A 56,640-nucleotide genomic window follows, 5' to 3' on the forward strand; every position below is an offset into this window, starting at 1 on the left:
GAAGCGGTACAGCGCTTGCCCGGGGTCAGCGTCGAGCGCGATCAGGGCGAGGGGCGCTTTGTCAGCGTTCGGGGCCTGGGACCGGATCTCAACAGCGTGACCATCAACGGTACGCTGGTGCCATCGCCGGAAAGCGAGCGTCGCGCAGTGGCGCTAGATGTCTTGCCCTCGGAACTGGTGCAGTCCTTGTCGGTGACCAAAACCCTGACCCCGGACATGGACGCCAACTCTCTGGGCGGCACGGTGGATGTGAAGAGCCTCTCGGCGTTCGATCACAAGGGCCTGTTCTACACCGGTAGCAGCGAAGCCAGCTACGACAAAAACACCCGCCAGACCAGCCCCAAGTTTTCCGGCGCCATCAGTAATCGGTTCAGCTTTGGTGATGGTATCGACAACTTTGGCGTCGCAGCGGCCCTGAGCTGGCAGAAGCGCGATTTCGGTTCGGACAACGTCGAAACCGGCGGTGCGTGGGATTTTGACCGAGGGGCGAAGCTCGAAGAGTTCGAGCAGCGCGACTACGACATCAGCCGCAAACGTGCCGGTGGTGGTGTGAACTTCGATTACAAGCCGGACGACACCAGCAACTATTACCTGCGCACCTTGTACAGCACCTACAAAGACAGCGAGACCCGAAACGCCGCCAGTATCGAATTCGCTGACCCGCAGGTAGCAGGGGAACTGGCCGATGCCGAGGGTTCGCGCCATCTCAAACAGCGCACGGAAACCCAGAAGATTCAGTCCTACGTGTTTGGAGGCGAGCGCATGTTCGGGCTTTGGACGTTAAGCGGTCAGGCTGGTTACAGTCGCTCCGGCGAAGACAGTCCAGGGCATATCGCCGATGCCACTTTCTCTGGCAATAGCGACTTTGCCGACACCGGTTACTACGACAACGACAAACCACGGCCAATCATCGGCGCGGCGTTTTACAACCCTGCCAGTTTCACGCTCGATCAGGTCGAGTGGGAAAAACAGAAAACCACTGATACCGAGAAAAACGTGCGCCTGGATCTGGCCCGGGATTACGACTTCAAAGGCTATGCGTCGCAGGTCAAGTTTGGGGGCAAGGTCAGCCGTCGCAACAAGGACAACGATCTGGAGTCCTGGGTCTATGAAGATTTCGATACGCTGGGGTTAACCGATGAGCAGCTCAGCCTCACTCGGTTCCAGAAAGGCACTGTCGATTACCGTCTCGGCAATTATGGCCCGGGTATCAGCGGCAGCGCGATCAAGAGTCTTGTCGGTGGCCTGAATCGCGCGGATTTCTATGATGAGGAAGAGTCCACAGTCAATGACTTCAAAATCAGCGAGGACATCAACGCGGGTTACCTGATGAACACCATCGATATCGACGACTGGCGGTTCATCGCCGGTCTGCGGTACGAGGGCACCGAACTGGAAGCCAAGGGCACCGGTGTCACTGACGGCACCTTCACGTCTACCGACACCAAGAACAGTTATCACCATTGGTTGCCGGGCCTTCATGCTCGTTATCAGTTGGACAAAAACACTCAAGTTCGCGCTGCCTGGACCAAATCAGTAGTGCGTCCGACCTTCGGCCAGTTGGCTCCGGGCTTTGCCATTGATGGGGACGAAGCGACTTTTGGTGATCCGAGCCTCAAGCCGCTCGAGTCGAGCAATCTCGATTTGGGCATTGAACACTTTATGGGGCATGCCGGCACCGTTTCGGCGTTCGTGTTCTACAAGGACATCAAAAACTTTGTCTACAACACCGATCTGGCTGGCTCCGGCAGCTGGACGGATTTCTCCGAAGCCCACACTTTTGCCAATGGAGACAGCGCCAAATTGTACGGCCTGGAACTGGCTTACTCGCAAAAATTCGATTGGCTGCCAGCCCCCTGGAACGGCCTGTTGATGGGGGCTAACGCTACGTTCAGCCGCTCTGACGCGAGCATCAAGGGGTTTGATCAGGCCACCGGCACTCAGCGCAAACGCGACATCAGTCTGCCCAGTCAGTCCGACACCGTCGGCAACCTGATGGTCGGTTGGGAAGATGACAAACTCAGTCTGCGTCTGTCGGCCAACTACAAGTCCGACTACCTCTACGAGCTGGCTTCAATCAGCGACAAGGCCCATGACCTCTATGTCAACGACCAGACGTTTGTCGATTTCAGCGCGCGCTATTCGCTGACCAAAAACCTGCAAGTCAGCTTTGAGGCTCAGAACCTCACGGACGAGCCTTACTTTGTCTCTACCGGGCGTGGCACCTACAACGCCCAGTACGAAGAGTACGGTCCGACTTACAAGCTCGGCCTGACCTTTACCCACTTCTAATACAGTTGTGGCGGCGACGCTTGGAGGATTTGTCTGTTGATGAACACTTTTTTACCCAAGGCCAGCATCTTGGCGATGTTGCTCGGCCTGGCCGCCGGAACAGTTGTGGCGGCTCCGACAAGCCCTGCGCTGAAGCTGCAACTCTGGGCGCAGGGGCAAAATCTCAAGCTGGAGACGCTGGCATTCCTGCCCGAAAATCTGGGGCCTGAGCGGCTGGCTGCCAGCGAGCGCGACGGCTTGTTATTACTCGATGAGCACGGCAAGGAGTTGGCACGTTTGCCGGGTTCGTTCGGCAGCCTGGATCGCCGTGCTGCTGGCCAACAGGTGTTGGTCGCCAGCCTGGACAACGATCGCCAGCAAGCGTTGTTGGTCAGTCTTGATCCACGCGGCCGCAGTTGGGGGCAGCCGATGTATCTGCCCACTCGGGACTTCCCGGTGAACGGACTGTGCCTGTATCGCGATGAGGCCAGTAATCTGTTCCTCTTCCTCGTCGGCGAGGAGGGCAAGGGTGAGCAGTGGCTGGTGGGCAGCGACGCAAAATTGCTGACCCGGCCGGTGCGGGTGCGGGGGCTGCCGTTGCCACCATCAGCGCAGTTCTGTCAGGTGGATGACGCGGCTAATCAGCTGTTTGTAAATGAAGAAAACCTTGGCTGGTGGGCGTATCCGGCGCATCCGGAAGCGGATGTGGTACGCGAGCCTGTCGCGCTTCGCACACCTTTCGGTGACATCAAGCAATCCGCTGGGGTGATGGCGTTGGTGCCGGGCGGCATCGTCGCGCTGGATCCGCAAGCCGCGCAACTGCATCTCTACCAGCAGCAGGGTGAAAGCTGGTCTGCCAGGGCCAGTTTGCCGCTGCCAGGTCTGAAGGAGCCCGAAAGCCTGGCCGTGCGCCGTACCGCCAAAGGACTGCAGCTATTGGTGCGTGACGATGATGATGGCCGCTTGTATCAGGGTGAGGTGAGCTGGCAACCCGCTGAAGTGAACCTGCCGCCAGTGCTGCCGAATGTCGCTGCCATGAGTCAGAGCGATCCGGTTGGACGCCAGGGCGACGCGGCGGATGATCCGGCCATCTGGATTCACCCACAACAACCAGCCTTGAGTCGGGTGCTGGGCACTAACAAAAAGCAGGGGCTGCTGGTGTATGACCTGCAGGGCAAGCTGCTTCAGGAGCTGCCGGTTGGGCGTTTGAACAACGTCGATGTACGGCCGAATTTCAAGGCGGGTCAGCAAGTCATTGATTTGGCGGTGGCCAGCAACCGCGATCACAACAGCCTGAGCCTGTTCAGCATCGACCGCGCCACGGGTGAGCTGCATGAGGCCGGCGAGATTCCGACACCGCTGAACAACATCTACGGCATTTGTCTGTTTCAACCGGCCAGTGGTGAGCTCTACGCATTTGCCAATGACAAGGACGGCACCTTCCTGCAATACCGCCTGAGTGCGCCTGACGGCGCGGTTCGAGGCGAGTTGGTGCGTCAGTTCAAAGTCGACAGTCAGCCTGAAGGCTGCGTCGCCGATGATCAGCGTCAACGTTTGTTTATCGGTGAAGAGGACGTTGGCGTCTGGGCTGTAGATGCTCGGGCTGATCAGCCTGCGGCACTGAGCAGCGTAATCCGCGTCGGTCCGCAACTGCATGCCGATGTAGAAGGGCTGGCGCTGTACCAGAGTGATGCCCACGATTATCTGGTGGTTTCCAGTCAGGGCAATGACAGCTATCTGGTGCTGGATGCCGAACCGCCATTCGCCTCGCATGGCGCATTCCGGGTCGGGTTAAACGCAGAGGCGAGCATCGATGGCGCCTCGGAAACCGACGGTCTGGAAGTCACCTCGATGAACCTTGGCGGGTCTTGGGCTCAGGGCATGCTGGTGGTTCAGGACGGCCGCAAGCGCATGCCCGAACAAACCCAGAACTTCAAGTTCGTACCCTGGGCCGAGGTTACCAAGGCCTTGAAATTGCCCTGAGCAGATTTGTCATCACCCGGTCATCAATATTTCATTCGAATAGTTCCTGATCGTTGTCCATCGGCGGTCAGGCAGGCGCAAACAGAGGAGTTTGAACATGCAGGCAACACTGGAACACATGACGATCTGGGGGTTGATCAGCGATGCCAGTCTATTGGTCAAGGCGGTGATGCTGATTCTGTTGCTCGCTTCGTTGATGAGCTGGTTTCTGATCATCCAGCGCAGCCAGGTGCTCAAGCGCAACGAGCGACAGCTGAATACTTTCGTTACGGGTTTTCGCACTGCTTCAGACTTGCAATCGGTCTATCGCAGCAGCGTGCAGGCGCAGAGCCAGGACAGTGGTGTAGAACCGATTTTTCAGGCGGGTTTCCAAGCCTACGAACAGCTTGGTCAGCACTCCGGAAACTCGGCAGAGGTGGTACTCGAAGGTGTCGAACGTTCGTTGTACGTCGCCATCAGCGAGCAGGAAGTACAGTTGGAAAAAGGCCTGCAGTTTCTCGCTACCGTGGGTTCGGTCAGTCCTTATATCGGCTTGTTCGGGACCGTCTGGGGGATCATGAATTCCTTCCTCGGTTTGTCTCAGGTGCAGCAGGCAACTCTATCGACCGTCGCACCGGGCATTGCCGAAGCGCTGATTGCGACAGCGATCGGCCTGTTCGCTGCCATCCCGGCGGTCATCGCCTACAACCGTTTTTCTGCTCGCAGCCAGACATTGCTGACCCGTTACTACGCATTTGGCAATGAGCTGCAGGTGCGCATGCATCGCAAGCTTCACGGCGCACCACTGAATCTGGCTGCCGCCGCCTGAGAGGAGTACGCAAATGTTAATCAGGCCGCAACGCAAGCACGGGCCAAAAGCCGAAATGAACGTCGTGCCTTATATCGACGTCATGCTGGTGCTGTTGGTGATATTTATGGTCACCGCACCGATGCTGACCCAAGGGGTCCGCATCGAGTTGCCCAAGGTTGCCAGTGAAGCGCTGGTTAATGACACCCGGCAGCAGATCGTCACCCTGTCAGTAAAGGCCGAGGGCGGCTATTACTGGAACGTCGGAGGTGAGCTCGATACCAAAAGCCAGACCGACAGCGCCGTGGAACTGGACGAAATGCGTGCAAAGATCACACAGATCATTGCCGCGCGCAGCGATACCCAGGTCTACATTCGCGCCGACAAAGACGCCGGTTACGGCAGTGTCGTAGCTGCCATGGCGGCGTTGCAGCAGAGCGGGGTCAGCAACCTCGGGCTGGTAACCGAGGCCCCGCGATGACGGCGATGATCATGCACAGTCCAGCTTTTACATTGCGCTAGGGGGTAACCAACGGCTTCTGGAAAAACAGTCTGGCGGCAGGCCTGGCTGTTGCATTACACGCGATTGTACTGGCGCTGCTGGTGTCTGGCTGGTCAGTGGAATTTCCTGCTCCCAATCAGCCAATGGTGCTCAAGACTCATTTGGTGATGCTGCCTCCTGCCGCTCAGCCAGAACCTCAGCCGCCAAACGCTATCGCAGAACCGCAATTGTCAGAACCATCGCCTGTCGTCGTCGAACCGACGCCCGCCTTGTCACTGCCGGAGCCGGCAAAAGCCGCTGTCGATCCGCAGATTCAGGCACAAAAGCTGGAGCAGGCAGCACTGGCTCACAAGCGTGTCGAGGAGAAAAAGCGCGAGCAGCAGGCTGAAAAACTACAGCAAGTGGTGGAGGCACAAAAGCGTGATCGCGCAATCGAAGAGCAGCACCTGATTCAGCAGCGACAGCGCCAGCAAGAACAACAGGCACAGCAGACGAAGAATGCCGAACTGGCTCGCCAGGTCGCGGAGCGCAACAAGCAGCAAGCGGCGCAGATCGCTGCCGATAGCCGACAGTATTTACCGCTGAGCAAGGAAGCACCGGACTATCCGCAGCGTGCCCTGGACAAGAACATCGAAGGCGATTGCACTGTGGAGTACACGGTGAATGGGCAGGGCAAAATTGAAAATCCCAAAGTGCTCGATGGCTGCCATCCGCTGTTCATGCGTCCATCGCTGGCTGCCGCCAATACCTTTCGTTATCAACCGCGGACCATCGACGGCCAGCCTGTATCGGTGCCTGCGGTGCGCAACACTTTCCACTATCGGATCAAGTGAGTGAAGGATAACTTCAGCTCGCGATCCGGGGCGTGATTCAGCTGAATCACAGCTGCAGCGTGGCAGATCATTTAATCCAGTGAGTCAGCCCAACTGTTGCCAGTTGGGCCTTTTTAGAAACGTGACATTTTGCTGATCAATGATTCTTTGGACCGAGCACTCCGCGCTGCACCAGGTTTTTCATCAATGCGCCAACCCCAAACGTCCACGGAGGTGCCTGATGGCTGCCGGTCACGCGATTGTGCAGGGCGCCCAGCGACGCGGATGAAATGCTCACCACGTCGCCTTCTTTGTGGGTAAAGCCCTGGCCGGGCAGGTCGCGGTCTTCGGTGGGGGCGAAAAGCGTGCCGAGAAACAGCACGAAGCCGTCCGGATATTGGTGGTTGGCATTGAGCGTCTGCGCGGCGAGATCTGCCGGGTCACGGCTGATCTGGCTCATGGAGCTGCTGCCGTTGAGCACGTAGTCGTCATTGCCCTCGACCCGTAGCGCCACTTCACAGCGTCGCACGTCGTCAAGGCTGAAATGTTCGTCGAACAGGCGAATGAACGGCCCCAATGCGCAGGACGCATTGTTGTCCTTGGCCTTGCTCAGCAACAGTGCGCTGCGACCTTCGACGTCGCGCAGGTTGACGTCGTTGCCCAGGGTCGCGCCGTGAATCCGGCCTTGGCTGTCCACCGCCAGCACCACTTCCGGTTCCGGGTTGTTCCAGCTCGACTCGGGATGGATGCCGATGGCGCTGCCGCTGCCCACGGCGGCCAGCAACGGTGCCTTAGTGAATATTTCAGCGTCCGGGCCGATGCCGACTTCCAGGTACTGCGACCACATGTTCTGCTCGATCAGCACCTGCTTGAGGCGCAACGCCTCCGGTGAGCCGGGGCGCAAGTCACGCAGGTTATCGCCGATCACGTTCTGCACCAGACCACGGATCTGCTCGGCACGTTGCGCGTCGCCGCCAGCTTTCTCCTCGATGACCCGTTCGATCATGCTGGCAGCAAAGGTCACGCCAGCCGCCTTGATGACTTGCAGGTCTGCCGGTGCCAGCAGGCTGGGCTTCGACGGATCGCGCAGCTCGCCGCTGTTGGTCAGCAGCGCTTCAATCGTGCCAAGCGAGGTGCCAATGGCGTCGCGAATCGCCTGCAGCGGGGCTTCGTTGTCCAGCAGTTGGCTCAGCGTCGGGAAGCGTGCGGTGCAGTCGATGACTTCACCGTCACGCAGCACCACCACGGCCGGCCCGCCCAGTTCGCCCGGCAGCCACACGCGACCGACCAGCGTCGCGCGTTGCCAGTCATCGGGCAGGGTATTTCCAATCGTCAATTGCAACGCTTGCATAAGGCTGATCCTTGGGTTCAGTGAGAATGGCGCGGGGTGCCGTTTTCCGGGATGACGCGCCAGTACAGCGTGGCCGGTTCCAGGCAACCGCCGGTGGACAGCTGGCCGACCAGTTGCCGGTACAGTTCCTGCCATGGGGTTTGCGAGGGGGCGAGGGCGGGCAGCGGTTCCTGGCGGCGGACATCCAGTTCGACCTCGTCCACCAACAGATTGACGCTGCGTGCGTTGAGGTCGACGCGTAGCCGGTCACCGGTGCGCAGCAGCGAAAGGCCGCCGCCCACAGCGGATTCCGGGGACATGTTGAGGATCGACGGGCTGGCGGAAGTGCCGCTCTGGCGACCGTCGCCCAGGCACGGCAGCGAGTCGATACCGGCCTTGATCAGCGCGGACGGCGGCGCCATGTTCACCACTTCGGCGCTGCCGGGATAGCCAACGGTGCCGCAGCCGCGAATCACCAGGATGCAGCGCTCGTCGATATCCAGGGTCGGGTCGTTGATTCGGGCCTGATAGTCTTCCGGGCCTTCGAACACGATGGCCCGCGCTTCGAAGCAGTTAGGTTGCAGCGGGTCGCTCAGGTAGGTGCTGCGGAAGGCTTCGCCCACCACCGACATCTTCATGATCGCACTGTCGAAAAAGTTGCCGCTGAGCACAATGAAACCAGCGCGGTGCTTGAGCGGGTCTTCCCAGGTACGGATGACGTCGCGGTCGCCGGTCACAGCATCTGCAACGATCTCGCCCATGGTTCGGCCGCTCACCGATTGGCAATCACGGTGCAGACGGCCGACCTTGTCCAGCTCATGCATCACCGCCGGCACGCCGCCCGCACGGTGGAAACCTTCACCGAGGTATTCGCCAGCGGGCATGCAATTGACCAGCAGCGGCACGTCTTCACCAACGCGCTGCCAGTCTTCCAGCGACAGGTCGATGCCGCTGTGGCGGGCGATGGCAATCAGATGCGGCGGGCAGTTGGTTGAAGCGCCTAAAGCGGAGGCGACGGCGATGGCATTTTCGAAGGCGGCGTGGGTCATGATGTGTGACGGACGCACGTCTTCGCGAACCAGATCGACAATGCGCAGACCCGTGGCATAGGCCATCTGCCCGCGCTCGCGGTAAGGCGCGGGAATGCTCGCGCAGCCTGGCAACGACATGCCGAGAGCCTCGGCCAAGGCGTTCATCGACAGGGCGGTGCCCATGGTGTTGCAGTGACCCACCGAAGGCGACGACGCGGTGGTCAGGGTCATGAAGCCTTCGTAGTCGATTTCACCCGCGCTGAGCAGATTGCGCGCATGCCACAGCACGGTGCCCGAACCGATGCGCTGGCCCTTGTGCCAGCCGTCGAGCATCGGCCCGCCGGAGAGCACGATTGACGGCAGATCGGTGGTCGCCGCAGCCATCAGGCAGGCCGGCGTGGTTTTGTCGCAGCCGGTGGTAAGCACCACGCCATCGAGGGGATAGCCGTGCAGCACTTCCACCAGTCCCAGGTACGCGAGGTTGCGGTCCAGGGCGGCGGTAGGACGGCGCGACTGCTCGGCAATCGGGTGGACGGGGAATTCCATCGGAATGCCGCCTGCGTCGCGAATGCCGTCCTTGACCCGTTTGGCCAGTTCGATGTGGTGGCGGTTGCAGGGCGTCAGGTCGCTGCCGGTCTGGGCAATGCCGATGATCGGTCGCCCCGATTGCAGTTCGGCGCGGGTCAGGCCCTGGTTCATGTAGCGTTCCACATACAACGCAGTGAGGTCGGCGTGGCTGGGATCGTCAAACCACTGCTGACTGCGCAGGCGGCGTGGGGTTGAATCGGTCATGACAGGCTCCAGCAAGTTATTCAGGCAATGGGTTGTCGCGGCGTAGCTGGCGGATCAGTCCGGCGTGATCGAGCTCGCCGTCACCGGCCTCGACCATTTTCTGGAACAGTCCGTCGACCAGATTGGCCACGGGCAGCGTCAGGCCCAGGGCTCGGGCTTGGGCGAGAGCGGTGTGAGTGTCCTTGAGTTGCCATTTGGCAGCGCCGCCGGGGGTGAAGTCGTTGTCGAGCATGCGTTGGCCATGTTGGCGCCAGATCGGCGAGTCGACGAAGCCGCCAAGCAGCGCTTGATGGACTTTTGCCGGATCGGCCCCGCCGCGTTCGGCCAGCAACAGCCCTTCGGCGACGGTGGCGATGGTACTGGCGACGATCAACTGGTTGACCAGCTTGGACAGCTGCCCCGTCCCGGCCGGGCCGACATGCACCGGGCGGCCCATGGCAGCCAGGACAGCGCGGCCCTGTTCGAACGCCGCTGCGTCGCCGCCGACCATGATTGCCAGGCTGGCTTCACGGGCGCCGCGTTCGCCACCGGACACCGGCGCGTCGAGGTAGCGCAGCCCTTGCGCCGCACACAAGCGGGCGTGTTCGACGGCGGTTTCCACAGGGATCGAACTCATCACGATCAGCAGCGCACCTTCGGTCAGCGCCAGTGAGGCGCCGCCTTCGCCAAACAGAACCTGGTCGCAAGTCGGACCGTCGCTGAGCATGCAGATCAGTACTTTTGCACCGTTTGCCGCCTGCGCGGCGGACTGGAAAACCTTCGCGCCGTGAGTGGCGAGTTCCGCCGCCTTGGCTGCCGAGCGGTTCCAGATTTGTACCGGATAACCGGCCTGCAGCAGGTTGCGGACCATGGGCTTGCCCATGATGCCGGTGCCGATGAAGGCCACGGTTTCAAGGGTCATGCCTTGTCTCCCAAGGCGTCAGTGGTGGCGCTTTTCGTGTCGATCAGCGGCTTCGGGTTGCGCGGCATCAACACCATGCCCAGCCCACCGGCGCCGACCAGTGCGGCAATGATCAAGAAGCCCGGCGTGTAGCTGCCGGTCACGTTGAACAGGAACCCGGTCAGGTAAGGGCCGGTGAAACCGCTGAGGTTACCGATGGAGTTGATCAAACCAATCCCGGCTGCGGCGCCGACGCCGGTCAGCACTTGTCCGGGCACGGCCCAGAACACGTTGATTGCGCTGTACACGCCCATGGCAAGCAGGATGAATCCGATGACGATGATCCACGGTTGATTGATCAACAGCGCCAGGGCAATGGACGCAGCGGCGAGCATCGCCGCGCCGCCCGCATGCCAGTGACGTTCCTGCAAACGGTCGGAGCGGCGGCTCCACCAGATCATCGCTACAGCCGCGACGGCGTATGGAACAGCGGTGATCAGGCCGTTCTGCATCAGGCCGATCTCCAGCCCGAACGAGGCGCGAAACGACGCCAGCACGGTCGGCAGGAAGAAGTTCATGGCGTTGGAGCCCGAGGTGATGCCGAAGTACACCAGAGCGAGCATCCACACCTGACGACTGGCCAGCGCCTTGCGAATCATCTGGCCCTTGGTCGGTTGCACGCCCACCACCAACGGTTTGTTGCGCTCTTCCTGTTCGAGGGTCTTGATCAACCAGTTACGCTGCTCGGCGGTGAGCCAATGGGCATCGGCCGGGCGGTCGGTGAGGTAGAAATAGCAGACCACGCCAAGGATCAGGGCCGGGACCGCTTCGACGATGTACATCAAGCGCCAGCCGACGAAACCCCAGGCGTCGCCCAGCTGCATCAAGCCCACCGACAGCGGCGCGCCGACGATTTGCGCAATGGGCACGCCCAGGTAAAACGAAGCGATCATCCGCGCCCGGTAGCGCGCCGGAAACCACAGCGACAGCAGGTAAATCACGCCGGGGAAAAAGCCCGCTTCGGCGATGCCGAGCAACACGCGCAAGGTGATGAAGTGGCCGGCGGTCTGTAGAAAGCCCATGGCCCCGGCAATAATCCCCCAGGTGACCATGATCCGCGCGATCCAGACCCGGGCGCCGTAGCGGTGCAGCAAAATGTTGCTCGGCACTTCGAACATGAAATAACCGAGGAAGAAAATCCCCGCGCCCAGCCCGTAAATGGTCTGGCTGATGCCGATGTCCTCGTTCATGCGCAACGCGGCAAAGCCGACATTGTTGCGGTCCAGAAAGGCCACCACAAACAGCAGGACAAGGAAGGGAATCAAGCGCCGGGTTACGCGTTTGATGGTTTGTTGTTCGATGTCCGAGACATCGGGATGTGGTGTGATCATGGCGCACAGCCTCGTTATTTTTGTTGTTATCGAAAGGTGAAGCGTGAGTCGTGACTAGCCGCTAGCCAGCAGCGGTGTCCTCGATATGAGCGCGGATGATGGCGTCGAAGTCAGCGTCGGCGTTAAAACCCAGGGCGCGGGCGCGGGGTGCGTCGACTTTGCTGGGCCAGCCCTCGACAATCCGCTGAATGGTGGCGTCCGGTTCCCAGCGAATCAGCTTGACCACGTCGGCACCGGCCACGCGCTGCAGGGCCGCAACCATCTCGGCGACAGTGGTGGTCACGCCGGGCAGGGGAATGATGCGTTCATCGCCCAGCGTCTCGGGGGACAGCAGCATGGCGTGCAACATTGCTTCGATCACCCGGCGCGGCGAGGTGAGATAAACCTGCGTATCCGGTCGCACCGGGCAGACGGCGGTTTGCCCTACCAGCGGCTCGCGAATAATCGAACTGAAGAAAGTCGAGGCGGCCTTGTTCGGCTTGCCGGGACGCACGGCGACAGTGGGCAGGCGCAATACGCGGCCGTCGACAAAACCCTTGCGGGCATAGTCCGCCACCAACAGCTCGCCCACTGCTTTTTGCATGCCGTAAGAGGATTTCGGTGTCAGCACGGTGTCGTCGTTGACGACTTCCGGCAGCTTGCCGCCGAATACCGCGAAGCCGCTGGCGTAGACAAATCGCGGCGTGTTGCCTTGTTGGCGCAGGGTTTCCAGCAGCGTCATCAGGCCGTGCAGATTGACCTGCATGCCCAGATCGAAATCAGCCTCGGCAGCCGAACTGACCACCGCTGCCAGATGCCAGACCAGATCCACACCATCGGTAACCCGCGCCACCACGTCTGGATCGGCGATATCCCCGGTGACCAGTTCGATGCGCGGGTCGGTGGGCAGGTGTTCGCCGGCAAAGGCGTCGAACAGCACGATGCGCTCAATGACCTGTGGCGCCTGACCTTCGAACGTCAGGTTGCGCAGGGCCAGCAAACGCTCGGCCAGTTGTTTGCCGATAAAACCCGTGCCGCCGGTGATGAGGATCCGCATGTGTCACTCCTTTTTATTGTTGAATGAAAAACACCTGACCCGGTCGCTCCAACAGAGCAGGGTCGGTCAGTCAGCCTGCACCGTGCGTTGGCGCTGTTCGCCGAGACCAGCGATGCCCAGGCGCATTTCCTGGCCTGCGCGCAGGAACACCGGCTCGGGCTTCACGCCAAGGCCCACGCCCGGTGGCGTGCCGGTGGAAATGACGTCCCCCGGTTGCAACGACATGCAGCGGCTGAGGTAGGCAATCAGCGCAGGAATCTGGAACACCAGGGTGCGGGTGTTGCCGTTCTGATAGCGATGGCCATCGACTTCCAGCCAGAGATCCAGCTGGTGCGGGTCGCTGATCTCGTCGCGGGTCACCAGCCATGGACCGATAGGCCCGAAGGTGTCGAAACCCTTGCCTTTGTCCCAGGTGCCGCCGCGTTCAAGCTGCCATTCGCGCTCGGACACGTCGTTGATGACGCAGTAGCCCGCGACGTGGTCCATGGCGTTGCTCTCGTCGATGTAGCGACCGCCCTTGCCGATCACCACGCCCAACTCGACTTCCCAGTCGGTTTTGGTCGAGCCGCGCGGGATCTGCACGTCATCGTTCGGGCCGTTGATGGCGCTGGTCCATTTATTGAAAATCACCGGTTCGCTGGGGACTGGCATGTTCGATTCTGCCGCGTGATCGGCGTAGTTGAGGCCAATGCAAATGAACTTGCCGACCTGGCCGACACACGCGCCGATGCGTGGCGAGCCACTCACCAAAGGCAAGCTGGCAACGTCGAGCTTGCTCAGTGCATCCAGGCTGGAAGGCTCCAGAGCCTTGCCGGCCAAATCAGTGATGTGAGCCGACAAATCGCGAATCTGTCCCTGGGCGTCCAGCAGCCCTGGTTTTTCCTGGCCTTTATCGCCATAGCGCAGCAGTTTCATAGAAGAATCCTGAATGGAGTTGAAGAAGGGATCAGACGCTCATGCCACCATCGATGACATGCACGCCGCCGGTAGTGTAGGCACTGGCGTCGCTGGCCAGATACAGGGCGAGGCGGGCGATTTCTTCAGCCGTGCCGATGCGGCCCATGGGTTGGCGATCAACAAACGCCTGATAGACCTCCGTTTCCGTACGGCCTTGGGCGCGCGCCTGTTCAGCAATACGTTGGCGCAGGGAAGGTGAGTCCACCGTGCCGGGGCAGATGGCGTTGCAGCGAATGCCTTTGCTGACGTAATCGGTGGCCACTGACTTGGTCAGGCCGATGACGGCGGCTTTGCTGGCGGTGTAGGCAAAACGGTTGGGCACGCCTTTCACGCTGGAAGCCACCGAGGCCATGTTGACGATGCTGCCGCCGCCAGCCGCGAGCATGCCGGGCAGGAACGCGCGAATCATCCGGTACATGGCGGTAACGTTGAGGTCGAAGGAGAACTGCCAGGCCTGTTCGTCGCAATCGAGCAACGCGCCGCTGTGCACGTAGCCTGCACAGTTGAACAGCACGTCCAGCGTGCCCACCTGTTGGGCAATGGCATCAATGGCCGAAGGCTGGGTCACGTCCAGCTGCAAAACCTGGATGCCGGGGATGTCCTGCAACGCTTCAATGTGCAGGTCGGTGGCGATCACCTGGGCCCCCGCTTGCTGGAAAGCCAGGACCGAAGCACGGCCAATGCCTTGTGCCGCTGCGGTAATCAAAACGCGTTTGTTGGCGAGGTTCATGGGGATATCCATTGTTGTTATTAAATACGCCGGACATAACCGTAGGGCGACTTGCCGATAATCTCCAATGAGATATTCTCAAGGCTTAATAACTGGAGGTTATCGGATGGCGGACGTCGGCTTCAAACAGCTGTGCAATTGGCTGAGGTTCCGCCACTTGGTCTTGATCGATACCCTGGCCCGTACGCAGAACATGCACGCCACGGCGCAGGCGATGAATATCAGCCAGCCGGCGGTGAGCAAAATGCTCCGCGAGGTCGAGAAACAATTCGGCTTTGACTTGTTTCAGCGGTTGCCGCGCAGCATGTCGCCCACCGATCTGGGCAGCCATGTCGCTCGCTACGCGCAGATCGCCCTCAATGATGCCGAGCATTTCGTGGGTCAGATCAATCATCTGCGCCAGGGCGGACACGGTCTGCTGAAGATCGGTACCATTTTTGCGCCTACTTCGGTGGCGCTGCCCGCCGCGATTGTCGGCATCAAGCAACGTTGGCCGCTGCTCGCGCTGGATGTCCTGGAAGGCACCAGCGCCAATCTGTTGAGCATGCTCGAACACAAGCAACTGGATCTGGTCATCGCCCGGTTCACGCTGGACAGCCATCGCAAACTGTTCGACTTCCAGGCGCTGGCGCCGGAGCCGCTGTGCCTGGTCACCGGCAGCCAGCATCCACTGGCCGGTGCGCGGGAATTACCGTTGGCCGAACTCGGCAGCTGGCCTTGGATCGTTTATCCGGCGGGCACCCCAATGCGCGCCCGGCTGGAGCGAGCCTTTGCCGAGGCGGGCATGCAGACCCCGGAAAACACCGTGGAAACCAGTTCAATGCAGACCACGCTGCAACTGCTGCAAACCGCGCCCATGGTGGCGATGCTTGCTGAATCCATGGTCGGGCCAGACGTGCAGGCCGGTCGCCTGACCCGTCTGGCGCTGCCGTTTCCGCTGGTTCTGGCTGACTACGGGATCATTACCCGGCGCAACGAGACACCCGGCTGGTCCGCCCAGGCCTTCATCGAAGAGCTGCTGGCGGGCGCAGATGCCCTGCGCAGCGCACGCCAGACGCCTTGATAACCGTTGGTTATCGTTTGATTGAATCTCGTCATTGGGCAGCTGGCAATCGGCCTACTAGAGTGACCGACGCTCCACCTCGACGGTAGGGGCGTCAACCGCTCAGCAGAGGCGCGCATGAGAACAATAAAAAGCTACAAGACGCTGACCATCCTGTTCCTGTTTCTGATTGGCGTAGTCAACTATCTGGACCGCAGTGCGCTGTCCATCGCCAACACCTCCATCCAGAAAGACCTGGCCATCAGCCCGATGCAGATGGGCATCATGCTCTCGGCCTTTTCCGTCGCCTACGCGTTTTCGCAGTTGCCCCTAGGCGCCTTGATCGATCGTCTGGGCAGCAAGCTGGCGCTGGGTGGATCGCTGATTGTCTGGTCGATCGCCCAGGCTGCGTTCGGCCTGTTTAGCAGCTACGGACACCTGGTTGGCTTGCGGGTGCTGCTGGGGATTGGCGAAGCGCCGGTGTTCCCGTCAGCGGCCAAAGCGTTGTCGGAGTGGTTCGACACCAAGGAGCGCGGCACAGCAACCGGCTGGGTCTGGTCCTCGACCTGCATCGGGCCGTGCCTGGCACCGCCGTTGCTGACGTTGTTCATGGTCCATCTGGGCTGGCGGGGCATGTTCGTGCTCACCGGCATCATCGGTCTGATCCTGGCCGCCTGCTGGTTTGCCTTCTACAAGAGCAAGGCGCAGTACATGGCCGAGACCGGGCGCGCCGAGCCGGTGCCCGCGCAGGTCAAACAAAGTACCGGGCCGAAAGTGCGCTGGACCGCGTTGTTCAAGGACCGCAACACCTGGGGCGCTTTTCTCGGTTTCATGGGCGTGATTTACATGATCTGGCTCAACCTGACCTGGTTGCCCGGTTACTTCGAACGCGAGCACGGCCTGGACCTGTACCGCACCGCCTGGGTGGTCTCGCTGGCGTATCTGTTCGGCGCGCTGGGCACCATCGTTGCCGGCAAGGTCTGCGACAAGCTGGTTGCCCGAGGCATGAAAGTGCTCGCCAGCCGCAAGCTGATGGTGATCATGGGGTTGCTCGGCGGTGCGCTGTTTACCCTGATCGTGGCGTTCACCACCAACGTGGTTGCCTGCGTGGTGCTGCTGTGCCTGACGATGTTTTTCATCAACATTTCCAGCGCCACGGCGTGGATGATCGTCAACACCATCGTGCCATCGGAGCGGGTCGCATCGTTCGGCTCGATCCAGAATTTCGGCGGCTACCTGGCAGGCTCCATCGCGCCGATTCTCACCGGTTTCAGCGTGCAGCAGAGCGGCTCGTTCTCCTCGGCGTTCGTGATCAGCGCCGTGGTTGCGGCCTGCTCGGCGGTGGCGTACTTCACGTTGCTCAAGGAACCTGCGGCGAAAGTGGAGCCATTGGCGACAGCCGACGGCGTGCATTCGGCGGGCTGAGGTTCAGGTATCGCGCAACAGGTCGTTGGCGTTGAGCAGTTCGTAGGCGATTTCCGGGTGCTTTTCCAGCCCCCGGCGAATCGCCGCCGGGATCGACTGCCGGGTCTTGCGGCACAGGCCCGGCCGTTCACTCAGCGTGATGCCGATGCCGCGCATGGTGCGCACTTCGTTGAAGCCCGGCTCGATATGCACGCGCACGCCCAGCTGTTCATAAATCCGGCCCTGCAAGCGCTGCAAGTCGGCAAGGCTCTGCAGGTTCTCCAGTCGCTCCAGCAGACGCTTCTCTTCGCTGCGATTGAGGAACAGCACGCGTACATCCGCGCCCGGAGTTTCCAGCAGCGAGTCTCGCCCGCAATCGCAGGCGCCGGGCGGGCAGGGTGGGCGAATCGGCAGAGGCGTCGTCATGGGAGCAATCATAAGGGTCTCGGATCGAATTTGCCCATGGGCTTGTGCGCCTGATTGAGCGGCCATCGAGCGGCCGGCTTGCCAAGCGCAGCCTGAATCCCGAAGATTGCCGCTTCACTGACCGTTCAAGGCTGTTCTGATGATCCATATCCGCTCCATGACTGCCGAAGACTTCGAGCGCTTCTGGCCCACTTTCCACGCCGTGGTCAGCGCGCAAGAGACTTACGCCTATGACCCGGAAACGACCCGGGAGCAGGCGTTGCAGCTATGGCTGGAGCTGCCGTTGCACACCTTCGTCGCCGAAGAAGATGGCGAGTTGCTGGGCAGCTACTACCTCAAGGCCAACGCCGCCGGTCCCGGCAAACATGTCTGCAACTGCGGCTACATGGTCAACGAAGCCGCGCGTGGCAAGGGCGTCGCGCGCCTGATGTGCGAACACTCCCAGCGCGTTGCGACCGACGCGGGCTTTTTGGCCATGCAGTTCAATTCCGTGGTGTCGAGCAATGAAGTGGCGGTCGCGCTTTGGCAAAAACTAGGCTTCGACGTGGTCGGTCGCCTGCCGCGCGCCTATCGCCACGGGCGTTTGGGATTGGTCGATTGTCTGGTGATGTTCAAATGGCTGGCGCACGAGCAATCTTCCGAACAGCCCGCAGCGCCGAAGCTCATCGGGCGCAAGAATATTGAGTCCGTGGTGTCGCGACCGCGGCGTAGTAAGCCGTAAACAACGGAAGTGCTAACCGCCCTTGGCAGCAGGCAAACTGGCGATCTGCCGCGACTGGCAATTCAGGTATGCCGAGGATTTCAGCCAGCGCTGGTCGGGGTACCAGGCGAACATGAATTGGCCATCCTTGAGTTTGTCGATCACCTGACGCGCCACTTGCGGGCGTACTGCCGGGCAGCCCTGGCTGCGTCCGATACGGCCCTGCCGCTCGCTCCACAGCGGGTTCACATAATCAGCGGCATGGATCACGATGTCCCGATCACGGGCGCGATCATTGAAACCCGGTTCAAGACCGTCCATGCGCAGTGAGTAACCGTGGCTGCCTTCATAGCTTTCCTGGGTGCGGAACAAGCCCAGGCTGGACTGATAACTGCCCATGCGATTGGAGAATTGCGTGGCGAAGTTCTCACCGGATTTTTGTCCATGGGCCACCAGATCGCGCAGCACTAATGTGCGTTTGCTGAGGTCGAAGATCCACAGCCGACGAGCGGTGGAGGGCTGGGAATAGTCAATAACGGCCAGATGTTTGGCTTGTCGGTCACCACTGCTGACTGCGCATTGCACCGCATTCAGGGCACTTTTCAGTACTGTGGGGTTGAGATCGGGGGCGGCTTTGGTGAGCTTGCTGTAAAGAATCTGATTATTGCTGCCGGCGGCGAGGGCTGGACCGCAGGTTGCGCATAGGGTAATAGCTGCCAGACAGAGTCGGCGCATGAAGGTCAGCATGTGCAGGGAGTCCTCGCCAGTGAGCGGCTTCTGATTCCTGTTGGTATTCCGTCACATCGACGGCCATGGAGTGGAGTGAAGTAGTTGGTCAAAAAACGTGCATATTACTTGAGCATCTGCTTGCTCGCTGCGCCATTGGTCGCGATTGCCCAGGACGGGCTCATCGAACCACAGAGCCCGGTGCAATTGGCGCTCACTCAATTGCCAGTGCAATGCCCGGTTCTGGCTTTGCGTCTGGACATGCCGGCGCTCAGTCTGTTGCAGGCCTTTTATCAGCAGCAGGGCTACTTGCCGGTCTGGTCCGTCCAGGGGCGCCTGTCACTATTGGAGGCCGAGCTTCGGCAACTGGCCGACGACGGTCTCAATCCGGCGGACTACACCAGACCCGCCGATCCGGCTGCTGCTGACTCGGTCTGCGCCGACCTCAATACCAGCCAGCATTACCTGCAAGCCTTGCAGGACCTGCGTTACGGCCGGTTGCTGCAAGCGCGTTTCGAGCCGCTTTGGCGCTCCCGGGAAGTCACCCTTGATCGTCCGGCACAAGTATTGGCCATTGCCGGCCCCGGTTTGCAGGACATGGCCGGCGCGTTTCGCCTGGCGCGGCCAATGCTGGAGCAGTACCAGAATCTGCGTCGGGTCTATGCCCAGCAGCGGCAATTGGCGTTGCTCAACTGGAAGCCCGTCGACAGCGGCCCCTTGTTGCGTCCCGACATGCAGGATGCGCGGGTTCCTCAATTGGCCCAGCGACTGTTCAGCGAAGGCTATCTGAGCAGCCCGTTTGCCGGGCCGGATAACGCTTACGGCCCGGCATTGGTGAATGCCGTGAAAAGCTTTCAGCTCAATCATTCGCTGCAGTCCGATGGCGTCATTGGCCAGGGAACGGTGAATGAGTTGAACATCAGCCCGGCGATGCGCCGCGAACAGCTGCGGATAAACCTGGAGCGCTTTCGCTGGCTTGCCCAGGATCTGGAGCCCGACAGTGTGCTGGTCAACGTGGCGGCGGCGCAATTGAGCGTCTACAAGGGCGGCGTTTCGGTCTGGCAAACCCGCACGCAGGTAGGCCGTGCCGAACGGCAGACGCCGCTGCTCAAATCCGTGGTCACCCGCTTGACGCTCAACCCGACCTGGACCATTCCACCGACTATTCTGCGCGAAGACAAATTGCCGGAAATCCGCCGCGATCATGGCTTCCTGCTCAAACACAACCTGCAAGTGCTGGACCTCGCCGGCAACCCACTGACGGCTGAAGACATCGATTGGGACAATCCGGGCAATATCCTGTTGCGCCAGGATGCCGGGCCAAAAAACCCGCTAGGCAGGATCGTCATCCGGTTTCCCAACCCTTATTCGGTGTACCTGCACGACACGCCCAGTCAGGCACTGTTCAGCAAAGGCCCGCGCGCTTTCAGTTCCGGCTGCGTGCGGGTCGAGCAACCGCTGCTCCTGCGCGACATGCTGCTGAGCCCTGCGGATCGGGAGCGTACCGAAGTGTTGCTCACCACTGGCATCACCCACGAATTCCGGTTGAGCAAACCTGTGCCGATCCTGCTCACCTACTGGACTGCCCAGGTCGATAGCCAAGGCCAGCTGCTCTATGTTCCGGATGTGTATGGCCGCGACCCGGCGCTGGCGACAGCGATGCTGGCTCATCCCTGAGCCCGCCGTCGGTCAGCGGCCGCCGACCACCATGTCGCTGAACGGCGCGACATACGCCTGCAAGGTCACCAGCCCACCGACCAGAATCGCCAGCACGATGGAGTGGAAGAACACGTAGCGCAGGATTTCCCCTTCGTGGCCGTACCAGCGGGTCGCGGTGGAGGCGACGACGATGGACTGGGCATCGACCATCTTGCCCATCACGCCGCCGGAACTGTTGGCTGCGGCCATCAACACCGGGCTGAGCCCCAGTTGTTCGGCCGTAACCCGTTGCAAGCCGCCAAACAGCACGTTCGAAGCGGTGTCCGAGCCGGTCAGTGCAACCCCGAGCCAGCCCAACAGCGTGCCGAACATGGGATAGAAAATACCGGTCGCGGCGAAGGCCAGGCCCATGGTCGCATCCAGTCCTGAATACCGCGTCAGAAATCCCAAGGCGAGCATCGCCACAATGGTGATCAGCGAATAGCGCACCACCCAGATGGTTTTCAGGTAATGCCTGACCAGTTGCGGGATGGAATAACCCATCAGCAGCCCACCGAGAATCGCCGCCAGCAGGATGCCGCTGCCGGTGCTGGTGAACCAGTTGAACTTGTACACCGCTTCCTCGGTTTTTGGCTGCGGCACCACAGGCGGGACTTTTTCCACTTGCTGATGCAGGGTGCCGAAGGTCACGGCGGGCGAGAAGAACGGATTGGCCTCGCGCACCGGCTTGCCTTGCGGGTCGAGCATGGCCGCGCCGGTTTGCACGTTCATCGCCTGGCGAGTGTCAAACATCGACTTGAAGCTTTGCGTGCCCCAGGCGAAGACAAACACCGTGAGAATGATCCACGGCATCCAGGCGCGCATCACCGCCGGTTTGGCATCGGTGGCAAAGGTCGCGGTGGGTTTTTCATCCGGATCTTCATCGATTCGCGAGTTGTCCACGCGTCCCGACAAAGCGGCCGAGGTATGAATCGTGGCCGGTTTCCAGACCCTGAGAAAACCGGTCAGGCAGGCCATGGAAATCAATGCCGCGATCACATCCACCAGCATCGGCCCGTGGTAGTTGGAGACGACGAATTGCGGCACGGCGAAACTGACGCCTGCGACCAGAATCGCCGGCCAGATTTCCAGCATCTTGCGCCAGCCGGCAAACGCCCAGATCAGCCAGAACGGCACCAGTACCGAGAAAAACGGCAGCTGGCGGCCGACCATCATCGACAGCTCCATCTCATCCAGCCCGGTCACCTTGGCCAGGGTGATGATCGGCGTGCCCAATGCGCCGAAGGCCACCGGCGCGGTATTGGCGATCAGCGCCAGGCCCGACGCCGCAAGGGGCGAAAACCCCAGGCCGATCAGGATGGCGCCGGTCACCGCGACAGGCGTGCCGAAACCTGCAGCCCCTTCGAAGAACGCACCAAAGCAGAAGGCAATCAACAGCAATTGCAGGCGTCGGTCATCGGTGATGCGTGCCAGTGAATCCTGCAGCACCTTGAACGAGCCATTCTCCGTGGTCAGACGATGCAGGAAAATGATGTTGAGGACGATCCAGCCAATGGGCAGCAGGCCATTGGCGGCGCCAAACAGCGCTGCCGAACCGGCCATGGTGGCGGGCATGCCAAACGCGAAGATCGCGATCAATAGCGCCGAAGCCAGCGCCAATAAAGCGGCAATGTGTGCCTTGATGTGAAAGAACGCGAGGGCTGCGAGCATCACCACCACTGGCACGGCGGCCATGATCGTGGAGAGCACCGGATTACCGAATGGATCGTAGACTTGCTGCCAGACCATATTCCACCTCTGCTTTTTATTGTTGGAAATGCAGGCCTCCGTGCCCGGGGGACGGGTTCGGAGGTAGGTGGCTTGCAGTATAGGCGGCATTCTGCGGCTGTCCTGTCGGACCTCAGTTGCGGCGACGATCCAGGTAATCCAGGCCGCGATACCAGCCGCTGACGATGGGCAGGAACCACGCTTTGCCCTGGTACAGCAGGTGTCCGGGGAATTGCGGATTATCGAACTCGCAGGGTTGCTCCAGTGTGCCCAAGTGTTTGCGGGCGAACTGGTAACCCAGATAAGTCATCAGGGCGACGCCATTGCCGTTGCAGCCCACGGCATGTTCGCTGCCGTCGTGTTCGCCCATGTGCGCGATCTTGTCGAAGGTCATGCCGACCTGGCCATGCCAGCAATGGGTGACTTGATAGCCTTCCAGCTGCGGCCAGATCTCCAGCATCTTGGCGTACAGATGCGGTGCGGCCTCGCGTTCGTTCATTTCGAACGCACCCGGTCGTGCGCCGAACATCACCCGTGTGCCGTCAGGGGAAGGTCGGGTGTAGATCACTTCGCGCTGGCTGTCGGTGATCATCAGGCGACGCGGGTTGATTTCGTCCATCAGCGCGGTCGGCAGCGGTTCGGTGGTGATCTGATAGCTGCGCACCGGGATGACCCGTTTGCCCAGATAAGGTGTCGCGTCCGAGGTGTAGCCATTGGTGGCGATGAACACTGTTTTGGCAATCAAGGTGCCCCGGCTGGTGACGACGCGCTTGGTGATGCCTTGCTCTTCGATTTTTTCCAGCCGCGCATGGGACGCGAACTTCACGCCCAGCGCCGTCGCGAGCTTGCGCAGCGCCGCGTGGTACTTGCCCGCATGCAAGCCGCCGTACTCATCGATGACGATGCCACCCTTGTAGAACTCGGTGGCGCTGACTTCGGCCTGGCGGGCCTTGGGGATTTCGTGAACGGTCACGCCGGTGTGGGTGCGCAGCAATTCGCCATCGCGGCACAACTGTTGGTAATGACGCTGGCTGATCGCGCCAAAGAAACGCCCGCTGATGTTCAGATCGGCATCGAGGCGGTCTTCGCCGACAAAGCGTTTCAGGTAATCGAACGAGGCCAGCGAGTCTTTCAGCAAGCGCGCCTTGCGGGCTTCGTCTACGCCCTTGACCGCGCCGCCGATCACCAGTTTCTGCCCGCTGGAGACCATGCCGCCGGTGCGCGTGCTGCCGCCAGCGCCAATCGCCAGTTCATCCATCACCAGCACTTGCACGCCGCCCCGGGCCAGCTCGATAGCTGCCGCCATCCCGCAAAAGCCGGAGCCGACAATCAGCATCTCGACGCGCCCGGGCAGCGGGCCATTGTGGGTTTCCGGGGAGGCTGCCTCCCACCAGTAGGGCGTGGTCTTGAAGTCGGCTGAATAGATCGAAGGCATGGCTCAGTTTCCGGCAGTGATGAAAGAAGACAGGAATTGACGAGTGCGGGCGTCCTCCGGGGCGGTGAACATGATCTGCGGCGGGGCCTGCTCGACCACCTTGCCGCCCGCCATGAACACCACCTGATCCGCGACTTCGCGGGCAAAACGCATTTCGTGGGTCACCACCACCATAGTCATGCCCTCGTCGGCGAGATCCCGCATGACCTTGAGCACATCGCCGATGGTTTCCGGGTCGAGGGCCGAGGTGGGCTCGTCGAAAAGCATGGCTTTGGGGCGCATGGCCAGGGCGCGGACGATGGCCACGCGTTGTTGCTGACCACCCGACAGCTCGCTTGGCCAGGCATCGGCCTTGTGCTCCAGACCGACTTTGGCGAGCAATTTGCGCGCGTCGGCTTGCGCCTCGGCCAGGCTGCAGAGCTTGCGACGCACCGGCGTCAGGGTGATGTTGTCGAGCACGTTCAGGTGCGGGAACAGCGTGTAATCCTGAAAGACCATGCCCACTTCCAGACGCAGTTTTTGCCAAGCCCGTTCGCTGTGGATATTCAGGCTCTTGCCGCGCAGCTCCAGCGTGCCCTGGTCGGGCTGGACCAAGCCGTTGAGCATGCGGATCAGCGTGCTCTTGCCCGAACCGCTGGGCCCGATCAGGACCACGACGCTGCCGGGCTGTACCTCGAGATCGATGCCCTTGAGCACTTCGAGGGTCCCGAAGCGCTTGTGCAAACCGCGCAGGCGCAGCAAGGGCAGGTGAGTTGTCTCGGACATGGGAGGCTTCCTGTCAGCGTCAGTTGGGCGTCAGCGCGGGCGTGTTTGCTGGCGCCTTGGCCAGCGCCACGCGTTCGTGCTTGAGCTTGCGTTCCAGGCGTCGGCCCAGCGCGGTGAGCACCGAACACAGCAGGAAGTACACCAGCAGGATCAGCGCATACACCGCTGGCGCCGGGTTGTAGCCGTCCATCATCGACGTGCGTTCCACCACCAGTTGGCCGACCCGGAAGAATTCACCGACGCCGACGATAGCGCCCAGCGTGGTGGATTGCAGCAACAGCGTCAGCAGGCCGACATAGGCGGGCAGCACGTGTTTGAAGGCTTGCGGGCCGCTGATGAATAGCAGCACCTCCCAGCCCTTGAGGCCCAGGGCCCGGGCGCTGTTGACCTGATGCAATGGCACGGCATTGAGCGCGCCGCGCACCAGTTCGGCGGCATTCGCGCCGCCCCACAGCGACAAACCCAGGGTGACCGCCGTAAAGGGCGAAAAATCCAGCCCCAGCAGCGGCGCGCCAAAAAACACAAAGAAGATGTTCACGATCAGCGGGATGCCGCGCAACAGTTCGATGTATGCGCGCATCAGCCAGCGCAGCGGGGCGAAGCGTGAACTCGCCATGGCGCCGATCAGCACGCCGATCAGGGTCGAACCGGCCAGCGTCACGCCAGCCAGCGCCAGGGTGGTCAGCAAACCTTGCAGGAAAAAGCCCGCGTTATTAATCAATAAGTTCATGGTCCGCCCTCAGGTGCGATACGGCTTGTGCAGCCGTGCTTCGAGCCAGGCCGAAGCCAGTGCCAGCGCTCCGACCAGCGCCAGATACAGCACGCACATGGCAGCGAGCATTTCCAGGGTGCGGAAATCCGAAGCGATCTTGTTCACCGCGACATAGGTCAATTCCGCAAGGCCGATGGCCTGCAGGAAGGCCGAGTTTTTCAACAGGGAAACCGTAGTGTTCAGCAGCGAAGGCAAGCTGGTGCGCAGGGCGATGGGGCGCGCGATCAGCCACATGAACTGCCAGCGATTGAGACTCATGGCGGTCGCCGCCTCACGCAGCCCGGCCGGTACCGAAGCAAGGCCGCCCCGGAAGTTTTCAATCTGATAGGCGCCGGCCCAGAGCGTCAGGGTCAACACGCCAGACCAGTACAGCGAAACCGGCACGCCCAGCCCCGGCAGGCCGTAGTAGATAAAAAACATCTGGCCGAGCAACGGCGTGTTACGGATGAACTCGACATAGCCGGCAATCAAGGGGCTGGCCCAACGCACCTGCAAATAGCGCAAGGTGCCGCCGACCAGACCGATGACCAGTGACAGCGCAATCGCTACCAGACTGACGTTAAGCGTGACCCCGACCCCTTTGAGCAAGGCCGGCCACTGTTGCAACAGGTAGTGAATGTCGAAATCCATCAACGCGTTCCTCTGGCCAGCCTGGATCAGTTTTTACAGGTTGGCGACCGGGGTCGGCTTGGTGAAACCATCGATGTAGAACTGCTCGGTGCCTTCGGGCGCTACCGCCTTGATCCAGCCGCTGTAGAGGTTCTGTTCCTGCATGCGCGCCAGTGCCGCGTTGACATAAGCCAGCCACGCCGCTTCGTTCTTGCGCAGGCCAATCGCAGCTTCGGAAATGCCATAAGGCTGGCCGATGCGGCGCACGCTTTTGTCCCGGGCGCCGATCATCACCAGCGTGGCGGTATCGTGGGCGTAGCCGTCGGCGCGGCCTTGCTGGAACGCCATCAAGGCTTCCGACGAACTATTGAGATTGGTCAGCTGTACACCGTTGGCGTGTTCGCCCAGCCAGCGCGCCTGGGTCGAGCCTTTAAGGGCGATGACAGTCTTGCCGTCCAGGTCGGCGATGGTTTTCGCCGGGCTGTCGTTCTTGACCAGAATGTCGCTGCTGTCCCAGCGATACGGCTTGCTGAACGCCACGACTCGTTCACGTTCCGGAGTGATGCCCAGCGTCGCCACCAACAGGTCGACCTTATTGCCCATCAACTGCGGGATGCGGCTCTCGGCAGTGACGCAAGTGAGGATGGCCTTGTCTTTGGAGCCAAATGCATACTCGGCGATTTGCCGCGCGATCTCGACTTCGACACCGGCAAAGCCGCCGTTCTGATCCTTGAAACCGAACGGTGGCTGGTCACAACGCACGCCTGCCTTGAGTTCACCCTTGGCGGCGATTTCCGGTGGCAGCGCGGGCAATTCTGCAGCGCTGACAGAAGAAATGCCCAGCGCCAGAGCGCAAGCAGTCAGGGTGGTGCTCAAACCTGAATATGTCATGAGGTACTCCGCGGCGACCAAGTGGGGTATGTGCTGAACGGTTTCAGTGTTGATCGACTTGGCAATGCAGTCCAATTGTTATATTCAAGTGTGCTATTCACAGCTGATATAGGTCTATGGCATGAATCTGCGTCAGGTCGAAGCATTTCGGGCGGTCATGATGTTCGGCACCATGGTTGCCGCAGCGCGTGAACTGCACACCTCGCAACCCAGCATCAGCAGGCTGGTGACCGAACTTGAAGAGCGTCTGCAGTTCAAGCTGTTCGTGCGTGGCGCGAGTCGCTTGACGCCTACCGACGAGGGATCGGCGTTCTATCGGGAGGTCGAGCACAGTTTCAGCGGGCTGGCGTATCTGAATCAGGCGGCCCATGAGATTCGTGTTTCGGGCACCGGCCGTTTGCGCATCGCGGCGATTCCGGCCATCGCGGGCCTGTTGCCGCGGGTGATCAAACGCTTCAAGAAGCGCTTCCCGCAGGTGGCGATCCTGCTGGAAATGCGCAGCGAAGCCACGGTTCGCCGCTGGACCTCGGTGGGCTATTGCGACATTGGTTATGCGTCGAGCATTGGCGAATCGCCCAACGTGCATGCGCAACAGTTGTATCAGTTGCCGGGCGTTGCGGTGCTGCCCACCGGCCATGCCTTGGCAGCAAAAAACCGAGTGAGTCTTGAGGACTTGCGTGGCGAGCCATTCATTTCCCTTTCGGCCGTCGACCGGACCCGTCGGCTGATCGACGAAGCCTTCGAGCGCGCTGACGTAAGCCGTCAGCTGAGCATCGAAACCCCATACAGCATGACCCTCTGCGCCCTGGTCGCCCAAGGCATGGGTGTGTCGATTGCCAATCCGCTGTCGACGCTCGACGCACCGCCCGGCCTGATTTTCCGGCCGTTGACCTGCGTGATTCCGTTTTTCGGCTTTACCATCCTGCCCACTGAAAAAGTCCCTAGCGCACTGGCCAAAGTGTTCGTCGAAATGACCCGGGAAGTGATCAGCGAGGAGGAATGGCAGGGGCGATTGCACGCAGAATAAGGCTGCCCGATGGGCTCGCCGGGTTTGGCTGTATATGCTTTAAAGGCATGTCTAATAATTATTTTAATAACTTAGTTTAATATTAGCTTAGCGCTAATTGGCATTTCACAGCGCCAGATACATCGATTATGTTCTTAACCATCGGTTGAATAGGCCGTGCTTCACACCTACAGCGTTACAGCCTGAATGTCTCGACCCGACCCCTCGCACGGTGGAGGAGAGCAATAACTCCCATGCGAGGGCCTGCACCATGAAAACCTGATTTCCCATTCCTGCCCTTCCTGCGCCAGGCAAGCCAATGCTGCTGGCGCGCAACAGTCTTCATCACGAACCCGTCTTGATTTCCGCGCCTGGTGCGCAGCGACGGCGTTCGCCTCAAGAAAATAGCTCGGCAACACGAGCCCTGGTTGAGTAGACCGCATGAGCCATGCAAGCACTTTCAGTAAAAGCATTTTCAGCCTGCCCCACAGTAACAACCGCCTGACGCTGGACGCAGTTCCACGCCATGACGATTTGCTGCAAGAACGCCTGCATCGCAAGCAGCGGCTGGCCGCGTCGTATCGGTTGTTTGCGCAATACGGGTTTGAAGTCGGCCTCGCTGGCCACTTCACCGCCCGCGACCCCATTGAAACCGAGCATTACTGGATCAATCCGCTGGGTGTGCCGTTCTCGCAGATCAGCGTTTCACAATTGCTGCGCGTCGATAGCCAGGGCCAGGTCGTAGAAGGCGAAGGTCTGCTCAATACCAGTGCGCTGGAGCTGCATTACGGTTTGCAGCAGGCGCGGCCGGAAGTGGTGGGCATCGCCCATCTGCACGGTTTTTATGGCCGAACCTGGTCGTCATTGGGGCAGCTGTTTGATCCGATTACGGCCGAGGCTGGAGCTTTTGTTGGCGATCAGGCGATCTTCCGGCGCCACGACTTGCGCAAAGCCGACGGTACGCTTGAACAGGATCGCGATCTCGTGACCGGAGCGTTTGTCGACAGCTTCGCCGGCAACAACCTGTTGTTCTGGCAGAACCACGGGGTGTGGACCGTCGGCGAAACGGTGGAAAGTGCGGCCTGGCGCTTCATCCTCGCCGAGGACGTCGCTCGCTCCCACTTGCTGGCCAGGGCCGCCGGGGTGCCGATCATTCCCCAGGTGGAGCCGGCGAGTGTGCAGGGCAGGGCGCGCAACGAACTGTTCAGCTGGCTCAACTTCCAGCCGCTGTGGGATGAAATCATTGCCCGCCAGCCTGATCTGTTGGCGTAGGCGCCGGGTCATGGTTGCGCTTAATCGACGTCAACTGCTCGCTGCCAGTGCGGGCGCGCTGCTCGGCGGACTGCTGGCACCGGTCAGTGCCTGGGCCGCAACACCCGCTTTGCGGGTCTGGCGCTACAAGGGATCGGCGGCCACCTTCATGGCCTTGGCCGGGCAGCTGGACACGCCTTATCCGATTGAGTGGGTGGACATCGGCGGCGGCAATCTGGTGCTTGAAGCGTTGAACAGCGACAGCCTGGATTACGTATCCATGAGCGAGATCCCGCCGATTTTCGCGTCTATCGCCAAGGTGCCCATTGCGCTGGTGGCGACCATTCCCGGCGATGTGCGTGACATCGGCATCGTGGTCAAGAACGGCTCGGGCATTCAAGACGTTGCCGATCTGAAGGGCAAGAAGATCAGTTATGTGCGCGCCACCAATACCCACTATTTCCTGCTGCGCCTGTTACAACAGCATGGGCTGGCATTGGCGGATGTGCAGCCGATTCCCATGCCGATGCAGGAATCCTTGATCGCCTTTCGCAGCGGGCATGTGGACGCGTTGATCGGTGGCGGGATTTCCGTTTTGCAGGCGGAAATGGCCGGTGGCACGCAGTTGCAGGACGTCAGCGATTACGTGGGCAACACGATTATCGCCACCACGCAAAAAGTCTTGCAGGACGCCAGTCGCCAGGCGCAGGTCGTCGATTTCCTGCGGCGTGAACAAGCCACCTGGGCCTGGGTGGAAAAACACCCCGAGGCCTGGGCGCAAAGTAACGAACAGCTCACCGGAATTGCCGCAGACCTGTACCTCAAGCAACTGCGGCAGCGCGGCACGCCACAGCGACTCGGGCCTGTCACCGAACAAGCGATTACCGACCAGCAAAAGGTCGCAGACACCTTTTTTGAAAATCGATTGATTCGCCAGCCGGTCGATGTGCGACCGCTGTGGCGAACCGATTTCACGCAATTTCTGGACACTCAAACCCTATGAAAGCACCTTCGTCTTCTGTCGCATTGCCTTGGGCGCCCTGGTTTTTCGCCGGTTTCAGCTTGCTACCGACTCTGGCGCTGGCCGCCAGCGACACTGATACGCTGGACACCGTTATCGTCACCGGCTCGCGGGGCAGCGAAGCGCGCACCGTCACCAGCAGCCCGGCGCCCATCGACGTGATCAGCGCTCAGCAACTGGAAAAAACCGGCTCCGGCAGTTTGCGTGGCGCACTGGAAAAAGCCCTGCCGTCATTCAGTCAACGACCTTCGGGCAGCTCCAACGACAGCATTGCCCGACCTTACAGCTTGCGCGGGCTGAACGGCTCCAACGTGCTGGTGCTGGTCAACGGCAAGCGCCGTCATAACAGCGCAGTAATCAACCTGGATTCCACGGCGGCCTACGGCACCAATCCGGTGGATCTGGACATGATCCCGATCAGCGCCATCGACCACATCGAGGTGCTGCGCGATGGCGCATCGGCGCAATACGGCTCGGACGCCATCGCCGGGGTGATCAATATCATCCTCAAGCAGAACGATCACGGCGGCTCGGCCAGCACGCAATACGGCGAGTATTACAAAGGCGACGGCGGCATCATCAAGCAGTCGCTGAACACCGGTTTTGCGTTGCCCAATGACGGCTTCTTCAACCTGTCGCTGGATGCCAAATCCCAGCAGACCGCCGTGCGCTCCCGGGACGCCACCGGTTCGTTGTATTACCCTCAGGCCAACGGCTCGCCAGACCCGCGCGAGGCGACCACCGACCGCGAATTGCAGAAAAACGGCTTGCCGAAAATCAAGGCCATCAACGTTGGCTATAACGCCGAAGCGCCGCTCAATGACGACCTGACGCTGTATTCCTTTTCCACCTTGAGCAAGCGCGATGCCCGAGGCGGACAGAATTATCGACGGCCCAACTCGACCAACATCATTCCAGAAATCTACCCCAACGGCACTGCGCCTTTTTATACCCTGGAAGAGGTGGACTATCAGGTGGCCGCCGGCATCAAAGGGCTGGTCAAGGACTGGAGCTGGGATTTGAGTTCCACCTTCGGTCGTGACAAAGGCCAGGCGGGCGCGGACGAAACCCTCAATGCGTCCCTCGGCCCGGGCAGCCCGACGCATTTCGACAGCTACACCAACACCTTCGATCAGTGGACCAATAACCTGGACCTGACCCGCGCGTTCGAAATCGGCCTGGCCAAACCGTTGCAGGTTTCGTTGGGGGCCGAGCACCGTCACGAGCGCTACAAGACTGAATCCGACGATGTGCTTTCCTATCTCAACGGCGGTTATGTTTATCCCAGCGGGCCGTTGGCCGGGCAGCCGGCTGCCGTTGGCGCGCAAGGTGCGATTACCCTGACCCCGGAAGACGCCGGGCAGAACAGCCGCAACAGCTACGCGACGTATGTCGATTTGGGCATCAACCCCACCGAGAAGCTGTATCTGGGCATCGCCGGACGTTTCGAGAAGTACGACGATGATTCGGGCAATACCGCCAGCGGCAAACTGTCGGCGCGTTACGACTTCACCCCGACTTTTGCCATTCGCGGCACCCTGAGCAATGGCTTCCGAGCGCCGTCCCTGTCGCAGTCGACTTACGCGCAGACCTCCAACCAATACACCCTGGTGAACGGCATTGCCCAGTTCGTCGAGGCTAAGACAGCCCGGGTCGATTCGGCGCTGGCCAAGGCGTTGGGTGCCAGTGATCTTGAGCCGGAGAAGTCGCGCAACATCAGCGTCGGCTTCACCTACAAGCCACTGCCTCAGGCCAACCTGACCCTCGATGCCTACCAGATCGAAATCAAGGATCGCATCGGCCTGACCGGTTTCCTGTTTGGCGGCGGGGTCAATCAGATCCTTCAGCAGCAAGGACTGACACCGGGTTATCGCGTGAAGTACTTCACCAACGCCGCCGACACCACCACGCGCGGCGTGGATCTGGTCACCGACTACAAGGTCGATTACGGCCGCTACGGCAGCGTCAAATATGGCGTGGCATTCAACTACAACAAGACTGATCTGGACAGCATCAAGTCGACACCCGGCGTCTTGGCGTCCAGCGGTCTGGAGCTGTTTGACCGGGTCGCCCAGGGCTATCTGACCGTGGCCAATCCGAAGACCAAACTGATCCTCAGCGGCAACTGGAAAATCGACAAGTTCGACATCAATGCCTCGGTCAATCGCTACGACAAGGTTATTGCCCGTGACGCCAATCCGGCCTACGACGTGACCTACGGCGCGAAGTGGATCACCGATCTGGAAGTGGCCTACGCCGTGACCGACAGCCTTGGCGTAGCGGTCGGCGCCAACAACCTGTTTGACGTGCGCGCCGACAACAACGGCTACCCCAATGGCGATATCAACGGCTTCCCCAAGTTCGGCAGCATCTCGCCGTTCGATCCCTACGGCGGCCTTTGGTACACCCGCGTGAGTTACAACTTCTGACAGGGGCACGAGCATGAGCACTGCAAAACCACAGATCATCCTCGGCGCGTTCATTCCCAGCGCCGGGATCATGGGTTCCGCCTGGCGTCATCCCCAGGCGGCGGTTGATTCCTTCAAGGATTTCAGCCACTACCGCTGGATCGCCGAAACCCTTGAGAAAGCGCGCTTTCATGCGCTGTTCTTCAACGACAGCCTTAACGTCGAGCTGGATTTACAGGCGCTGGCACGCGGGCCGAACAGCGTGCGCTGGGATCCGCTGGTGCTGATCCCGGCACTGGCGCTGGTGACGCAGCGCATCGGCCTGATCGGCACCGCCAGCACGACCTACAACGAGCCTTACAACATTGCCCGCAAGTTCGCCTCCATCGATCATCTGAGCGGCGGTCGGGCCGGCTGGAATCTGGTGACATCCCTGGGCGGCGGCGAGAACTTCAATCTCGACGCTCACGTGCAACATGCCGACCGTTATCAGCGCGCCGAAGAGTTCTACGACGTGGTCAGCGGTTTGTGGGACAGCTGGGAGGATGACGCGTTCGTGCAGGACAAAGTGTCCGGCACCTGGCTCGACACCGACAAGATGCACGTGCTCGATCACCACGGCAGCTCTTTCCAGGTCAAAGGCCCGCTCAATGCGGCGCGCCCGATTCAGGGCTATCCGGTCATCGCCCAGGCCGGTTCTTCCGATGCCGGACGCGCCTTGGCGGCGCGCGCCGGGGAACTGATTTTTACCGCGCAGCACACCGTGGAGCAGGGCGTGGCGTTTTACACGGAAATCAAACAACGCGCCGTGCAACTGGGGCGCAATCCCGAGCACCTGAAAGTGCTGCCGGGCGTCTCGACGGTAGTCGGCCACACCCAGGCCGAGGCTCAGGCCAAGTACGACCGCTTGCAGGAATTGCTCGACCCCACGTCGTTCCTGCGCGCCATTTCGCGCTTCACCAGCCTGGGTTTTGACCTGTCGGAATTGCCCTTCGACGAAGTGGTGCCGCTGCCGCCGGAAACCTTCGACACCAACACCCACAAAAGTCGGCAGAAGCTGGTCTTCGACCTGATCCGCCGGGAGCGGCCAACCGTGCGCCAACTGTTCAACAAGCTCACGGCGGGTGGACATCGAATCCTCATCGGCACGCCACAAAGCATTGCCGACGATTTCCAGCAGTGGCTCGAAGCGGGCGCTGCGGACGGTTTCAACGTGATGTTCAGCGGCCTGCACGAAGGCATCAGCGATTTTGCCGAAGGCGTGGTTCCCGAATTGCAGCGTCGCGGGTTGTTTCGCCACGAGTATCAAGGCCAGACGCTGCGGGAAAATCTCGGCCTGCCTTACATCGCCAACCGCCATGCCGCGTCAGCGCGGTGATCACTTGTGTCCCGCAATCCTGCGCCGCGAAGCCGCTGGCTTCGCGTTTTGCCGATCCGACAAAAGTTGTGCTTATGACATTGAACACTTCAATCAGGCTGCCTGGCGCCGCGAACATGCCCTCGGCGAAACTGCTGCCGCTGCTGGCAGCGCTGCTGCTGACCGGCTGCGGCGATTCTCATGAACCTGCCTCGGCCACGCTCGCCGCGAACCCGGTGTCCGGCGGTACGCTCAAGGTCGCACTGGATGGCGATCCCAATTGCGTGGACCCGCAACAGGCCGGCAATAACACGGCGCTCAATGTCGGGCGCCAGCTCACCGACTCGTTGACCGATCAGGACCCGAAAACCGGCGAGATCGTGCCGTGGCTGGCGACCCGTTGGGAGGTTGACGCGGATTCGCGACGCTTCACATTTCACCTGCGTGAGGGGCTCAGTTTCAGCGATGGCAGTGCGCTGGATGCCAGCGCCGTAAAGGCCAACTTCGAAAATATCGTCACCCTTGGGGCGCGTTCGATCCTTGGTTCGACGTATCTGGCCGGGCTCAAAAGCATTGCAACCCCAGACGCGCACACGGTTATCGTCGAGTTCCAGCAACCCAATGCGCAGTTTTTACAGGCAAGCTCGACCATGAGCCTGGGCTTGCTGGCCGGAGCAACCCTGGCGTTGCCAGCGGGTGAGCGTTGCCAGGGCAACCTGATCGGCAGCGGGCCGTTTGTGCTCAAGTCGTTCGTGCACAACCAGCGCGTGTCGCTAGCCCGACGTGACGATTACGCCTGGGCTTCCGCTCTGGCCAGCCACAAAGGCAAGGCCTGGCTGGACGCTATCGAATTCGTCATCGTGCCGGAATCCGGCGTGCGTCTGGGCAGCCTGTTGTCCGGGCAGATCGATGTCGATACCGGTGTGGTGCCGCAAAACGAACAGGTGCTGGAGACCCAGGGCGTGCCATTGCTGACCCGTGCCAATCCCGGCGTGGTCTACAACCTGACGCCGGACGAAACAGATCCGCTGTACAGCGACGTACGGGTGCGTCAGGCCCTGAGCAAAGCCATCGACCGTGAGCAGCTGCGCAGCATCATTTCCCGCTTTCAAAAACCGGCCAGTGCTTTGCTGGCCAGCAGCACGCCGTTCTACCGCGACCTGTCGCCACTGTTGGTCTACGACCCGCAAGGCGCGCGAGCCTTGCTTGAAGAGGCGGGCTGGCGGGTGGGCGTTGACGGGATTCGCGAGCGAGACGGAACACGCCTGGCGTTGCGTCTGGATTATTGGCAAAACGCACCGATTCTGGAGCTGATTCAACAGCAATTGCGGCTGGTTGGCGTGGATTTGCGCCTGAATAAATCCACCATCAGCCAGGTCACCGCGTTGCAGGCCAGTGGCGACATGCACCTGACCTTTTTCAACCTGACCCGCGCCGATCCTGACGTGATCCGCACCGTGTACCAGTCGCCGGGACGCAACTACAACCGGCGCGATCCGGGCCCGCTTGATCAGATCCTGCAACAGTCGGCGGCAACGCTGGACAGCGCGCAACGCCAGAAACTGGTGGATCAGGCCAGTGAAACCGTGCTGCGCGAAGCTCACGCGATTCCACTGATCGAACTGGTGACGGTGCTGGCCCATGGCAAACAGGTGCATGGCTTGCATTTCGAAGCTTCATCACGGTTGCAGTTCTTTGATACCTGGTTGCAGCGGTAGCGCGAACGCCATATCCGTTGGAGCAAGCTCGCTCCCACAAAAAAGCATTCATGCGATGTTCAAGAGGAAACCCCATGACTGACAGTTCACTGAGCTCGGGCAACGCCGACCTTGTGTTGCGTGCGCCCGGTTTTCCTTTGCGTCAGGCTGCGACTTATCTGTTGAGCCGGGTCGGCCAGGCGTTGCTGGTGTTATGGGCGGCGTTCAGTGTGTCGTTTGTGATTTTGTACGCGTTGCCCAGTGATCCGGTGAGCATCATGCTCAACCAGCAAGGTGAACCCTCGGCGGTGGATCTGGCGCAGATCGCTGCGTTGCGTGCCGAATATCACCTCGACCAGCCACTGCCGGTGCAATACGGCATTGCCTTGTGGCGAGCGCTGCATCTGGATTTAGGCCATTCGATACAAAGCGGCGAACCGGTGATAAAATCCTTGAGCGAAGCGTTGCCCGCCACGGTGGCGCTGACCTTTCTGGCCCTCGGTTTTGCTTTGCTGGCCGGCATCGCCCTGGCGCTGACCGCCAGCCTGGTGCGCAGCGACTGGTTGCGCAACGGGTTGCTGGGCATGCCGGCGGTGGCCGTGTCGTTACCGACCTTCTGGATCGGCTTGTTGCTGCTGCAAGGTTTTTCGTTTTCCTGGCACTGGTTTCCGGCTATGGGCAATCAGGGCTTTAGCTCTCTGATATTGCCGGGGCTGACTCTGGCGATCCCCACGGCGGCGGTGATCGCCCAGGTGCTGGCGCGCTCACTGGCGGCGGTGCGCGCGCAGCCGTTTGTCGATGTGCTGATTGCCAAGGGACTTAGCCCGCGACGCCTGCTGTTTGTTCATCAACTGCACAATGCGGCGATTCCGTTGCTGAGCCTTTCCGGGGTGATCGTTGGCAATCTGCTGGCCGGTTCCGTGGTCACTGAAACAGTGTTCTCCCGGGAAGGCGTGGGGCGGCTTGCGCAGGCTGCGGTGAGTGGCCAGGACATTCCGTTGGTGCAGGGCGTGGTGGTGTTGGCGGCGGCGATCTTTATCAGCGTCAATCTGCTGGTCGATCTGGTTTACCCGCTGCTTGATCCGCGTCTACAAGGGCGGGCTGGCCGATGAGCCAGGTGTTGAACCAACCATCGAACACGTTGGCTACGCCGCCAACCGGCGCCTATCGGCAGCGGTCGAAACTGGCCTCGCTATTACGACGTCGGCCGCTACTACCGTTGGGGCTGTTGGTCTTGCTGCTGGTCTTGGCCTGGGCTTTGTGGCCAAGCGGTTTCAGCCATTACGATCCGTTGTTGGGAGTGCCGAGCCAGGCGTTGCAGAGTCCAAGCGCCAGTCATTGGTTTGGCACCGATCAACTGGGCCGCGACTTGTACAGCCGCGCGGTGCATGGCGCGGCCATTTCGTTGCAGGCCACGGCGCTGGCGGTGGCGATTGCCTTGGTGGTGGGCATTGTGCTGGGGACCATTGCCGGTTATTTCGGCGGCGTGGCCGATGCGCTGCTGATGCGCGTGGTGGAAGTGCTGATGGCGATTCCTTCGCTGCTGTTGGCCATGGCGATCATTACCGTGCTGGGCTTCGGCACGCTGAATATTGCCTTGGCGGTGGGGCTTTCTTCGGTGGCGACATTTGCCCGGTTGGTCAGGGGTGAAGTCTTGCGCTGGCGCACATCGGTATTTGTCGAAGCCGCTGTCTCATGCGGGGTCGGTCCGTGGACGATCATTCGTCGGCACATTCTGGGTCACGCCGCCGGACCGGTGCTGGCGCTGGCCGCGCTGGAATTTGGCAGCGCAGTGTTGTCGGTCGCGGCGCTGAGTTTCCTTGGTTTCGGCGCGCCACCGCCGCAACCGGAATGGGGTTTGCTGATCGCCGAAGGGCGCAACTACATGGTCGCCGCCTGGTGGTACACCACCTTGCCGGGGCTAGTGGTGGCTGCCGTGGTGCTGGCGACCAACCAATTGGCCAGAGCGGTCCAGGATCTACAAGGAAATTACTCATGAGTGCGCCGGAAAATGCGGTCTTGCAGGTCAGCGATTTGAGCATCGGTTATCGGACCCGTGAAGGTCGAGTGCCAGGCGTCGACGGGATTGGCTTCTCGTTGTGCGCCGGGGAGATTGTGGCAGTGGTCGGTGAATCCGGATCAGGCAAATCCACCACCGCTGCGGCGCTGGTCGGGCTGCTTGCGGGTAATGCGCAAATCGAATCCGGCAGCATCAAGCTCAATGGCGTAGAGCAGATCCGCGCCAGCGAACGTCACTGGCGGGCGTTGCGCGGCAAGGTGCTGGGCTTCGTGCCGCAGGATCCGGGCATGTCCCTGGACCCGGTGAAACGCATCGATGCGCAGTTGCGCGAAGCCATGACGGTTCACGGCGTTTCCAGCACTGAAGCACGGGTGCGGGCGGCGACATTGCTGGTGGACGTGGGCTTGCGCAATCCCGAACGGGTCGCACGCAGCTTCCCGCATCAGCTGTCCGGTGGCATGCGTCAACGGGTGTTGATAGCCATCGCATTGGCCAACAATCCGGCGGTAATTATTGCTGACGAACCCACCAGCGCACTGGATGTGGGCGTGCAGCGGCAGATTCTCGATCAACTGCAATCTCTGGCGCGCAAGCGCGGCACGGCGGTGCTGCTGATCACCCACGATCTGGGCGTGGCGCTGGACCGCGCCGACCGGTTGATCGTCATGCACAACGGGCGGATTGTCGAAACCGGCGCAGTGCGGCAGATTTTCCAGCGTCCGCAGCATGCCTACACGCAACAGTTGCTGGGCGCGATTCCAGCGCTGGCGCGTGCGCCTCAGGTCTCGTCCCGGCCGGTCGCGTCACGGCGCGATGCCGTAGTCGCGTTGCAGTCGCCGTTGTTGCAGGTCGAGCATCTGGGCAAAGACTTTTCGACCTGGCGTAACCCGGGTTCGGCGGCGGTGGACGATGTGTCGTTTTCGGTGGCGCGCCACGGCACCACCAGCCTGGTGGGCGAGTCCGGTTCCGGCAAGTCCACCACGGCGCGGTTGATTGTCGGCCTGGAGAAACTGGATGCCGGGCGGGTGCTGTTCGATGGGCAGGACATCAGCAGCTATTCGCGGCAGGACTGGCAGCCGTTACGCAGACGGATTCAGGTGGTGTATCAGAATCCCTACGCATCCCTTGACCCGCGTTTTACCCTGGCGCAGATCATCAGCGAACCCTTGCAAGCCTATGCCGTGGGCGACCGGGAATCTCGCACGAGGCGGGCGGCGGAACTGCTTGAGCAGGTTGAGTTGCCGCTGCGCTTGTTGCACAGCCGACCGGGTGAATTGTCCGGCGGCCAGCGCCAGCGGGTTGCGATCGCGCGGGCGTTGGCCCTTGAACCGGAACTGGTGGTGTTGGATGAACCGCTTTCGGCGCTGGACGCTTCAGTGCAAACGCAGATTCTGGCGTTGCTCGCCCAGTTGCAGCAACGGCTGGGCCTGAGCTATCTGTTCATTTCCCACGACCTGGCGGTAGTGCGGCAGATTTCCGATCAGGTGGTGGTTATGCGCGCGGGCAAAGTGGTCGAGCAGGGCGTCTGTGACGCTGTATTCCAGTCTCCCGAACATGCCTATACCCGGCGTCTGTTGGCGGATATTCCGGGACAGTTGTATCTGCAGGAGCAACAGGTTCAATCCCGCTCCCTCGCCTGAGACCGGGACAACTTGGCTCTATCCTTAGATGAATTCGGTATTAAGTTTTATAAAAACAAAAGCTTAGGATATATGGCTACAGGATAGCTCAAGGCCACCTACCATGTATCCCGCCCATGCTTTCCCTGCCGCCGAAGGTGGCCAATGACCTTCGACTATGCATTTGCCATTTCCACGCTGCCTGCCTTTCTCAACGCTGTTGGTGTCACCTTGCAGGTCGGCTTGATCGCGATTCTGACTTCGTTACTGGTCGCGGTAGTCAACGCCGCTATCGCGATGTTTCGCGTACCGGTGCTGTATCGACTGGTGCCGCTGTACGTGGAGCTGGCGCGCAATACACCGCTGCTGATTCAGCTGTTTTTCATCTACTTTGCCTTGCCGACGCTGGGGGTCCGGGTGTCCGGATTTGCCTCGGCGGTGATCGCGATGACTTTTCTCGGCGGCGCGTACCTGACCGAGATCCTGCGCGCCGGCATCGAGGCAGTGCCCAAGGCGCAGATCGAGTCGGGCTTGTCCATCGGCCTGTCCCGCTGGCAACTGCTGCGCCATGTCATCTTGCCCCAGGCGGGCATTCTCAGCCTGCCGGCGCTGTTCGCCAACTTCGTATTCCTGCTCAAGGAAACCACGGTGGTCTCGGCCGTAGCTGTTCCGGAAATCCTCTACACCGCCAAAAGTTACATCGCGCTGTATTACAAAACCTACGAAATGCTCGCCGTGATGACCGGCCTGTGCGTGCTGTTGTTCCTGCCGCTGTCGCTGTTGCTCGGCGTTCTCGAAAGGAGGCTCCAGCATGGCCAGTTCGGGTCTTGATTTGTTATGGGTCTCAGCACCGCAGTTGCTGACCGGTGCCGGGCGGACCCTGGGAATTTCGCTGCTGGCGATTGTGTTCAGCAGCCTTGGCGGGCTGGTCTACGGCGTGCTGCGCAGTCTTGGCAAGCCTTGGTTCGACCTACCGCTGCGCATTTATCTGGAGCTGTTTCGCGCGATCCCGGTATTGGTCTGGCTGTACCTGTTCTTCTTCGGTTTGCCGATCTTCCTTGGCCTGAGCATTCCGGCGTTCTGGTGTGCGGTGCTGGTGCTGTCCTTGTGGGGCGCCAGTGAGGTGGGCGAAGTGGTCCGTGGCGGGCTGCGTTCGATACCCCGCGGCCAGCGTGAGGCCGGGCTGGCAATCGGTCTGGGCTTGCGGCAGCTCTACGGTCGCGTGCTCTTGCCGCAGGCCCTCAAACGCCTGACGCCGCCGGTGATCAACGTCTACACGCGGCTGATCAAGACCAGCTCGCTGGCGGTGCTGATCGGGGTGATCGACGTGACCAAGGTGGGCCAGCAGATCATCGAGCGCACCTACGAGTCGGTGCTGATCTATGGCTTTCTGTTCCTGTTTTTCTTTTTCATCTGCTATCCGCTGTCGGCCGCTTCCCGCGTGCTTGAACGGCGCTGGAATCACGCATGAGCGCATTGATCGAACTGGCCGGATTCAGCAAGAATTTCGGCGCGACACCGGTATTGCAAGACATCGACCTGCAGGTCGCAGAGGGCGAAGTGCTGGTCATCCTCGGCCCCAGCGGCTGTGGCAAAAGCACCTTGCTGCGCTGCCTCAACGGCCTGGAACTGGGGCATGCCGGCAGCCTGCGTTTCGCCGGGACGGATCTGGCCGCCAATGCCGACTGGCGCAAGGTTCGCCAGCAAATCGGCATGGTCTTTCAAAGCTATCATCTGTTCCCGCACATGACAGTCCTCGACAACATTCTGCTGGGCCCGGTGCAGGTGCAGAAGCGGGCGCTCAAGGAAGCCCGGCAACAGGCCGAGGCGCTGTTGACCCGCGTGGGCCTGGCGGACAAACGTGATGCCTACCCGCGTGAATTGTCCGGTGGCCAGCAACAGCGCATCGCCATTGTCAGGGCGTTGTGCATGAACCCCAAAGTCATGCTCTTCGACGAAGTCACCGCTGCCCTCGACCCGGAAATGGTCAAGGAAGTGCTTGAGGTGATTCTCGATCTCGCCCAAGGCGGGATGACCATGCTCATCGTCACCCACGAAATGGCGTTTGCCCGTGCCGTGGCGGATCGAATCCTGTTCATGGACCGCGGCCGCATTGCGGAACAGAACGACCCCGAAACTTTCTTCAGCGCCCCGCAGACCGCACGAGCGCAGCAGTTCCTGGAGAGGTTTTCCTATGTAGAAAACATGCCCAAAAGGAAAGCATCGTGAGTTTTAAAACTGCCCTGGTTGTACCCCTGATTGCCCTCGGTCTGTTGACCGGTTGCGATAAACCCGCAGAATCCAAGCCTGCGGCGCAAGCCAAGCCTGTCGCAGCCGCCAGCTACCTGGACACCATCAAGAAACGCGACAAATTGATCGTCGGCGTGTTCAGCGACAAACCGCCCTTCGGCTTCGTCAATGAGCAGGGTGAATACGTCGGTTTCGACACTGATCTTGGCAAGCGCTTCGCCAAGGATTTGCTGGGCGATGAAAAGAAGATCGAGTTCGTTGTCGTTGAACCGGCCAGTCGCATTCCATTTCTGCAGAGTGACAAGGTTGACCTGATTCTGGCCAACATGACCGTCACCCCGGAGCGTCGCGAAGCGGTGGAATTCACCAACCCGAACCTGCGTGTTGCCGTGCAGGCGTTGGTGCCTGAGGCCAGTTCGGTAAAAGCCCTCGATGATCTGGCGAGCAAAACCACCATTGTTACCACGGGCACCACGGCCGATATCTGGCTGACGAAAAATCACCCGGACTGGAAAGTGCTGAAGTTCGAGAAGAACTCCGAATCTCTGCAGGCCCTGGCCAATGGTCGCGGTGATGCTTATGCCCAGGACAATCTGGTGTTGTTCAGCTGGGCGAAGAAAAACCCCGGCTACCGCGTCCTGGAACAGAAGCTGGGCGACGAAGCACCGATTGCCCCGGCGGTGAAGAAAGGCAATATCGAACTGCGTGACTGGGTCAACACTGAGCTTGCCAAACTGGGCGAGGAGAAATACCTGCTCAAGCTCTATGACCAGTACGTACGCAAGGAACTGGCTGACGGCACCGATCCTTCGGCGGTAATAGTTGAAGGTGGGAGCTGGAAGCCTTAACCGGATCTGCAGGACCGGCTTCAGCATGGAGAGCGTCCTCCCGGCTGAAGCCGATCCTGCGTAGTGCGTATACATCTGTTTAACCATCACATTAAGTGCTTATCTCGCGGTAACTTGTTCACGGTAAGTAGTTAGCTGGCTAATAACTTATCGTTGACGTCAATTCTTAACTTTCCCCAACCACTTAAGTTCACCCAATACCCGCCGATAGTCAGCATAGAGTTCAATGGTTTTTGCTATCGCTGAGGGTACGTCATGTTCAATAAACTTCTAAAAAACGAACTGGCGGCCAGGACGGCCGAGGTTGTGGAGTTCAAAGGACTGATTGCGGCACTTGAACGCTCGATGGCGGTGGTGGAGTTTGACCTCACCGGTAAAGTGCTACGCGCCAATGACAATTTTCTGAAGACCATGGGCTATCGCGAGGATGAGTTGCTGAGCAAATCCCACCAGGATTTTTGTTCGCCGAACCTGACGCGCAGCAAGGAATACAGCGAGTTCTGGGCGCAGCTCAGGTCCGGAAAATTTGTTTCGGGCACCTTCCAGCGGTTCACTGGCCGGGGGCAGAATATTTGGCTTGAGGCCAGCTATAACCCGGTAACGGATGAACGGGGCAAGGTCTTGAAGGTGGTCAAGTACGCGCTGGACGTCACCGCCAAGGTCAGCCAGGAAGCCGAAACACGTAGCAAGCTGGCAGCCCTTGATCGAGCCATGGCGGTTATAGAGTTTGATCTGAGCGGCAATGTTCTGGTCGCCAATGACAATTTCCTGAAAGTGATGGGTTATGGGGCGGGCGAACTCAAGGGCAAGCAACATCGCCTGTTCTGCGAGCCGAGCCTGGTCAACAGCGCCGAGTACAGTGACTTTTGGCGTCGATTGAATGCAGGTGAGTTTTTCAGCGGGCAATTCAAACGGCTGGCGAAGAATGGTCGCGTGGTCTGGCTGGAAGCTTCTTACAATCCGGTGTATGACGCTGACGGTAAACTCTACAAGATCGTCAAGTTTGCCAGCGACATCAGCAATCGGGTCGAAAAATTTGAGGCCGATTCCCGTGGCGCATCACGCGCTTACCATATTTCCGCCGAGACCGAAAAAGTTGCCGAGCACGGTGCCGAAGTCATTCAGCAGACCGCTCGGGAAATGCGCCAGATTGCCGACAATATCGGCGCTTCGGCCCGACTGGTCAGCCAGCTGGGTGAACGCTCCGAGCAGATTACCGCAATCGTCAACACCATTCGCGGCATCGCCGACCAGACCAACCTGCTGGCCCTCAACGCCGCCATCGAGGCCGCGCGGGCTGGAGATCAGGGCAGGGGGTTTGCGGTGGTGGCCGATGAAGTCCGGCAACTGGCCGGGCGCACCAGTCGTTCGACAGCGGAAATCGCCGAGATGATCGGCATGATCCTGACGGAAACCCGCGATGCGGTTGCCAGCATGGACTCGACTCAGGAAGGCGCGCAACGCGGCGTCAGCCTCGCGGATCAGGCCGGGACGGTTATCCTGCAGATCCGCACCGGGACCAGCGATGCTGTGCAAGCGGTCAGCATGTTCGCGTCCAGTCACGATTGATCAGAGGCTGTCTCTGGGCAAAAACTGAGCGGTCATTGAAAAGCAGGTTGCCTGCAAATGAATGGCTTATCCACGGATAAGCCTTGTATCCGGATGATCGGCGGCGTGGCCTTTGACCATCCATCCGGACCCGATCCAAGAGCGGTGAATTTTCCAAACGGCCAGAACTCCTTCTTACAACGACTTAAAGAAGCGCTTTCGCGTGAATAACTGCGCGTGAGCATGTCTTGTTTGTATCAGGAACTGCCAGGAAGTATTTATGACCTCTCTTCAAATGCCGACAGAGACTGCTTTCTCTCAGCCTCACCGAACTGCGCAAAGTTATTACAAAGCGACCTATGACGCGCTGATGCACAGCCCGATGTTGCAGGATGATCCTCAGGCGGCGGCTTTTCTACGCCAGCAGCTGCAACTTGCCGACATGCACCCCTGCAATCTGCCCGCCGAGCCTGAGCACCTTGAGCAGTGGATCGCGGAAGGTGTCGCCAAGGTCGCCGAGCACTATGCGGCGTATCTGGAACAACGTCGCGCCGGGTCGCCGCGCCGGTTTTTCACCAACAAGGCCCACGCGATGTATTTTCTGCAACAGGTCGCGCCGACCAAACGGGTTGACGGGGCTTGGCTGTACGGGTTGTTGCCGCATTGGGCCGATTACCGGTTTCATGGGTTGATCCGCACCTATCTCGAAGAGCTGGGCGACGGCGATGCTGCGCTGAACCACGTTTCGCTGTATCAGAAACTGCTCGCGGACCTGGAATGCGATTCAAGCGACGGCCTCGATGACGAGGCTTATCTGCAAGGCGCTATTCAGTTGGCCTTGGGCAACCAGGCCGGGCAATTTCTGCCGGAAGTGATCGGCTACAACCTGGGCTATGAGCAACTGCCGTTGCACTTGCTGATCACCTCATTCGAGCTGAACGAACTGGGTATCGATCCGTACTATTTCACGCTGCACATCACCATCGACAATGCCAGCACCGGCCACGCCCGCAAGGCGGCGCAAAGCGTGGTGGCCTTGTTGCCCATGGGCGAGCAACGCGACGATTTCTATCAACGGATTGCCAACGGTTATCGACTCAACGAGCTGGGACTGGGCACAACCGCAGTGATCCAGGCGTTTGATCTGGAGCAGGAATTGATCGCACTGCTGGAGCGCAAGCGGACCTTTGGTCAGCACATGCATTCGGACTATTGCCGTCTGGATGGCAAAACCGTCAACCAGTGGCTGGCGGAGCCGGACCAGATGGGTGAGTTTCTTGCTGTATTGGAAAATCGCGGCTGGATCAAACGCCATCAGGACCCGACCGAAAGCCGCTTCTGGCAGCTGATCGATGGCGCCGGTGCGGCCATGTTCGGCGTGTTCAATGCCTATGAAAAACAGGTCCTGCATGACTGGATCGCGGGCGACTGGTCAGCTACAGCGGCCCAGTCGACTTCCAGCAAGCGGGCGCCGGATGCATTCCGGGCGCGCTTCAGGTCGGCACCGCGCAACGATGGGCTGCGCACGGCTGACCAACACACGCGGCTTGAAGATGTTGATCCCGACGTCAGCGGCTTGCTGGCCGACCTGAAGAACGCCACGGCGGCGCAGAAGATGCAAGTCCTGATCGAGCGCATGTCGCCCGCCAGGCACGCAACGCCTGCCGGATTGTTCGCGACCAAACGCTATGTCCAGGCCATGGCCGAGCGTCTGACGGGAGAGCGAGGATGAATGCCAATCAGGCTTTTGCGCCAGATACCTCGGACGTCTGGCTCCAGCGCGCGGCCCAGGACGCGCTGGTGAAACTCGGGCAAGGCCTCGTTGCCGAAGGCTACCGCTTCATTACACCGACGCCGCTGACCCACCAACGCGTCAACGCGCGGGAAAACAATCAGCTGGCGTCCTCGCTGCGAGACGTGTTCGGCTGGAGTCGGCCGTTTCCTGCAACGTTATTTCCAGCTGACGAACTCAATGAGTTGCTGGCCGCCGGTATTGTCGTGGCGCATGAGCACGGCTTTATCAGTCGTGTCAGGTGGTCGAGCCTGGGCGATTTATCGCTGGCGCATTCGGCGTTTCCCACCACCGACGAGGACTCGGTATTTTTCGGCCCGGATACCTACCGCTTCGCCCAGGCGATACGCGACCAGTTAAGCAGGACGTTCACGCCCATCAAGCGCGCTGTGGATATCGGCTGCGGCAGCGGGGCGGGCGCACTGGTGATTGCCAGCGCCCAGCCCCACGCGCAAGTGTTTGCCGTGGACATCAATCCCAAGGCGTTGCACTTTGCCCAGGTCAATGCCGAGGTCGCCGGGATCGACAACGTTGAATGTCTGGAGAGTGACATCCTGCGCGGCGTGGACGGCGAGTTCGATCTGATTGTCGCCAATCCGCCGTACATGAAAGACGCGAGTCAACGGGCGTACCGCCACGGCGGCGATGCCCTTGGCGCTGATCTGTCGGTGCGCATCTTGCGCGAGTCGTTGCCGCGGTTGGCGGTGGGCGGCGCGTTGGTGCTGTACACCGGCGTGGCAATGGTGGAGGGCGCGGACCCGTTCCTGGCTGCGGTGGCAGAGGATATTGCCGGTCCAGCGTGGGCCTGGACGTATCGGGAGATCGATCCGGATGTCTTCGGCGAGGAACTGCTTGAGGATGGCTATCAGGATGTGGAGCGCATTGCAGCGGTGGAATTGGTGGTGCGGCGCGTCTGATCGGCTGACGGTTTGAGCAAAGCCCGGTCGCACGACCGGGCTTTTGCGTTTCGGGTTGGTCAGGCGATGCTGTAACCGTCGAACGCTTTCTGCTGCTGCAAGGCGGTGATGATGTTTTTGCGCGTCACTGGCAGCTCGTTGCCTTCGTTGTCGACGAAGGTTTCGCTTTCCAGTTCCGCCTCGTCACCTTCGCCAACAAAGCTGAAGCCCAGGAACTCGAAGGCTTCACGGTCGACGTTCGGCCGCGAGCGCGGCGTGCGCATCGGCAGGCTGACGCTGACACCATCCTTGCTGATGGAAAACACTTCGACGTCTTTCTTGGCCCGGGCGACCTTGCTTTTGCCGGTGCCCGGATTGCTGATCGCCTGGTGGGTCTGGTTCAGCACCTTGAGCGCCAGGCTATACACCAATTCCTGAAACGCCGGGTCATCCTTGTAGCTGAACAGGATGCGGCTGATAGAGAATCGCGTACTCAAATCCGCCAGGGCCGCGCTGTCGGACGCCTCGGCGTCCTTGAGCTGCTTGAGTTCGCCCATCAACTCGTAAGCCCTGTCGTCGTCAAGGCTGTCCTGCGCCTGGCGAATGGCGGCGCGCAGCTGACGAATCTGATCGCTTTCCTTGGCGCTCTGGAAGGTATCAAGCACCATTTCACTGACGATCTTGGCCTGAGGCACGTGCTGGGAAAGGCTGATGGCATCTTCGTAAGCGAGCTTTGCCGAGGTCACGGCGTGTTCTGTATGGGAATCAGGCATTGAATTTCACTATTTCGTTAACCGGGTTTGAGGCGCGAAAGGCATGAAGCTTTTCGGGGCGCCTAATCTAGTGGACGAGGCCGCCGTTGTCACGAGCCAATAGCCCGGAGGTTGATGGATGACCGTCATCCGGCCCAAAGGCCGACTATTCAGGATCGATTTACATTTTTATCCGGTCACCGGCGATCCTTGGCTTGTTTTCTTGCGCCGTCCTGTTGATCATTCCGCTTACGGCTATTTAGTAAAGAGATAAGTGACATGAGTATGGGATTGACTGAAGAAGACATGCGCCGGGCGCTGGGCCTTGATGAGCCCGCCAAACCCGCCGAACAACCTGAGCCGGTGATCGAGTTCGACCTCGAACCGACTGTAGCGCCGGAACCCGAACCCGAGTTCATCATCGCGCCGCCTCAGGCCGAGGTTAAGCCTGAAGCACCTCGCCCGAAGGCCAAGCGCGTAACCCCCGCACTTCGGGTCACCATGCGCTGTACCAAGGTCTTCGAAGGCGAGGAAACCCTGTTCGTCCACGACGCCAAGACCCTGAGCACCTTCGACGCAGAGCAGGAAGCGAAGAAGGCGGCGGCCAAGGAGAAGTTCAAGTATTTCGAAGTGATATCGGTCAAGCGTGTGGAGTGAGGCGATCCGAACCGTTGCAGCGATGCTTGCCGTGCAGGCTGCGTGGGACCGGCTTCAGCCGGGAAGGCAATTGACGCCTTCGTGACTAAAGTCGCTCGTACTACCTGTTCGCGGGCAAGCCTCGCTCCAACGGACCAGCGCTGTTTTCGCTTAAGCTTCTTGCAGCGCCGCCGCGATGGCTTCGTTGAACGCCGGAATATCATCCGGGTTGCGCGATGTGATCAAGGTCCAGCCATTGGCGCCGCACTTTTTAACCTGGGCATCGACCCAATCTGCCGCCTTGGCATTGACCAGGTCAGTGCGCAGACTTGGGTATGACGTCAGGGTCTTGCCCTCAATCACACCCGCATCGATCAGCAGCCAAGGCCCGTGGCAGATAGCTGCGACGATTTTTCCGGCTTTGGCGAATTCACTGACCAGCCGCTGGGCGTCCTTGTCCTGACGCAGCGTGTCGGCGTTGACGGTGCCACCCGGAATCACCAAGGCATCAAAATCGCTGGCAGCCAGGCCTGAGAGCCGGGTGTCCGATTCCACCGTGCGATCTTTTTCGGTGTCCTGCATGAACGTCTGGGCAGTGCCGCCTACGATGGAGGCATGAGTTGCCTTGGCGCCATAGCCGCGCAATGCCTCCAGCGGCTTGAGCAGTTCGTCGCGCTCGATCCCGGTGTTCGCAGTAATGAACAGAACGTTCTTGCCTTGCAGTTGGGCTGTCATTGTCGGTTTTCCTCCAGTCATGCATGAATGTCAGGAGCACACGGTCTGCCATGCGCTCTTGTGAATGGGAGGTTTTGCCGCCAACGAAAGTTCAGACCGATTGCACGAGCGTCAGGATTCCACCGGCGCGTAATACCCGCCCACCGCTGGCGGCTGAATCAGCGTTGCCGTTTTGCCCGGCGTCATCGGTTCCTTGGTGTCGCCAGATATCATCCCCACCACTTCGCCACTTTCCAGCAATGCCCAGGCCGCGACGGGATGGATATAAAGTTTGCCGGAATGGCCGTCCTTGTGAATGAAGTTCCAGCCGCTGCAGGGGATGATTTGCATGATTTTTGTTGTCACGAGAATGCCCTCTCGATTGAGTACAGATCGAGACTAGCAGGTGTTCGGGCAAACGGAGTCGGGAGAACCGCCGTGATTTTCCGCAGTTGCCGGTGTGATGCGTCGCGACCGTTGGTCGTCTAGCTTGCGGCCCCCACAAAAACAATGAGCGCATTCATGCAAAAGCTGTTGAACGAGATACTCGATGAAGTACGGCCGCTGATCGGCCAGGGCAAAGTTGCCAACTACATCCCGGCATTGGGTGGCGTTGCGCCGGATCAGCTGGGTATCGCGGTCTACAGCAATGATGGCGAACTGCACTATGCCGGGGATGCCTCGACGCGCTTCTCGATTCAGAGTATTTCCAAGGTGTTCAGCCTGGTGCAGGCCATCGGCCACTCGGGCGAAGACATCTGGCAGCGGTTGGGCCATGAACCGTCCGGTCAGCCGTTCAATTCCCTGGTGCAGCTGGAATTCGAGCGGGGCAGGCCGCGCAACCCGTTCATCAACGCGGGTGCGCTGGTGATCTGCGACATCAACCAAGGCCGTTTCGCCGCGCCGTCGCTGTCATTGCGCGACTTTGTGCGGCGGCTGTGTGGCAACCCGGAAGTGATCTCCGATTCGAAAGTGGCTGAATCCGAATACCAGCATCGCTCGCGCAATGCCGCAGCGGCCTACCTGATGAAGTCGTTCGACAACTTCCATAACGAAGTGGAAGACGTGCTGCGCAGCTATTTTCACCACTGCGCAATGAGCATGAGTTGCGTCGATCTGGCGCGAGCCTTTGGCTTTCTCGCCAATCAGGGATTTTGCGTCCACAGCGGCCAGCAGATTCTGACCGCCCGGCAGACCAAACAACTCAACTCGATCATGGCCACCAGCGGTTTGTACGACGAAGCGGGCAACTTTGCCTATCGCGTCGGCCTGCCAGGCAAAAGCGGCGTCGGCGGCGGTATCGTGGCGGTGGTGCCGGGGCGGTTTTCGGTGTGCGTCTGGTCACCGGAACTCAACCCCGCCGGTAATTCCCTGGCGGGCATGGCGGCGCTGGAGAAGCTCAGCGAGCGCATTGAGTGGTCGGTGTTCTGATCCGCAGCTGCCTTCGGGGAATATATTCCCGAGCATTCCCGCCCTGGCGCTGGTCTACTGGGTTCACGTCAGTCAACGCTCCGGCTGATGGCATCCTTACTGAAGCGCCAGGGAAAGCATGTACCTGAATCGATCATTCCAGTTTTATATCGAAGCGCCGTGGCTCGGCAGCAAGTCCTTCAAGCCGCTGCTCATCCTCGCCGCCGCGCTGTTGCTCAGCGCCTGCGGCACCCAACGCAGCCAGGAAGGTCCAGAGCTGACGCCCGGACAGATTCGTACACAAATCCTGCGCCTTATGCCGGCCAAAGTCCCGGACAGAGAAGGTTGGGCTGCGGATATCCAGGCCGCGTTTACCGCGCAAGATATCGCACCGACCACCCAGAACCTGTGCTCGGTGCTGGCCGTGGCCGAGCAGGAATCAACCTTTCAGGTCGATCCGCCGGTGCCGGGGCTGGGCAAGATCGCTCGCAATGAGATCGACCGCCGCGCCGCCCGCCTGCACATTCCCGGCGTGCTGATTCGTACGGCCCTGCAGATTCGTTCACCTGACGGCAAATCCTACGCCGCGCGCCTGGATGCAGCGCGCACCGAGAAACAGCTCAGCGCGATTTTCGATGATTTCATCGGCATGGTGCCCATGGGGCAAACCCTGTTCGGCAATTTCAACCCGGTTCACACGGGCGGGCCGATGCAAGTGAGCATCGCCTTCGCCGAAAAACAGGCCAAAAATTATCCTTACCCGGTTTCCGGCACGATTCGTCAGGAGGTGTTCAGTCGGCGTGGCGGCATGTACTTCGGCATCGCTCACTTGCTGGGTTATCCGGCCAATTATCCGGCACCGCTGTATCGCTTTGCCGACTTCAATGCCGGCTGGTACGCCAGTCGCAATGCGGCTTTCCAGAGTGCGGTGAGTCAGGCGACGGGCATCAAGCTGGCGCTGGATGGCGATCTGATCCGTTACGACTCGACGTCACCCGGTTCCACCGAACTGGCGATACGTGCGTTGAGCAAGCGGCTGGACATGAACAACTCGGCGATCTTCAGTCAGCTCAAGCAGGGCGATACGCTGGAGTTCGAAGACACCCAATTGTATGAGCGGGTATTTTCGCTGGCTGAGGCTGCGGCGGGTAAATCATTGCCTCGGGCGATTCTGCCGGGCATCACCCTGCAAAGTCCGAAGATTACGCGCAATCTCACCACGGCCTGGTTTGCCCAGCGAGTGGATGATCGCCGCGAACGGTGTATGCAGAAGGTAGCGACAAGCGCTGGAGGCTAGGGCAGTTCTTCCCACTTGACCAATCGGAGCTGTGAGCGCTCGGCGTGTTGCTGCAAGGCTTCAAGCTCGGTGCGCAGATTCGACAGATTATGTTGCACGCCGATTCGGGCGTGCAGGCAAGCGTAGAACCAGGCATCGGAGTCACTCATCGTCGAATCGGGTTGAATGAAGACTCTTCGCTCCCCCCTGAAAACGTATCGAATCTCAAAATGTCGGCCATTCGCCATAACCATGCTATCTCAGTTGTGATAGCGCTATGACATTGGTGGCAGACAGCCAGTTCCCCTTGGCGATTGTTTTTCAGCCCAAAGGTCAGGATCAAGCGTTGAGCCTGTCCAGAGTCGATGGATCCGGCACGCCGTCGAAGAAGGTATCCAGCACATTCTGGAAGATGCTTCGCTGGGGATCCGCCACGGCGAACAGGGTCATGCTCGAATGCAGCTTCATGTCATCCGGCGAGCCGAAAATCTGCCGTGCGGTCCGTTGCACCTGCGGCTCGATAATCTGCGCGCAGAGTTCCAGGCGCTGCCCCAATAGCGGGTGTTGCAGGTAGGCCTGCGCTTCTTCAAGGCAGGTAATGGCGTAGAATCTTGCCATTTCGCTGCGGCCCAGCCCGCTGATCTGCGGAAAAACGAACCACATCCAGTGTGTTTTTTTCCTGCCGTTACGTAATTCAGCCAGCACTTTGTCGAAACGGTGGTTCGGTCCCTGTGCGGCGACGAAGCGTTGCAGATTGTAAAAGTCGTGCATGGCACACCTTCCAACAGACGCAGATTTATCGAGTGTGGTATTCGGCGGCGGCCTTATGATGTGCCAGTTTAGCCGCTGAACCTCTGCGTTGCGCCGGGTTCGATAGATCTTCCTCCCTTCGTTTTTATCCGAGAGCGTTCCTGCGCATGCCTGTTGTCAGTCGTTTTGCCGCATTTTTCGATCAGGCACGCCGTGCGCTGGGATTGGTCTGGATCACTTCCCGGGGCTTGTCGCTGGGGTTGGTGGCGGCGACTTTGATGGCGGGCGTGCTGCCGGCGCTCGCCGCTTTTCTGGGCCAGCGTATCGTTGATGCGGTGGTCGCGGCCATGCAACTGCATGCCGACACTGGCAACGCGCCGCTGTGGCCGGTATTGCGTTATGTGCTGATGGAGGCGGGCGTGCTGGGCTTGCTGGCCGGCACCCAACGCGCCTTGTCGGTCCAGCAGTCATTGCTGCGTGTGCAACTGGGGCAGCGGGTCAACACCTTGATCCTGGAAAAGGCGCAAACCCTGTCACTCAGCCAGTTCGAGGACTCGGAGTTCTATGACAAGCTAGTGCGCGTGCGCCGCGAAGCCTCAACCCGGCCGCTGGCATTGGTGACCAAATCCCTGGGGCTGACCCAGAATCTGATTTCCCTGATCAGCTTTGCGGTGCTGCTGGTGCATTTCTCGCCTTGGGCGCTGCTGATTCTGGTGCTGGGCGCCTTGCCGGTATTTTTCGCCGAAGCGCATTTTTCCGGCGATGCCTTCCGCTTGTTCACTCGCCGCGCCCCGGAAAGCCGTCAGCAGAACTACATCGAAACGCTGCTTTCCCATGAGACCTATATCAAAGAGGTCAAGCTGTTCGGTTTCGGTCCCTTGTTGTTGCAGCGTTACCGCGACACGTTCGCGCGTTTGTATGCCGAAGACCGGCGCCTGACCCTGCGTCGCGACGGTTGGGGATTTCTGTTGGGGCTGCTCGGCACTGCGGCGTTTTATCTCGCTTATGCGTGGGTGGTGGTGGACGCGGTGCATGGTCTGATCACCCTGGGCCAGATGACCATGTATCTGGTGCTGTTCAAGCAAGGGCAGGGCGCGGTGAGCAGCAGCCTGAGCGCCATCAGCGGGCTGTACGAGGACGGCCTTTATCTGGCCGATCTGTATGAATACCTCGGGCAACCCGTCACCGTGGAAGTCGGCGGCGTGACCGAAGGTGCGCTGCCCGGCGACGGCCTGCGTTTCGAAGGCGTGAGCTTTACCTATCCGGGATCCAGTCATACGACGCTGGAAAGTATCGACCTGCATCTGGCGCCCGGTCGCAGCGTTGCGCTAGTGGGTGAAAACGGTTCCGGCAAGACCACGCTGATCAAGTTGTTGACCCGTCTGTATCGTCCGAATCAAGGGCGCATTCTGCTTGACGGCAGCGATCTCAACGACTGGAACGAAGATGCCTTGCGGCGGCGCATTGGCGTGATCTTCCAGGACTACATCCGCTACCAGTTCATCGTTGGCGAAAATCTTGGGGTGGGTGATATCGACGCCTTCGGCGAAGAGCAACGCTGGCGTGATGCCGCCAGCCAGGGCATGGCGGCGGAGTTCATCGAGCAACTGGACAAGGGCTATGCGACGCAACTGGGCCGCTGGTTTGCCGGTGGTCAGGAACTCTCCGGCGGCCAGTGGCAGAAAATTGCCTTGTCCCGGGCCTACATGCGCCGCAACGCCGACATCCTGATCCTCGACGAACCCACCGCAGCCCTGGACGCCGGCGCTGAAGCGGCGGTGTTCGAGCATTTTCGCGAGTACGCCAAGGGCCGCATGACGCTGCTGATTTCCCACCGTTTTTCCAGCGTGCGCAATGCCGATCACATCGTCGTGCTGGATCAGGGCCGGGTCCTGGAACGCGGCGACCACGCCAGCCTGGTGGCTGCGGGCGGGCGCTATGCCACGCTGTTCGACTTGCAGGCGCGGGGGTATCGCTAACGGGCTTGCGACGTTCAGTGTCGGGTAAGCCGCTTCGCGAACGAGGATTGCCAATGTGTAGGAGCGCGGCTTGCCCGCGAATCGGATTTTCAGCCGACTTTATCTATCGCCTGAAACGAAGCTTTCGCGGGCAAGCCTCGATCCCAGGAAGGATCAGGCTAACCCCGAGCCATCAAGGCAGTGGATCGAACTTCAACGCGCTCAGGCTTTGGACCTTGTCCTCACGGACCATTTTGTATTCGGTGTTCGGGCCGATCCAGCGTTCCCAGATGGCGTCGATCTCGCCAGCGTCGTCCATTGCCTTGAGGGATTCATTGACCTTGGCCAGGAACGCCGGTTCGTCCTTGCGCATACCGGCGCCAATGGGCTCCAGGGCCATTGGCTCCTTGACGATGGCCAACTCAAGACCCGATGCCTTGGCCTGATTGACCAGTTTGATCGCGGTCATGGTGTTGGTCACCAGCCCGACAACCTTGTTCTGTTGCAGCGCCATGTAGGCAGAGCCGGTGTCCTGGAACGTTACCGGAGTCGCGCCAGCGATACGGATCGACTGTTCGGAAGTTGAACCCTTGGTGGAGCTGATGCGTTTGTCCTTGAAGAACGCCTTGTCCTTGTCGGCGTTGGCGGCGTGGACCACCAGGGTTTCCTTGGCAATGTAGTACGGGTCGCTGAACTGGATCTGATCGGCGCGGGTCTTGGTGTAGGCCAGATTGGCGAAGAGCACATCGACGCGGCCCATTTTTACTTCCGGAATCCTGGCTTCCACCGACATTGGCTTGAGCTCCAGCTTGACCCCCAGCTTCTTGGCCAGCGCCGTACACAGATCGACGTCCATGCCCACCAGCTCGCGGGTTTTCGGGTCCGGCGCGGAGAACGGCGGTACATCGGCATACACGCCGCAGCTCAAAGACTGCCTGGTCATGATGTCGTTCAGCTGATCGGCGTGGGCAAGGGTGGCTGCCAGGGGACTGAGTGCTACGACGGCGAACAAATGCTTGATACGCATGGGAATGCTCCAGAAAAAATAGGTATGGGTAGACCGGATCCAACGGCAGTTAGAAAAATCAATGTCCACGCAAGTCCGCGATAAAACGCTGGGCGCGGGGGTGTTGGGGCTGACTGAAAAAGCTCTCTGGGTCGCTTTTTTCCAGAATCTGCCCGGCATCCATGAACCAGATGGTGTCGGCAACTTCACGGGCGAAGTTCATTTCATGGGTCACGCACATCATGGTCATGCCGTCTTTGGCCAGGCCCTTCATGACACTCAGGACTTCACCGACCATTTCCGGGTCCAGGGCACTGGTGGGTTCGTCGAACAACATCACCGGCGGCTCCATGGCCAAGGCCCGGGCAATGGCCACGCGTTGCTGTTGGCCGCCGGATAATTGCGCGGGGTAGGCGCCAGCTTTGTGCGCCAGGCCGACGCGTTCCAACAATTCCATGGCCCGCTGTTTGGCGGCCGAGCCCTTCAAGCCCAAAGTCTTGGTGGGCGACAGGATGATGTTGTCCAGCACCGACAGGTGTGGAAACAGGTTAAAGCTCTGGAATACAAAACCGACCCGGCTACGCAGCCGGTTCACGTTGGCGTCGGTGCCGTTTACATCCTGGCCGTCGAACAGAATCTGCCCTTCCTGGATGTCCTCCAGGCGATTGACCGTGCGGATCAGCGTCGACTTTCCGGAGCCTGAAGGGCCGCACAGCACCACCACTTCACCGGTATTTACCTGGGCGGTGAGATTGGTCAAGGCCTGGTATTCGCCGTACCACTTGTTGACGTTGGAAAACATGATCATTGGACGCATGAGTCAGCCCTGTTCAATTAATAGGGGTCAGCAAAGGGCTGTCGACGGCGGCAGCGGTTACGGTACCCAGACGCTTGCGGGCAATGCGCCGCTCCAGCCAGTCGGCCAGATGGGTCAGGGCGAAACACAGCAGGTAATAAATGACCGCGAGGATGAAGAACACCTGAAACGGCTTGGTCAGCAGTTGGTTGTTGACCTGATTGGCGGCGAACGTCACTTCCTGAACGTTGATCACATAACCCAGAGACGTTTCCTTGATGATGGAGATGAACTGGCTCAGCAGGCTGGGCAGGGCGTTGTAAAGCGCCTGGGGGAGGATGACCCAGGTGGTGGTGCGCAAGTAGCTCATGCCCAAGGCGCGGGAGGCTTCGTACTGGCCGCTCGGCAATGCCTGGATGCTGCCGCGAATGATTTCGCACAGATACGCGCTCTGGTAGATCACCAGGGTGCAGAGCATGGTGGTGAACCCGGTGATGTTGTGGCCGATGAGCAAGGGGACCAGAAAGTAGGTCCAGAAGATCACCATGAGCAGCGGAATTCCCCGCAGCACATACACCCAGACTGTCGCGCAATAGCGCAGCGCTTTCCACGGCGAGATTCTTGCGACAGCCAGCAGCAGGCCGAACGGAAAGGCCAGCAACAGGGCCAGTACCGCCAGAATCAGCGTGCTTGCCAGTCCACCCAATGGACCGTGCGGGTATTGGCCGATCAGGAACAGCGTCCAGTTTTCCTGGAGGATCTTGAAGATATCGAACATGCTCGCTTACCTCGCCAGGGCTTTGTTGAACCGCTTGGCCAGCAGGGCACCGAGCCCCATCAGCAGCAGCGAAATGGCCAGGTACACCACTGAGGCAACCAGAAAGGACTCGAAGGTTCGGAAGGTATAGTTCTCGACTTCTCGCGTTGCATA

Annotated in this window: 50 protein-coding genes and 4 pseudogenes (2 of these 54 only partly in view); 30 read left to right on the forward strand and 24 right to left on the reverse strand. The window is 60.3% G+C overall.

Annotated elements, in window-relative coordinates:
• From CFII64_RS12485 to CFII64_RS12505, 5 genes and pseudogenes are all read left to right on the forward strand, one after another.
• Nucleotides 1-2,292, forward strand: partial view of a TonB-dependent receptor gene (locus tag CFII64_RS12485; protein ID WP_020291138.1) — the 3' portion only. Its footprint begins 252 nt before the window's first position; 2,292 of the gene's 2,544 nt are visible here — the last part of the coding sequence; its start codon lies beyond the left edge, outside the window; it ends in the stop codon at nucleotides 2,290-2,292.
• Nucleotides 2,293-2,331: 39 nt separating this feature from the next.
• Nucleotides 2,332-4,254, forward strand: coding sequence for a phytase (locus tag CFII64_RS12490; protein ID WP_020291139.1), 1,923 nt, complete (start codon nucleotides 2,332-2,334; stop codon nucleotides 4,252-4,254).
• 97 nt (nucleotides 4,255-4,351) lie between these two features.
• Nucleotides 4,352-5,062, forward strand: coding sequence for a protein TolQ (tolQ, locus tag CFII64_RS12495; RefSeq protein WP_020291140.1), 711 nt, complete (start codon nucleotides 4,352-4,354; stop codon nucleotides 5,060-5,062).
• A gap of 13 nt (nucleotides 5,063-5,075) precedes the next feature.
• The gene (tolR, locus tag CFII64_RS12500; protein ID WP_020291141.1) at nucleotides 5,076-5,522 is read left to right on the forward strand and encodes a protein TolR; all 447 of its coding nucleotides are present in this window, start codon (nucleotides 5,076-5,078) and stop codon (nucleotides 5,520-5,522) included.
• Nucleotides 5,519-6,376, forward strand: a pseudogene (locus CFII64_RS12505) (TonB family protein). Before tolR ends, CFII64_RS12505 begins: the two are co-directional and overlap by 4 nt.
• A 136-nt stretch (nucleotides 6,377-6,512) precedes the next feature.
• Here the strand turns inward: CFII64_RS12505 and CFII64_RS12510 are convergent.
• The 7 genes from CFII64_RS12510 to CFII64_RS12540 form a co-directional block, all read right to left on the reverse strand.
• On the reverse strand, nucleotides 6,513-7,706 hold the full coding sequence (locus CFII64_RS12510) for a fumarylacetoacetate hydrolase family protein (RefSeq protein WP_020291143.1): 1,194 nt from the start codon (nucleotides 7,704-7,706) through the stop codon (nucleotides 6,513-6,515).
• Nucleotides 7,707-7,723: 17 nt separating this feature from the next.
• On the reverse strand, nucleotides 7,724-9,508 hold the full coding sequence (locus tag CFII64_RS12515) for an IlvD/Edd family dehydratase (protein WP_020291144.1): 1,785 nt from the start codon (nucleotides 9,506-9,508) through the stop codon (nucleotides 7,724-7,726).
• A 16-nt stretch (nucleotides 9,509-9,524) separates the two neighbouring features.
• Nucleotides 9,525-10,409 carry an NAD(P)-dependent oxidoreductase gene (locus CFII64_RS12520; protein WP_020291145.1) on the reverse strand — a complete coding sequence of 295 codons (885 nt, stop codon included), beginning with the start codon at nucleotides 10,407-10,409 and terminating at the stop codon, nucleotides 9,525-9,527.
• Nucleotides 10,406-11,779 (reverse strand): MFS transporter, encoded by a 1,374-nt coding sequence (locus CFII64_RS12525; protein ID WP_020291146.1) that lies wholly within the window; start codon nucleotides 11,777-11,779, stop codon nucleotides 10,406-10,408. The genes CFII64_RS12520 and CFII64_RS12525 overlap by 4 nt, the downstream gene beginning before the upstream one ends.
• 61 nt (nucleotides 11,780-11,840) lie before the next feature.
• Complete coding sequence (gene denD, locus CFII64_RS12530; RefSeq protein ID WP_020291147.1) at nucleotides 11,841-12,815, reverse strand: D-erythronate dehydrogenase; 975 nt, start codon at nucleotides 12,813-12,815, stop codon at nucleotides 11,841-11,843.
• Nucleotides 12,816-12,881: 66 nt separating this feature from the next.
• A complete protein-coding gene (locus CFII64_RS12535) occupies nucleotides 12,882-13,730 on the reverse strand; it encodes an ureidoglycolate lyase (RefSeq protein ID WP_020291148.1) in 849 nt (282 codons plus the stop codon).
• Between the two features lie 31 nt (nucleotides 13,731-13,761).
• Entirely contained in the window at nucleotides 13,762-14,502 is a 741-nt protein-coding gene (locus tag CFII64_RS12540) for an SDR family oxidoreductase (RefSeq protein WP_020291149.1), read from the reverse strand.
• A 106-nt stretch (nucleotides 14,503-14,608) separates the two neighbouring features.
• On the opposite strand from CFII64_RS12540, the gene CFII64_RS12545 reads away from it, so the two are divergent.
• A complete protein-coding gene (locus CFII64_RS12545) occupies nucleotides 14,609-15,565 on the forward strand; it encodes a LysR family transcriptional regulator (RefSeq protein WP_020291150.1) in 957 nt (318 codons plus the stop codon).
• A gap of 117 nt (nucleotides 15,566-15,682) precedes the next feature.
• Nucleotides 15,683-16,969, forward strand: coding sequence for an MFS transporter (locus tag CFII64_RS12550; RefSeq protein WP_020291151.1), 1,287 nt, complete (start codon nucleotides 15,683-15,685; stop codon nucleotides 16,967-16,969).
• Between the two features lie 3 nt (nucleotides 16,970-16,972).
• On the opposite strand, the gene CFII64_RS12555 is transcribed toward CFII64_RS12550, so the two are convergent.
• Nucleotides 16,973-17,374, reverse strand: coding sequence for a hypothetical protein (locus CFII64_RS12555; protein WP_020291152.1), 402 nt, complete (start codon nucleotides 17,372-17,374; stop codon nucleotides 16,973-16,975).
• A gap of 139 nt (nucleotides 17,375-17,513) precedes the next feature.
• Between CFII64_RS12555 and CFII64_RS12560 the strand changes: the two genes are divergently transcribed.
• Nucleotides 17,514-18,095 (forward strand): GNAT family N-acetyltransferase, encoded by a 582-nt coding sequence (locus CFII64_RS12560; RefSeq protein WP_020291153.1) that lies wholly within the window; start codon nucleotides 17,514-17,516, stop codon nucleotides 18,093-18,095.
• 12 nt (nucleotides 18,096-18,107) lie between these two features.
• Here CFII64_RS12560 and CFII64_RS12565 read toward each other — a convergent pair whose 3' ends face one another.
• Complete coding sequence (locus tag CFII64_RS12565) at nucleotides 18,108-18,821, reverse strand: murein L,D-transpeptidase catalytic domain family protein (protein ID WP_020291154.1); 714 nt, start codon at nucleotides 18,819-18,821, stop codon at nucleotides 18,108-18,110.
• 84 nt (nucleotides 18,822-18,905) lie between these two features.
• On the opposite strand from CFII64_RS12565, the gene CFII64_RS12570 reads away from it, so the two are divergent.
• Nucleotides 18,906-20,477, forward strand: coding sequence for a murein L,D-transpeptidase (locus CFII64_RS12570; protein ID WP_020291155.1), 1,572 nt, complete (start codon nucleotides 18,906-18,908; stop codon nucleotides 20,475-20,477).
• A gap of 12 nt (nucleotides 20,478-20,489) precedes the next feature.
• On the opposite strand, the gene CFII64_RS12575 is transcribed toward CFII64_RS12570, so the two are convergent.
• The 6 genes and pseudogenes from CFII64_RS12575 to CFII64_RS12600 all read right to left on the reverse strand — a co-directional run bounded on the left by CFII64_RS12575 (nucleotide 20,490) and on the right by CFII64_RS12600 (nucleotide 26,698).
• Complete coding sequence (locus CFII64_RS12575) at nucleotides 20,490-22,247, reverse strand: L-lactate permease (protein WP_020291156.1); 1,758 nt, start codon at nucleotides 22,245-22,247, stop codon at nucleotides 20,490-20,492.
• Between the two features lie 112 nt (nucleotides 22,248-22,359).
• A complete protein-coding gene (locus CFII64_RS12580) occupies nucleotides 22,360-23,661 on the reverse strand; it encodes an FAD-binding oxidoreductase (RefSeq protein WP_020291157.1) in 1,302 nt (433 codons plus the stop codon).
• A 233-nt stretch (nucleotides 23,662-23,894) separates the two neighbouring features.
• Nucleotides 23,895-24,426: pseudogene (locus CFII64_RS12585) on the reverse strand (amino acid ABC transporter ATP-binding protein); the annotation flags it as partial.
• 19 nt (nucleotides 24,427-24,445) lie between these two features.
• On the reverse strand, nucleotides 24,446-25,156 hold the full coding sequence (locus CFII64_RS12590) for an amino acid ABC transporter permease (RefSeq protein ID WP_020291159.1): 711 nt from the start codon (nucleotides 25,154-25,156) through the stop codon (nucleotides 24,446-24,448).
• A 9-nt stretch (nucleotides 25,157-25,165) separates the two neighbouring features.
• A complete protein-coding gene (locus tag CFII64_RS12595; RefSeq protein WP_020291160.1) occupies nucleotides 25,166-25,828 on the reverse strand; it encodes an amino acid ABC transporter permease in 663 nt (220 codons plus the stop codon).
• 33 nt (nucleotides 25,829-25,861) lie between these two features.
• Nucleotides 25,862-26,698 carry a transporter substrate-binding domain-containing protein gene (locus CFII64_RS12600; protein WP_044901334.1) on the reverse strand — a complete coding sequence of 279 codons (837 nt, stop codon included), beginning with the start codon at nucleotides 26,696-26,698 and terminating at the stop codon, nucleotides 25,862-25,864.
• A 121-nt stretch (nucleotides 26,699-26,819) separates the two neighbouring features.
• Here CFII64_RS12600 and CFII64_RS12605 point away from each other — a divergent pair, with 121 nt between their 5' ends.
• The 17 genes and pseudogenes from CFII64_RS12605 to CFII64_RS12680 all read left to right on the forward strand — a co-directional run bounded on the left by CFII64_RS12605 (nucleotide 26,820) and on the right by CFII64_RS12680 (nucleotide 46,432).
• On the forward strand, nucleotides 26,820-27,725 hold the full coding sequence (locus tag CFII64_RS12605) for a LysR substrate-binding domain-containing protein (protein WP_020291162.1): 906 nt from the start codon (nucleotides 26,820-26,822) through the stop codon (nucleotides 27,723-27,725).
• A 420-nt stretch (nucleotides 27,726-28,145) separates the two neighbouring features.
• Entirely contained in the window at nucleotides 28,146-28,976 is an 831-nt protein-coding gene (locus CFII64_RS12610; protein ID WP_020291163.1) for a class II aldolase/adducin family protein, read from the forward strand.
• Between the two features lie 10 nt (nucleotides 28,977-28,986).
• A complete protein-coding gene (locus tag CFII64_RS12615; RefSeq protein WP_020291164.1) occupies nucleotides 28,987-29,958 on the forward strand; it encodes an ABC transporter substrate-binding protein in 972 nt (323 codons plus the stop codon).
• A complete protein-coding gene (locus CFII64_RS12620) occupies nucleotides 29,955-32,405 on the forward strand; it encodes a TonB-dependent siderophore receptor (protein WP_020291165.1) in 2,451 nt (816 codons plus the stop codon). Before CFII64_RS12615 ends, CFII64_RS12620 begins: the two co-directional genes overlap by 4 nt.
• A 13-nt stretch (nucleotides 32,406-32,418) precedes the next feature.
• Nucleotides 32,419-33,762 (forward strand): LLM class flavin-dependent oxidoreductase, encoded by a 1,344-nt coding sequence (locus CFII64_RS12625; RefSeq protein ID WP_020291166.1) that lies wholly within the window; start codon nucleotides 32,419-32,421, stop codon nucleotides 33,760-33,762.
• A 116-nt stretch (nucleotides 33,763-33,878) separates the two neighbouring features.
• Nucleotides 33,879-35,459, forward strand: a complete 1,581-nt coding sequence (locus CFII64_RS12630; protein ID WP_156883168.1) for an ABC transporter substrate-binding protein — start codon at nucleotides 33,879-33,881, stop codon at nucleotides 35,457-35,459.
• Nucleotides 35,460-35,533: 74 nt separating this feature from the next.
• A complete protein-coding gene (locus tag CFII64_RS12635; RefSeq protein ID WP_020291168.1) occupies nucleotides 35,534-36,550 on the forward strand; it encodes an ABC transporter permease in 1,017 nt (338 codons plus the stop codon).
• A 5-nt stretch (nucleotides 36,551-36,555) separates the two neighbouring features.
• Nucleotides 36,556-37,437, forward strand: a complete 882-nt coding sequence (locus CFII64_RS12640; protein ID WP_371106436.1) for an ABC transporter permease — start codon at nucleotides 36,556-36,558, stop codon at nucleotides 37,435-37,437.
• Nucleotides 37,434-39,098, forward strand: a complete 1,665-nt coding sequence (locus CFII64_RS12645) for an ABC transporter ATP-binding protein (RefSeq protein WP_020291170.1) — start codon at nucleotides 37,434-37,436, stop codon at nucleotides 39,096-39,098. Before CFII64_RS12640 ends, CFII64_RS12645 begins: the two co-directional genes overlap by 4 nt.
• Nucleotides 39,099-39,242: 144 nt before the next feature.
• Complete coding sequence (locus tag CFII64_RS12650) at nucleotides 39,243-39,908, forward strand: amino acid ABC transporter permease (protein WP_020291171.1); 666 nt, start codon at nucleotides 39,243-39,245, stop codon at nucleotides 39,906-39,908.
• Nucleotides 39,889-40,548: an amino acid ABC transporter permease gene (locus CFII64_RS12655; RefSeq protein ID WP_020291172.1), complete on the forward strand. Its 660-nt coding sequence runs from the start codon at nucleotides 39,889-39,891 to the stop codon at nucleotides 40,546-40,548. The genes CFII64_RS12650 and CFII64_RS12655 overlap by 20 nt, the downstream gene beginning before the upstream one ends.
• On the forward strand, nucleotides 40,545-41,306 hold the full coding sequence (locus CFII64_RS12660; protein WP_020291173.1) for an amino acid ABC transporter ATP-binding protein: 762 nt from the start codon (nucleotides 40,545-40,547) through the stop codon (nucleotides 41,304-41,306). Before CFII64_RS12655 ends, CFII64_RS12660 begins: the two co-directional genes overlap by 4 nt.
• Complete coding sequence (locus CFII64_RS12665; protein ID WP_020291174.1) at nucleotides 41,303-42,175, forward strand: transporter substrate-binding domain-containing protein; 873 nt, start codon at nucleotides 41,303-41,305, stop codon at nucleotides 42,173-42,175. The genes CFII64_RS12660 and CFII64_RS12665 overlap by 4 nt, the downstream gene beginning before the upstream one ends.
• Before the next feature lie 255 nt (nucleotides 42,176-42,430).
• Nucleotides 42,431-43,195 (forward strand): annotated as a pseudogene (locus tag CFII64_RS30515) (PAS domain-containing protein); the annotation flags it as partial.
• A 114-nt stretch (nucleotides 43,196-43,309) separates the two neighbouring features.
• Nucleotides 43,310-43,744, forward strand: a pseudogene (locus CFII64_RS30520) (methyl-accepting chemotaxis protein); the annotation flags it as partial.
• A gap of 259 nt (nucleotides 43,745-44,003) precedes the next feature.
• A complete protein-coding gene (locus tag CFII64_RS12675; protein WP_044901325.1) occupies nucleotides 44,004-45,455 on the forward strand; it encodes an iron-containing redox enzyme family protein in 1,452 nt (483 codons plus the stop codon).
• A complete protein-coding gene (locus CFII64_RS12680; RefSeq protein ID WP_020291177.1) occupies nucleotides 45,452-46,432 on the forward strand; it encodes a class I SAM-dependent methyltransferase in 981 nt (326 codons plus the stop codon). The genes CFII64_RS12675 and CFII64_RS12680 overlap by 4 nt, the downstream gene beginning before the upstream one ends.
• A gap of 59 nt (nucleotides 46,433-46,491) precedes the next feature.
• Here the strand turns inward: CFII64_RS12680 and CFII64_RS12685 are convergent, their stop codons facing one another.
• Nucleotides 46,492-47,184 (reverse strand): hypothetical protein, encoded by a 693-nt coding sequence (locus CFII64_RS12685; RefSeq protein WP_020291178.1) that lies wholly within the window; start codon nucleotides 47,182-47,184, stop codon nucleotides 46,492-46,494.
• Between the two features lie 258 nt (nucleotides 47,185-47,442).
• Here CFII64_RS12685 and CFII64_RS12690 point away from each other — a divergent pair, with 258 nt between their 5' ends.
• Entirely contained in the window at nucleotides 47,443-47,820 is a 378-nt protein-coding gene (locus tag CFII64_RS12690) for a hypothetical protein (RefSeq protein ID WP_020291179.1), read from the forward strand.
• A gap of 150 nt (nucleotides 47,821-47,970) precedes the next feature.
• On the opposite strand, the gene CFII64_RS12695 is transcribed toward CFII64_RS12690, so the two are convergent.
• Together CFII64_RS12695 and CFII64_RS12700 are read right to left on the reverse strand one after the other, a co-directional pair.
• On the reverse strand, nucleotides 47,971-48,534 hold the full coding sequence (locus CFII64_RS12695) for a type 1 glutamine amidotransferase domain-containing protein (protein WP_020291180.1): 564 nt from the start codon (nucleotides 48,532-48,534) through the stop codon (nucleotides 47,971-47,973).
• Between the two features lie 111 nt (nucleotides 48,535-48,645).
• The gene (locus tag CFII64_RS12700; protein WP_020291181.1) at nucleotides 48,646-48,864 is read right to left on the reverse strand and encodes a hypothetical protein; all 219 of its coding nucleotides are present in this window, start codon (nucleotides 48,862-48,864) and stop codon (nucleotides 48,646-48,648) included.
• 171 nt (nucleotides 48,865-49,035) lie between these two features.
• Between CFII64_RS12700 and glsB the strand changes: the two genes are divergently transcribed.
• The gene (gene glsB, locus CFII64_RS12705) at nucleotides 49,036-49,944 is read left to right on the forward strand and encodes a glutaminase B (protein ID WP_020291182.1); all 909 of its coding nucleotides are present in this window, start codon (nucleotides 49,036-49,038) and stop codon (nucleotides 49,942-49,944) included.
• Nucleotides 49,945-50,062: 118 nt separating this feature from the next.
• The gene (locus tag CFII64_RS12710; RefSeq protein WP_020291183.1) at nucleotides 50,063-51,220 is read left to right on the forward strand and encodes a DUF1615 domain-containing protein; all 1,158 of its coding nucleotides are present in this window, start codon (nucleotides 50,063-50,065) and stop codon (nucleotides 51,218-51,220) included.
• Here the strand turns inward: CFII64_RS12710 and CFII64_RS30525 are convergent.
• Nucleotides 51,217-51,453, reverse strand: coding sequence for a DUF6555 family protein (locus tag CFII64_RS30525; RefSeq protein ID WP_324294187.1), 237 nt, complete (start codon nucleotides 51,451-51,453; stop codon nucleotides 51,217-51,219). The genes CFII64_RS12710 and CFII64_RS30525 overlap by 4 nt on opposite strands.
• An 85-nt stretch (nucleotides 51,454-51,538) precedes the next feature.
• Complete coding sequence (locus CFII64_RS12720; RefSeq protein WP_020291185.1) at nucleotides 51,539-51,970, reverse strand: DUF1810 domain-containing protein; 432 nt, start codon at nucleotides 51,968-51,970, stop codon at nucleotides 51,539-51,541.
• A gap of 146 nt (nucleotides 51,971-52,116) precedes the next feature.
• On the opposite strand from CFII64_RS12720, the gene CFII64_RS12725 reads away from it, so the two are divergent.
• Entirely contained in the window at nucleotides 52,117-53,928 is a 1,812-nt protein-coding gene (locus CFII64_RS12725; protein WP_020291186.1) for an ABC transporter ATP-binding protein, read from the forward strand.
• A gap of 172 nt (nucleotides 53,929-54,100) precedes the next feature.
• On the opposite strand, the gene CFII64_RS12730 is transcribed toward CFII64_RS12725, so the two are convergent.
• The 4 genes in view from CFII64_RS12730 to CFII64_RS12745 are tightly spaced (at most 58 nt apart) and all read right to left on the reverse strand, a layout consistent with a single transcriptional unit that may run on beyond the window.
• A complete protein-coding gene (locus CFII64_RS12730; protein ID WP_020291187.1) occupies nucleotides 54,101-54,934 on the reverse strand; it encodes an ABC transporter substrate-binding protein in 834 nt (277 codons plus the stop codon).
• Nucleotides 54,935-54,992: 58 nt separating this feature from the next.
• Nucleotides 54,993-55,721 carry an amino acid ABC transporter ATP-binding protein gene (locus CFII64_RS12735; protein WP_020291188.1) on the reverse strand — a complete coding sequence of 243 codons (729 nt, stop codon included), beginning with the start codon at nucleotides 55,719-55,721 and terminating at the stop codon, nucleotides 54,993-54,995.
• 22 nt (nucleotides 55,722-55,743) lie between these two features.
• Nucleotides 55,744-56,487 (reverse strand): amino acid ABC transporter permease, encoded by a 744-nt coding sequence (locus tag CFII64_RS12740; RefSeq protein WP_020291189.1) that lies wholly within the window; start codon nucleotides 56,485-56,487, stop codon nucleotides 55,744-55,746.
• A gap of 6 nt (nucleotides 56,488-56,493) precedes the next feature.
• On the reverse strand, nucleotides 56,494-56,640 hold the end of the coding sequence (locus tag CFII64_RS12745; protein ID WP_020291190.1) for an amino acid ABC transporter permease. Its footprint extends 555 nt past the window's final position; 147 of the gene's 702 nt are visible here — the last part of the coding sequence; its start codon lies beyond the right edge, outside the window; the stop codon is at nucleotides 56,494-56,496.

This window comes from Pseudomonas sp. CFII64, from assembly GCF_000416235.1.
Taxonomy (GTDB): domain Bacteria; phylum Pseudomonadota; class Gammaproteobacteria; order Pseudomonadales; family Pseudomonadaceae; genus Aquipseudomonas.

What these genes read in the sequence shown, in the direction of transcription:
- CFII64_RS12525 (WP_020291146.1), bottom strand. Translation starts at nt 11,779, where the DNA reads ATGATCACACCACATCCCGATGTCTCGGACATCGAACAACAAACCATC.
- CFII64_RS12700 (WP_020291181.1), bottom strand. Translation starts at nt 48,864, where the DNA reads ATGCAAATCATCCCCTGCAGCGGCTGGAACTTCATTCACAAGGACGGC.
- CFII64_RS12610 (WP_020291163.1), top strand. Translation starts at nt 28,146, where the DNA reads ATGAGCCATGCAAGCACTTTCAGTAAAAGCATTTTCAGCCTGCCCCAC.
- CFII64_RS12575 (WP_020291156.1), bottom strand. Translation starts at nt 22,247, where the DNA reads ATGGTCTGGCAGCAAGTCTACGATCCATTCGGTAATCCGGTGCTCTCC.
- CFII64_RS12590 (WP_020291159.1), bottom strand. Translation starts at nt 25,156, where the DNA reads ATGAACTTATTGATTAATAACGCGGGCTTTTTCCTGCAAGGTTTGCTG.
- glsB (WP_020291182.1), top strand. Translation starts at nt 49,036, where the DNA reads ATGCAAAAGCTGTTGAACGAGATACTCGATGAAGTACGGCCGCTGATC.
- CFII64_RS12540 (WP_020291149.1), bottom strand. Translation starts at nt 14,502, where the DNA reads ATGAACCTCGCCAACAAACGCGTTTTGATTACCGCAGCGGCACAAGGC.
- CFII64_RS12725 (WP_020291186.1), top strand. Translation starts at nt 52,117, where the DNA reads ATGCCTGTTGTCAGTCGTTTTGCCGCATTTTTCGATCAGGCACGCCGT.
- tolQ (WP_020291140.1), top strand. Translation starts at nt 4,352, where the DNA reads ATGCAGGCAACACTGGAACACATGACGATCTGGGGGTTGATCAGCGAT.
- CFII64_RS12680 (WP_020291177.1), top strand. Translation starts at nt 45,452, where the DNA reads ATGAATGCCAATCAGGCTTTTGCGCCAGATACCTCGGACGTCTGGCTC.
- CFII64_RS12630 (WP_156883168.1), top strand. Translation starts at nt 33,879, where the DNA reads ATGCCCTCGGCGAAACTGCTGCCGCTGCTGGCAGCGCTGCTGCTGACC.
- CFII64_RS12675 (WP_044901325.1), top strand. Translation starts at nt 44,004, where the DNA reads ATGACCTCTCTTCAAATGCCGACAGAGACTGCTTTCTCTCAGCCTCAC.
- CFII64_RS12620 (WP_020291165.1), top strand. Translation starts at nt 29,955, where the DNA reads ATGAAAGCACCTTCGTCTTCTGTCGCATTGCCTTGGGCGCCCTGGTTT.
- CFII64_RS12730 (WP_020291187.1), bottom strand. Translation starts at nt 54,934, where the DNA reads ATGCGTATCAAGCATTTGTTCGCCGTCGTAGCACTCAGTCCCCTGGCA.
- denD (WP_020291147.1), bottom strand. Translation starts at nt 12,815, where the DNA reads ATGCGGATCCTCATCACCGGCGGCACGGGTTTTATCGGCAAACAACTG.
- CFII64_RS12555 (WP_020291152.1), bottom strand. Translation starts at nt 17,374, where the DNA reads ATGACGACGCCTCTGCCGATTCGCCCACCCTGCCCGCCCGGCGCCTGC.
- CFII64_RS12710 (WP_020291183.1), top strand. Translation starts at nt 50,063, where the DNA reads ATGTACCTGAATCGATCATTCCAGTTTTATATCGAAGCGCCGTGGCTC.
- CFII64_RS12560 (WP_020291153.1), top strand. Translation starts at nt 17,514, where the DNA reads ATGATCCATATCCGCTCCATGACTGCCGAAGACTTCGAGCGCTTCTGG.
- CFII64_RS12490 (WP_020291139.1), top strand. Translation starts at nt 2,332, where the DNA reads ATGAACACTTTTTTACCCAAGGCCAGCATCTTGGCGATGTTGCTCGGC.
- CFII64_RS12650 (WP_020291171.1), top strand. Translation starts at nt 39,243, where the DNA reads ATGACCTTCGACTATGCATTTGCCATTTCCACGCTGCCTGCCTTTCTC.
- tolR (WP_020291141.1), top strand. Translation starts at nt 5,076, where the DNA reads ATGTTAATCAGGCCGCAACGCAAGCACGGGCCAAAAGCCGAAATGAAC.
- CFII64_RS12720 (WP_020291185.1), bottom strand. Translation starts at nt 51,970, where the DNA reads ATGCACGACTTTTACAATCTGCAACGCTTCGTCGCCGCACAGGGACCG.
- CFII64_RS12520 (WP_020291145.1), bottom strand. Translation starts at nt 10,409, where the DNA reads ATGACCCTTGAAACCGTGGCCTTCATCGGCACCGGCATCATGGGCAAG.
- CFII64_RS12695 (WP_020291180.1), bottom strand. Translation starts at nt 48,534, where the DNA reads ATGACAGCCCAACTGCAAGGCAAGAACGTTCTGTTCATTACTGCGAAC.
- CFII64_RS12655 (WP_020291172.1), top strand. Translation starts at nt 39,889, where the DNA reads ATGGCCAGTTCGGGTCTTGATTTGTTATGGGTCTCAGCACCGCAGTTG.
- CFII64_RS12545 (WP_020291150.1), top strand. Translation starts at nt 14,609, where the DNA reads ATGGCGGACGTCGGCTTCAAACAGCTGTGCAATTGGCTGAGGTTCCGC.
- CFII64_RS12645 (WP_020291170.1), top strand. Translation starts at nt 37,434, where the DNA reads ATGAGTGCGCCGGAAAATGCGGTCTTGCAGGTCAGCGATTTGAGCATC.
- CFII64_RS12740 (WP_020291189.1), bottom strand. Translation starts at nt 56,487, where the DNA reads ATGTTCGATATCTTCAAGATCCTCCAGGAAAACTGGACGCTGTTCCTG.
- CFII64_RS12515 (WP_020291144.1), bottom strand. Translation starts at nt 9,508, where the DNA reads ATGACCGATTCAACCCCACGCCGCCTGCGCAGTCAGCAGTGGTTTGAC.
- CFII64_RS12625 (WP_020291166.1), top strand. Translation starts at nt 32,419, where the DNA reads ATGAGCACTGCAAAACCACAGATCATCCTCGGCGCGTTCATTCCCAGC.
- CFII64_RS12690 (WP_020291179.1), top strand. Translation starts at nt 47,443, where the DNA reads ATGAGTATGGGATTGACTGAAGAAGACATGCGCCGGGCGCTGGGCCTT.
- CFII64_RS12600 (WP_044901334.1), bottom strand. Translation starts at nt 26,698, where the DNA reads ATGACATATTCAGGTTTGAGCACCACCCTGACTGCTTGCGCTCTGGCG.
- CFII64_RS12615 (WP_020291164.1), top strand. Translation starts at nt 28,987, where the DNA reads ATGGTTGCGCTTAATCGACGTCAACTGCTCGCTGCCAGTGCGGGCGCG.
- CFII64_RS12605 (WP_020291162.1), top strand. Translation starts at nt 26,820, where the DNA reads ATGAATCTGCGTCAGGTCGAAGCATTTCGGGCGGTCATGATGTTCGGC.
- CFII64_RS12685 (WP_020291178.1), bottom strand. Translation starts at nt 47,184, where the DNA reads ATGCCTGATTCCCATACAGAACACGCCGTGACCTCGGCAAAGCTCGCT.
- CFII64_RS12635 (WP_020291168.1), top strand. Translation starts at nt 35,534, where the DNA reads ATGACTGACAGTTCACTGAGCTCGGGCAACGCCGACCTTGTGTTGCGT.
- CFII64_RS12660 (WP_020291173.1), top strand. Translation starts at nt 40,545, where the DNA reads ATGAGCGCATTGATCGAACTGGCCGGATTCAGCAAGAATTTCGGCGCG.
- CFII64_RS12735 (WP_020291188.1), bottom strand. Translation starts at nt 55,721, where the DNA reads ATGATCATGTTTTCCAACGTCAACAAGTGGTACGGCGAATACCAGGCC.
- CFII64_RS12550 (WP_020291151.1), top strand. Translation starts at nt 15,683, where the DNA reads ATGAGAACAATAAAAAGCTACAAGACGCTGACCATCCTGTTCCTGTTT.
- CFII64_RS12510 (WP_020291143.1), bottom strand. Translation starts at nt 7,706, where the DNA reads ATGCAAGCGTTGCAATTGACGATTGGAAATACCCTGCCCGATGACTGG.
- CFII64_RS12535 (WP_020291148.1), bottom strand. Translation starts at nt 13,730, where the DNA reads ATGAAACTGCTGCGCTATGGCGATAAAGGCCAGGAAAAACCAGGGCTG.
- CFII64_RS30525 (WP_324294187.1), bottom strand. Translation starts at nt 51,453, where the DNA reads ATGGTTATGGCGAATGGCCGACATTTTGAGATTCGATACGTTTTCAGG.
- CFII64_RS12580 (WP_020291157.1), bottom strand. Translation starts at nt 23,661, where the DNA reads ATGCCTTCGATCTATTCAGCCGACTTCAAGACCACGCCCTACTGGTGG.
- CFII64_RS12565 (WP_020291154.1), bottom strand. Translation starts at nt 18,821, where the DNA reads ATGCTGACCTTCATGCGCCGACTCTGTCTGGCAGCTATTACCCTATGC.
- CFII64_RS12595 (WP_020291160.1), bottom strand. Translation starts at nt 25,828, where the DNA reads ATGGATTTCGACATTCACTACCTGTTGCAACAGTGGCCGGCCTTGCTC.